Origin of the sequence: Caballeronia eucalypticola, assembly GCF_047608185.1 — a bacterium.
In the GTDB taxonomy this organism is placed as follows: Bacteria; Pseudomonadota; Gammaproteobacteria; order Burkholderiales; family Burkholderiaceae; genus Caballeronia.
Genome location: NZ_JBLKRU010000022.1, coordinates 57,672 through 114,322, shown reverse-complemented (window position 1 = coordinate 114,322; position 56,651 = coordinate 57,672). Strand labels below are relative to the sequence as shown.

The following is a 56,651-nucleotide window of genomic DNA, read 5'->3' as shown; positions in this document are numbered from 1 at the left end:
GCATAAGTGCTCGCAAAGGTAAGTTGAATGAAGAGCGAATCGCCGCGCTGTCATGTCATGTCATGTCATGTCAGCATCGGCGTCAGGTCCGGATCGCCTTTGGCCATCGCCCTCTGATACCCGGCTCGTTCGCCGATTCGCTGAAGATACGCCAATAAGTGAGGATATGGCTTCAGATCAAGCGGATGAAACAGACGCATCGTGGTCAGCGAAAAGACACTCATGATGTCTGCCGCGGTGAACGCGCTGCCAGCAAGATAGTCGTTCTGTGCAAGCTGCGCTTCGATCAGCGCGAGCACCTTGTCCAGTCGTCCCTGCGCCGACGTCAGGATCGGATGGTCCCGTGCCAGCCCGCAGCGCCCAATGAACATCGATCGGCCCATTACCGGCTGAAGATTGCCATTGGCGAAGTGAAACCAATAAAGATAGGAAGCGAAATCGGGATGATCGGGCCCATGCTGCAGGCGTCCGTGACCGTATCGGGCGAGAACAAATTGGACGATCGCGGCCGACTCGGCAAGCAAGATCCCATCGGCTTCAATGAGCGGTGCGGCGCCGAGCGGATGCAGCGCCTTGAGTTCCGGCGGTGACAGCTGCGTGACCGGGTCGCGCGTGTATTTTTCGAGCTCGTAAGGAACCTCGAGTTCTTCACAGAGCCAGACGATCCGTTCCGACTGTGAGTGACCAAGGTGATGGATTTTTAGCATGAACCTTTCCTTGTAAGAAGTGCGGCAAGTGATCCGATTCTTCCGGATAACGTCGGCACGCGTTGATTCAAAAAACGACCCCCGGCCGCAAGTCGGTAACGCATATCCTGTGCCCCTTTTCTTGTCGTCAATTCAGACGGCCAATGCAAAAGCCGCCTGAAGATAGTCCAACAGCAGCTTGACACGCACTGGCACTCGTCTGCCGGCGGGATGAACCAGGTAGGTGGGAACAGATTCACGCTGGAGCTGCAGCAGGAGCACCTGCACTTCGCCTGTGGCAATCTCCGGCGCGACGACCCACGCTGGTACCTGCGCGATGCCGAGTCCACACAATATGCCCGCGCGAATCTGCTCGGCGTCGCCGGTCATGAACGGTCCGCGCGGCGTGTAGGCGACCGTCTCGTCACCCGACCCGAATACCCACGGACGACGTTCCCGCCCATGGGCGAAGACCACGCAGTCGTGCGCATCGAGATCGTCGAGACGCGTCGGCATCGCGTGCGTCGCGAGGTAAGTGCGGCTTGCGACGAGCAGGAAAGGCGAGTCGCAAAGCTTCCTCGCGGTCATCGAAGAATCCTGCATGCGGCCATGACGGATCGCGAGATCGATCCCGTCGCCGATCAGATCGACCTGACGCTCCGAGACCGACATCTGGATTTCCACGTCCGGATAACGTCGGAAGAACTCGGGCAGCAGCGGCGTAATACACAGGCGTCCGTGCGCGGGCGACGTGCTCAGACGGATCAAGCCGCGCGGCGATTGCTGCCTGTCGCCCACCGATGACTCGGCGAGATCGAAATCCTCCAGCAGCGTCTTCGCCGCGGAATAGAACGTTTGCCCCGCTTCGGTAACGCTCACCTGGCGCGACGTGCGTGCAAGCAGTTGCGCGCCCAGATAGCGTTCGAGCGCGCGGATCTGCTTGCTCACGGCGGGCTGCCCCATCCCTTCGGCACGCGCCACGGCCGTGAAGCTGCCACTTTCGACCAGCCTTACGAAGAGCCGCATTGCGTCGAGTCGATCCACTTGTTCCGCTCCCCTTTCATCAATTCCGAATTGGAATCAATGGTATGCCCGTTACAGCCATTTTCGCAATGGATCAGGACGCTTAAGGTAGCGCTTTCCAATCAAGGAGTTAAACGATGAAAGCAATTTGTGTAACGGCCCCGCGAGACCTGGAAGTGCGCGAGGTGCCGACGCCCACCGAGGCGGCAGCGGGCCATGTGCTGATTGAAATGGCAGGATCCGCGATCAATCACGGCGACAAGACTTTCCTCAAACAGCCCGCGTTGTTGGGAGTAGCGCTGCCTACCGTTCGGCACGACGTTTGGGGGGCATCGGGTGCGGGTACCGTTATCGCGGTCGGAGACGGGGTGCCATCGCGGTACGCCGGTCGACAGGTCGCCATTTACCGGTCGCTTGGACGCAGCGCGGAAAGCATAGGGCTATGGTCGGAGCGGGCGCAGATGCCTTACACCAACTGCCTGATCTTGCCGGACCATGTGTCGGCCCTGGATTACAGCGGCTCGCTGGTCAACGTGATGACGGCGTACGCGTTTATCGATGAGATTATCGCGGCGGGGCATCGGGGCATCCTTGTCACGGCAGGGAATTCGGCGACCGGCAACGCGATCGCCGCGCTTGCCCGCGAACGCGGCTTGCCGGCAGCTTTCCTCGTTCGCACGGACGCAGCGCGCGACGCGTTGCATGCCGCAGGTATCGAACATGTGATCGTGACCCATGAAGGGTTCACGGCGACGCTCGCCGAACTCTCAGCGAAACTGGGAGCGACGGCGGTATTCGACGGCGTGGGTGGCCGGTTGCTCAGCGACGTGGCAACGGCCTTGCCGGTGAATTCGACAATCTGGTGCTACGGTTTTCTGGACGCGGCGTCGCCGGTGTCGTTCCCGAGCGCGCTGGTCATGATGAAGAACCTCGTCATCCGGCGTTTCAGCAACTTCGACAGCGCGACCGTCAAGGACCGGGGAAGACTCGGGGCCGCGTTGCGGGCGCTCGAACCGGTGATCGAGGATCGGCTATACCGGACCCGGATTGGCGAAACGTTCGTCTATGAGCAAATCGACGCGGCGATGACTTATGAGGGCCGGGACGGCACGAAGGCCATTCTGACCGCGTGAGGCTGTTCGTTGAGGCATGACAAAGCTGGATCAGGCGCCAGCGGCTTCCTTGGGACGCGTGCGACGTTTAAAAAATCGAACAATGCCCCACCTTCGTTCAAATTGTCGACTCGTATAAACTGTGCCGATGACCCATGAAATCGACTACCTCAACCCCGCCCTTCCCCGTGGCCTCCGACGCGTGTCGATGCCTGTGGTCGACGCGACTCCCGCCACACTTGATGGATTCGGCAGGCTTGTGACAGACCCGAGCGAGTGCTCGATCGAGATCGTGCAATGGCCGGCAGTGGGGACAAGGCCAATCGACCCCGGAACCGGTGATGAGGCAGGCACGACCGAAGGGACATTCGTGAGCGAATGGCGCGGGGATATTCTCTACGGCCGAAACGAGGCCGTGGGCGGGAACTACATCCTTGCATACGCGAAGGAGCCTGAAGCAGCGCGCGACGACAACGCCAATGCCCCGGAACTCTTGTTACTTTGGCATGCGAACTATCACCCCGACGGCGGACAACTTTTCTTTCCTCTCGACCATCGTCCGTTCTACGTTCCACTCGCGTTGCCCGGGGACGACATTACACCCGAGAAATTCGTGTGCTTTCGCTTCAATGGCCAGCAGGGTCTCTACATCCACCCGAACGTCTGGCATGAAGGTGTGTTCACGCTTAGCGGGACGCAGCGGTTTTTTGATAAGCAGGGCGCAGTCCATGCGCGCGTCTCTGTCGACTTTGCCCGCGAGTTTGGCTGTCTTCTCGAGGCGCCGATCGCCAGCGCCGCCTGACCGTCTGGTCGAGGAGCGCGTCAAGCCGGCTGTAGAGCGCGGAGGAATTCAATCTCCGCCTAAAAACGAATTCCACCGCATTGCACTGGACCACTCAGCACGTCGTCCAGATGAGTACGTGTCATCTCACGCCGATTTCAAGGCAGCAACACGATCTTGCCGATGCTCTGGCGGCTTTCAAGTTCCCGGTGGGCCTGCGCGCCGTCTCGCAACGCGTACGTTCGCGAAACGCGCGGCGTCACGTCGCCTGACCGGATCCAGTTGAACAATTCCGTGGTGCGCGCCTGGCGCTCTTCAGCCGTGGTGAGCACGTTCCACAGGTCACCGCCGACCAGCGCCAGCGACCGGTCCATGAGCAGCCGCGGGTCCACGGGCGCCGGATCGCCCGCCGCCATGCCGTAGAAAACGATCGTGCCACCGGTGCGCGCGACGTCCAGGCTCTCGCGCAGCGTCGTGCCTACCGAGTCGTACACCACGTCTGCGCCGCGCCCGCCCGTGAGCGACTTCACGGCCTCAAGCCAACCCTCGGTGGGGATCACAAACTCCGTGCCGAGATCGCGCACGGCTTTCCGCTTGGCCTCCGTCGAAGCGATGCCGATGACGCGCGCCCCCAAGTGCCGCAGGATCTGGACGAGGAGCAGCCCCACGCCTCCTGCCGCTGCGTGCACAACGGCCCAATCCCCGGCGCGCAACGCGACGCTGTCGCGGCACAAGTACTGCGCGGTCAGGCCCTGGAGCAGGCTGCCGGCGGCCATCTCGAAGGAAATTTCATCCGGCAACGCAACGAGGCGGCTCACATCGACCGCGCAGAGTTCCGCGTTGGCGAATGGGCTGTCGGCGAAACCCACACGCTGACCGGGCTGCAGGCCGCTGCCCTGAGGCGCCGTGACGACCTCGCCAGCGCCCTCGTAGCCGAGGATCCACGGCGGCGCCCCGGCAAGGTGGTAGTTCCCCTTGCGCCGATAAACATCAGCGAAGTTCAAGCCGATGGCGCGCATGCGCACCAGCGCCTGCCCGGAGCCCGGAGCGGGATCTGGCACCGCTTCGTAGCGGAGGACGTCGGCATCGCCGAATTGATGAAAGACTAGAGCGTGCATGGATACCCCATATGGTCCTGCCGAAACGTGATTTTCTTCACAGGGATCTCGTCACGCCGCCATCGACACGCAGGTTCTGACCGGTGATGTAGCCCGCCCCCTCGGAAGCCAGGAAAGCGACAGTCGCGGCGATCTCGTCGCTCCGGCCGTAGCGCTGCATTGGCACGCTGTCCCGGCGTTCGTCAGTTTCGGGAAGGCTGTCTATCCAGCCGGGGAGGATATTGTTCATGCGGATGTTGTCCGCTGCGTAAGTGTCCGCGAAAATCTTCGTGAAGGCAGCCAGGCCCGCCCGGAACACGGCGGAGGTCGGGAACATGCCGGAGGGTTCGACGGCCCATGCCGTCGAGATGTTGATGATCGCGCCCGACTTCTGCTGCTTCATCGTCTCCACCACGAGCCGCGATGCACGGACGACATTGAGGAAATAGACGTCCATGCCTCGGTGCCAGTCGTCGTCGGACATTGCAAGCACCTCGCCACGAGGGCCATGCCCCGCGCTGTTGACCAACACGTCGATGCGTCCCCAACGCGCCAGCACCTGATCGACGAGGCCTCGCAGATCCGCTTCTGATTGATTGGATCCGGTGACCCCGATTCCCCCCAGCTCGCGGCCGAGGGCTTCGCCCTTGCCCGAGGAAGACAGCACGGCGACCCGGTAGCCGTCCTTCGAAAGCCGGCGCGCCGCAGCAGCGCCCATGCCGCTGCCTCCTGCCGTGATGATGGCAACCTTTTCTACTGTCACGATATGTCCTCTCTGTCCTTTGGTACCGCGCTGATGCCAAATGGCACTGGCGCTTGTCGATTGATAGACTAGTCACAAGACGGCGATCAGTCGAGCCCGAACACCTACATCCACTCAGTAGAAAATCTACAGTCAGCTCATGAATATCCCCCTGCACGGGCTTCCGTCGCTGAAAGCGCTTCGCGTCTTCGAGGTCGTGGCGCGGTGTCTGAATTTCCGGCTTGCCGCTGACGAACTCGATGTGACGCAAGGCGCCGTGGCGCAGCTGATGCGCGCACTCGAAGCCGATCTGCGCATCAAGCTATTCGAGCGGCATTCGCGTGGCCTGGCGCTGACCGAGGCCGGTGGTGCCTACGCCGGCCGGGTACGACGCGCGCTGGAAGAGATCGCCGAAGCCACGCGCTTGCTTCGTCCCGGCGAGCAGCACGTCACGATCAGCGTGGCTCCGACGATCGCAGCGAAGTGGCTCTTGCCGCGATTGCCTCGCTTCACCGCGCGCCATCCCGACATCGATTTGCGCGTCCTGGCGACGGACCGCGTGTCCGTTTTTCACACGGACGGCGTCGATCTGTCGATCCGTTATGGGCGCCCGCCGTTTGGGCCGGGCGTCGAGACGCAACTGCTGTTCGAGAACACCCTGATCGCGGTGGGTAGTCCGTCATTGCTTGCCGGAGCGGCGGCCATGGCGCCAGAACAGCTGGCAAACAGTCCACTGATACACGACGCACACGACTCGTGGCCGGCGTTTCTCGCGCAGGCAGGCGTGACGCTTTCTCCGTCGAAGGGCATCCGGTTCAACCAGACCGCCCTGGCGATCGATGCGGCGATCGCGGGCCAGGGGTTCGCGCTCGCCAGTCCGTTCTTCGTCGCGCTTGATCTGGTCGCCGGCCGCCTGGTGCAAGTGGTGCCGCAGGTCTTGCGCACAGGCTCCGACTACTATGTGGTGTCACCGCGACGCGCTCGCAGCGACGCGCCAATGGCCGAAGTCGCCGCATGGCTCGCAGAGGAGGCAATGAGCCCGGATCGTCCAGTCGAACTGCGTACGCGACAGGGTGGCGCCTGAGGCCGCTAAGCTCCAGCCTGCTGCGGACCAAATCAATGCGTTTATGTAAGATCATGTAGATCCTTCTGTTGCGGCGGCATCAGGAGGAATTCGGAAAACTCGACTGTCAAACCGCCGCGCTTCGGGCTGCAGCAAGCAGCTCCTACGAAGTAACTCGCCGCTTTGAGAAACGGCGCCAGCCGTAACATGGGCCACGTCATGCCATCGATAGAAAACTGTATTCTCAGGGCTCCCCGCTCGACCGTCGCGCGCAGCCAGAATCCGTCGGCCGTCGCGATCGGCGATCCCAATGCCCAATCCGACTGCTCAAGCGTGATGACACTGCTCATCATCAAAGCGCCATCCGTAAGCTCCACGCCGGCCTTCGCCCAGTTGCGCTCGTCAACGCGAATCAGCAATCCAGCCTGGTCATAAAGCGACGCGAAGTCTCCACGCACATGAATTTGTGCCGAGAAATCACCCTTGGTTTGGATTCCGAATGAATGCCCCGAGTCATGGATAAAATCGTAGTATGTCTCGCGCCAAAAATCGGTTTCCGGGTCCGTCTTGACCCACAAGCGACCGCTTTTCAAAGCCCACTCGCCGGGCTCGTTCAACCATTTGCATCGCTCGAACATGGACTCCTCCTGGAATAAATACGCGCGGCGGTAGACCCTATGTAACTACGCCTTGAAATCTCCGACAGTCAGATTCATCGTTATCTATCCTCGCCATCGCGGGTTGAAAATCGGGCCGGATCGTCGTCCTCGATACTCGGACATAGGCATCTGTCCGCTTTCGGCCAGCTTAAGCTTAGCCAACGTCAGTCTCCGCGCACCGCGAGAATTCAACTGAAATGACAGCATCCGATAATTTCAGTAGCGTAGAGTAAGCGATTGATTGATCGTATCAAGATGTGTTTTCTGGACGGATGAGCCTTTCATCAGCAAGGACCACTCGGCGCTGCAGACTAAAGGCTTAATAAAAACCTGAGCGAACAAATGGCGAACATTCCTGCAATCGAGTTGCTGAAGGAGTTTAAGCAACGCATTGATCCGGTTGACCGCAAGAAGGATCTTCTTGCAGCCATTCCGATCGTTGCCGTGAGTCTGGTCGCCGCAACCACTGCCCTCGTTACGTCACCCCAGATTGGCGCTTCCATCTGTTTTGTCGCGTGCATGCTTGCTGGTACCTTGATTTGGCGCATGCGCGCATTGAGCCGGGCAGAAACCTCCTCGCAGCAACTCGCTCACAACCTTCTTGGCATGGCGGAGGACTGCATCAAGTTACTTGATGTGGAAGGGCGCATCCTCTTCATCTCAAACGTAGGCATGGTGCTTGTCGAGGCTGCTCCTGACGACGTGCTTATCGGTCAGGACTGGCTCGCATTTTGGGAAGGCCCTGACGCCAGAGCTGCTTTTTCGCGAGCACGGGGCGGTGAGGCCGTCACTTTTTCGGGGCCCTGCAACTCGCTCGCTGGAAACTTGAAATGGTGGACTTCCGCGTTTGCTCCTGTCTTCGGACGCAATCACGAGGTGGTCGCAGTCCTATGCAAATCGCGTGACATCACAGCAGAGACCTCGCTCATCAATGAACTGAGCGCGTCGGCCAAACTTCAGCGAGATATGGAAGGACATGTAGACGCCGTCTTCTGGTCTGCCAGTCCGGATTTCAAGCACCTGCATCATGTGAGCTCCGCGTTCGAGCGCATGTGGGAAATGCCCGTAGCCGAGATCATGAAGGACAATACGATCTGGGCGCGCCGCGTCGAGCCTTGCGACCTGGTCGAACTAAGAGTGAAGATGAAGCAGGCAGTGGGTTCGATGGCACCCACGCAAAGCTATTTTCGCCTGCATCTGTCGGGAGGACGGACACGTTGGGTAAGGGCAGATATCTATCCGGTCGTTGAAAATGAAGTTGTGGAAAGAGTGGTCAGCGTTTGCGTCGATGCCACGAGCGAGCGTGAGCGGCTGATGCAACTGCACGCAATGGCTCACTTCGATAGCCTGACGGGACTTGCAAACCGCAGTGCCATGACGGCGGCGCTCAAGGCGCACTGTGACGACGGACAGCCTTTTGCGTTTGTATTCCTCGACGTCGATCGCTTCAAGGCTGTGAACGACATAGCCGGGCACTCTGTCGGGGACAAGGTTTTGCAGGCGATCGCGACTCGGATCTTGGGTGTGTTGGCCCCTGACAGTATTGTTGCTCGCGCGGGGGGTGATGAGTTCACCGTCATTGTTCCAGGGCTTCACGAAGAGCACGCGGTGGAACAAATTTGCCAAAGCCTGAAGGACGCGTGCCTGATGCCGGTCAGGGTGGGCAACCAGTCGATATCGATCACTTATTCGATTGGCGTCGCGCTCTTTCCCGAACATGGCGATACCCCTGAAGCGCTATATACAAGCGCCGATCTTGCCATGTACTCCGCGAAGCGCGCGGGACGAAATACGTCGCAAGTTTATGGCGAAAGCGAGCAACAGGAACTGTCCCGGGCCTTTTTCGAAGGAGAGTTGCGCGATGCGGTGCAGCGCAATCTTTTTGTACTGCATTATCAGCCGCAGTTCGACGCTTCAACAGGGGCCATGCTGGGCTTCGAGGCGCTCATCCGATGGCAGCATCCCAGGTCTGGGCTGATCCCTCCCAATGCGTTTATTCCGTTGCTTGAAGAGAGCGGATTGATTGTCGATACGGGTCACTGGGTGATCAGGCAGGCGATTGCCGATCTTAGACGTTTCCGTGAAGGCGGGATGACGAACGCGTCGATGTCCATCAACGTGTCAGGCAAGCAGCTTGCCGATAACCGACTGATTCCCACGCTGATCGAGGCGCTTGAAGCGAGCGATGTAGACCCAAGAAAGCTCACGCTGGAAATCACCGAATCGGCTTTGGTTGGCGACTTCGACGGAGCGCGCGATATGCTTGAGCGCATCAAGGCGATGGGCATAAAAATCGCAATCGACGACTTCGGCGCCGGGTATTCCAGCTTGGGATACCTGGCGAGGTTTCAGCCTAATATCCTGAAGCTGGACAAATCGTTTGTCGATGAAATCGCTTTGAGCATTGCGTCAAGGACCATCGTTGAAGCGGTTATCTCGCTTGCGCACCAACTAAACCTGAGCGTGACGGCTGAAGGCGTTGAAACGCAGGAGCAACTGGAAATCTTGCGCCTGGCCGGCTGTAACGAGATACAGGGCTTCCTGTGGGGACGACCCGTTACGTTCGAGCAGCTATTGACGGCCTATCGGTTTCCGGTTGCAGACGTTGAATACTAACGGTATGCCGGCCACATCCCTCCATCTGAGCCATGTGCTTCAATCATGGCAGACATGACGATATATCAGTTGTGATGGCCATTTTGCGCTCCTAAGATTTTCGTGCGCGGACAAAGCCGGACGGGTACGACCGTTCGCCCGGCGCATAGGTCGGACATCTCACTTAATATCCACGGAGTCGGCGATGAAAAAATTCAGCACAGGACGGCGGCAAGCCGTCAAGACGATCGGCGCAGCGCTCGCAGCGTCCGCATTGCCGGCTCCGTTCCTCAATCTCAGGGCTCAGGAACACAACTTCTCCGGCAAGACGCTACGCCTCCTGACCTGGTCAGACGATACAGGCACTGCCGCACTGCACAACATCGCTGCGACCTTCTCAGCAAAAACCGGCGCGAAGGTGATCGCGGATCGCGCTGACGGTACTTCCGGCATGGTCGCCAAGGTGAAAGCCGCGGGCGACCGTCCCACCTACGACGTCATCACGCTCGCGGGCGTGGGCGCCTCAGGTCTCGGCGATGCGGGCCTGCTCATCAAGCCCGACCTCGACAAGCTGCCAAATCTCAAAGAAGTGGAGGCGCGGTATAGAACCGGCGCGGACGGTTTTGGTGTCGGCTACCTGTTGTGGTCCGACGGCCTGATTTACAACACGTCGACCATCAAGACGCCGCCGTCGTCGTATGAAGCGCTGTGGGATCCGAAGTACGCCGGCCGCCTGTTCCTGCCGCCACCCGAGTTTGCAGAGGCGGTCGATCTGGCGATCATCGCCGCAAAAATGTCGGGCGGTTCGCAGCAGAATATCGATCCAGGTTTCAAGAAGCTCGCGGAATTGAAGGACCGGGTGATGACGCTCGGCGAGAATCCGAACCAGGTCGCCGACCTGTTTCGCACGGGCTCGCTCGACATTGGCGGCATTTATTCTCCCGCGTTTTTTCCCGATCAGATCAGGAAGCCCGAATACAAGATGGGCGTGACGTACGGCATGAAGGAAGGCTTCGCGACGCAGTTGATGTTCACGGTGATTCCAAAATCGCATCCCGGCGATCTCGACCTGATTCACGCGTTCATCAATCATTCGCTCGATGCCGGCGTGCAAGGCAAGATGGCCGCCGACGTGCTGAACGGCCCGGTAAATTCGAAGGCGGTCATTCCCACCGAGAGCCTGCGGTTCGTGCCGAGCCCGAAGCAGATTGCGGAGAAATCCGTCCTGCACGACGACAAATCACTTGCTGTTGTACAGGCTGCGTGGATCAAGCGCTACACCGAGATATTTTCGGCGTGACCACGATGGCCGAGCTTTCTACGCAGCGCGCCGGCCCCGGGGCCCCGGACCAGCCGGTTGCCCCCGGATCCGAAGCCGCGCTCGCCCGCGCGCGGCCGTGGCTGCCGCTCGCCCCGATCCTCGCGTTTCTCGCGGTGCTCGCGGCGGCGGCCCTCGTGGTCCTGCGCATGAGCTTCGGTACACAGGGTGACGAGTGGCACGGGTTCACGGTGCAGAACTACGCGAACCTCGCCGATTCGTATTTCCTGAAGGCGCTGTGGCTGACACTGCGCCTCGCGTTCCAAAGCATGGTGTGTGCGGTGCTGCTGGCGATCCCGGTCGCGCTTGCCATGGCGCGCACAGAGTCGCGGCTCGCCCGGCGCTTGCTGCTGGCGGGCGTGCTGTTGCCGTTGCTCGTCAATCTGCTGCTGCAAGGCTATGGCTGGCTCGTGATCCTCGGCCCGGCTGGATTGCTCAATCACGCATTGCTCGCTAGCGGCGTGATCCAGCGTCCGATGCAATGGCTTTATCGCGAGCATGGTGTGCTGCTTGGGTTGATCCAGACCGCGTTTCCGCTCGCCGTGCTGCCGCTGTCGAGCGCAATGCGCGCCGTCTCGCTCTCGTACGAGGAAGCCGCCGCCACGCTCGGCGCCACGCGCTGGCAGACGCTGCGCCACATCATGCTGCCGCTTGCGATGCCCGGGCTGGTTTCAGGCGCCCTGCTCGTGTTCGCTTACAACGCCAGCGCGTTCGCAGTGCCGCTGTTGCTGGGCGGACGGCGCGTGCCGATGCTCGCCGTGCTGGTGCACGACGAAGTCTCGCCGCTCTTGAACTGGCCGGCGGCCTCTGCCTCCGGCGTCGTGCTGATGGTCGCCACGCTCGCCGTCATGGCGATCTCGCAGAGCCTCGTGCGCCGCACCCAACGTCTCAAGGAGCCGTCCGCATGAGCACTCCAGTCAATCGTGCGCGGCTCCTGCCCGCAACCATGCCGGGCCGGCTTGGCAGGCCCGCGGCGCTGCTCGCGGCCATCGTGCTGTTCCTTGCCGCGCTGCCCATCCTCACGATGATCCTGATGTCGTTCAGCGCCTCGGACACGCTGGAATTTCCGCCGCCCGGCTACAGCCTCCAGTGGTATCGCGCGGCATGGCACAGTGTCGTCGCGCCCGATGCAAGCGACGTGCTTTCCATGGGCACCGCGCTGACGACGAGCCTGATCGTCGCCGTATCGACGATGGTCATTGCGACGCTCGTCTCGGTGCCCGCCGCGTATGCGTTAAGCCGATACCGCTTTCGAGGCAAGTCGGCCGTCGAACAGCTCGTGGCGCTGCCGCTCGTCTATCCGCTGGTGATGCTCGGGCTGTCGCTGCTGCTGGTCTTCAACGTGTTGCCCGTTGAACTCGGCGTGTTCCGGCTCATCATTGCGCACGTGATTCTCGCGCTGCCGTTTACGGTGAAGAACTGCGCGGCGTCGGCGGCATCGATTGGTCCGGAGTTCGAGGAAGCCGCCTGCGTGATGGGTGCGAGCCCGCGCCGCGCGATGTTCGACGTGGTATTGCCGCTGATGCGCCCCGGCATCCTGGCCGGCATGCTGTTCGCGTTCATCATCTCGTTCAACGAGTTCACGGTGACGTTCTTTTTGTACGGCATCAACACCATGACATTGCCGGTATGGCTCTACAGCCGCACGGTGTCGTCGCTCGACCCGACCGTGTTTTCGTTCGCGGTGTTTATTGTTGCCATCGACTTTGCGCTGATATGGCTGCTTGAAAAATTGATCGGCGACGAAGGTGTTGCGCTATGAGCGCTCCAGGTACGCAAGCATCCAAGGAATCCTCATGACTCATCTGACACTCCAGGCCGTGACCAAGCGCTTCAACGCCGCGTACGCCGTCGACCACGTCGACCTGAGCGTTCCGGACGGCAAGCTGGTCTGCTTTCTCGGGCCGTCCGGTTGCGGCAAGACGACCTTGCTGCGCATGATTGCGGGGCTTGAAACACCGAGTTCCGGCAGCGTGACTTTCGCCGGCCGCGATATCACTCATTTGCCGGCCAACCAGCGCGACTTCGGCATGGTGTTCCAGTCGCTGGCGCTGTTTCCGCACATGAGCGTCGCTGAAAATATCGCGTACCCGTTGCGGCTGCGAAAAATGGGCAAGGCTGCGCAAGGGGAACGCGTGGCCGAACTGCTCGAACTGATCCAGCTGCCGCACATGGCGAACCGGCCGGTCACGCAACTGTCCGGGGGGCAGCGTCAACGCGTGGCGATCGCGCGTGCGATAGCGTCGTCGCCGAAACTGTTGCTGCTCGACGAGCCGCTCTCTGCGCTTGACGCCAAGCTGCGTGAATCGATGCAGGTCGAAATCCGCTTGCTGCAGAAGCGCCTCGGCATCACGACGATCATGGTTACGCACGACCAGCGCGAAGCAATGACGATGGCCGATGAAATTGTCGTGATGGAAAAAGGCCGCATTGCACAGGTCGGCAAGCCGCTCGATATCTACCGCAACCCGGTCAGTGAATTCGTTGCGGACTTCATCGGGCTCGGCAATATCCTGCCGGTTACGCAGGATGGTCGCGGCGGCGTGAGGCTGCCGGGCGGCCAGGCGATTGTCGTGGCTGATGGCGCATGGGTGCCCGATTCTGCGGCCGACATCCGCCTGCTGATTCGTCCCGAAGATGTTTGCGTGAAGCATGTCTCGACCACTAGCGGTCCTAACTATCTTTCAGGTACGGTTACGTTTATCCGTGATGTCGGCGCGACGCTGGAAGCGACTATTGACTGCGCAGGTTTCACATTAACCGCCGCCACGACGCAGCGCGAAACGCCCGGCCTCACGCTTGGCATGCCCGTAGTGGCTGAATTGCCCGCGCATGCGTGCAAGCTGATTGCCGCAAGGCCGATGGTCATGAGGTCTCCCGCTTAGGTCTTTTTTGCAATCCGTTGGCACCAAATTTAATGCGCCGCGTCCACACGGGCCGATTGGTCTGCGTATTGCGGGTCGTCAACTTTCTGGCCCGGATCGTCGAGCAAATTACTACGCTCGATAAACGAGCGCCGCATAGGACTCAGTAGCCATTTCGATGCGAGCGCGGCCACTATGCTTACCGCCGCACAGCAAAGGAGAACCGTTGTCCAGTCGCCGGTCATTTCCTTGATCACGCTGCCGAGCGGTACCAACAGTGCAGCAACGCCCTTCGTCGTGTATAAGGCTCCAGCGTTCGCCGTGACATGGGCGTTGCCGAAGGTATCGCCAGCGAGTGCTGATGAGATCGCATAGGTCTCTCCCCAACAGAGGAAGATCAGCGGCCCAAAGATCAAGAAAGCAAGCGGAGAATGTCCAAACTGCGCGAGCCCGAGAAGTGCGACGCCTACGCCAAGAAAGATGGCGAGCATCACGTTCTCTCGCCCGAATCGATCTGAAAGAAATCCGCCAAGGGGACGCGTAAGACCGTTGACGAGGTTGTCGATGGAAAGCGTCAGCGTGAGCAAAGGAATCGTCGTGCCAAGAATGGCGATGGGTACTCTCGCGATGCCGAAATCGCGCGCGATGGATCCCAGTTGCGCCGTTGCAATCAACCCCCCCGTACTGACTGCGGCAAAAATCACATACATCAACCAGAACACCGGCGTTCTCAGCATCTGGCCAGTGGTGAAATCGTGTCGAGTTTCCACGAAACGGCTGGGCGCCGCTTTGCCGCGCCTAGGCGGCGCGGGCCGCACCAGGAACATGGACAGGACCAAAATCGACCCGCCCAGGATCGCGGCAAAAGTCAGGAACGCACTCTGGTAACCGTGCGCCTTGATTGCGTTGGCGATCGGAATCACCGTCAGCGCAGCCCCCACTCCGAACCCGGTCGCGGTGAGTCCCGACGCAAAACCACGCTTTTCAGGGAACCACTTCAATGCGTTGCCGACACACGTGCCATACACGGATCCCGCACCCACACCCGAGATTACGGCGGCTATATAAAGTATTGGCAGAGAATTGGCATACGCGTTCATCGTCCAGGCGATAAAGATCAATATCGCTCCGCCCGCGACCACGGGACGAGGCCCATATCTGTCCACCAACATTCCCTCGACCGGCCCAAGCCAGGTTTCGACGATGATGAAAATAGTGAACGCTATCTGGATGCTATGTTCGGGCCAACCCATCGTGTTGTGCATCGGCCTGACGAAAAGGGTCCAGCTGTATTGCAGGTTGGCGATGAGGCCCATGCAAAGTACGCCAATCAGCAATTGCAGCCACCGGGTTCTGGCATGCGCCACCTTGGGCTCTTGAAGCTTCGCTTGATACATGAGTGTCTCCTCTCATACTTAGTTTTGCGAAGTACCACAGTGGCCGCCCGGCATGAATGCAGACGACAAATCAGGACAGAGCCCGTTCGACCCAGCGCACTGCACCGTCAATTGAGCGGAAATCACTGAGTGATCGTGCGTCAAGGTCAGGATGGCTTTCTTGCAGCATGCGCACCAGCGACGCACCGGGGCCTAGCTCGAGAAACACGGTCGCACCCCGTTCGACCGCGGCTTCCATGCACATGCTCCAGCGGATCGGCCGGCTCAGTTGATCGGCCAGAGAGTCAACCGCTGCAGCCCAACTGGTCACTGCCGCGCCGCTGACACCCGCGATCACCGGAAATGCTGGAGCCTTCGCATCAACGCCGCGCAATCGCTCCTTGAACGCGGCCGCGGCGGGCTCCATGACGGACGTGTGCGAACTGACTGAAACTTGCAGCATGCGGACGGTGTTCGCACCCTCTTGGGCCGCGAGCAAGGCGATCTGTCCGAGTGCTGCACGGGAGCCTCCGATGACGAAATGATCCTCGCCATTCTCAATCGCGATCTCGGCGCCGAAGCGGCTACAAATTCTGCCCAGTTGCGATTCAAGGAGCCCTCGTACCGCCAACATGCCGCCGCACGCGTCCTTGCAGCCGTTCATCAAAACGGCGCGCGCGCGGGCAAGCCCGATCGTTTCGGCAACCGACAATGCGCCAGAGCAACCGTAGGCCGCCAGCTCGCCAATGCTGTAACCCGCGCACAATACCGGCTCCGGCACGCGAGTCGAAAGTCCTCGCCAGGCGGCGAGCGCCGCCGCGCATATGAGCGGTTGCGCCAGCGCATTCTGGAAAAGCCGTTCGCTCGCGGGCTGCGTATCCAGGTCCCAGAGGTCCATATCCATGAACTCGCTGGCTTCGTCGATGACATCCCGTGCGAGCGTCTCCGCCCGGAAGGCCGCAAGCATGCCAGGATGCTGTGCACCTTGTCCGGAACAGAGGATAGCGAGGCCCATGACGTCAAAGCCCCCGTAACGCGTGCACAAAGAGCGTGGCGGCGAGGATGTCGGCGGCGCCCCCCGGGCTTAGATTGCGCTCAACAAATCTTGCGTGGATCGCCATGGCGTGCTGATGCCAATGAGGCGAAAATACGCCGGCTTCGTCCAGAAACGCACGGCTCATGCGCTTGACGCAGTCGATGCCTTCACGGCCGCCTCGATGAAACACGTTGGTGTCGTCAAACACGGCCATCACTGCGAAGAGTGACTGTACGGCGGCGACAGAACGCGGACAGCCGGACGCGAGGGACTCCTCGAAAGTTGGCACAGCTATCCGAACCAATATTTGGTAACCCCCCGCAGCCACCTCCCGGGCGCCTTCGATACCGTATTGAGCCGCCGCCCGCTTTCCGTGGCTCGGCGGCGCAACATTCGCGCTCGCGAGAATATCGGCGCCGTAGGAGCGGCTGATCACATTGCAGAGCGCCTGCACGTCGAGACCCGTGCCTTCGGCATAAAGCCTGCCTGCCGCTGCCGCCAGCAAGCCGAGACTGAAAATGGCCCCGCGATGCGTGTTGACACCGCGCGTCGCTTTCAGCATCCGGTGCTCGGCGGCCACGCCGAAATTCTGCAAGACAGGGAATGACGCGTGCTGTTGGCCGCAGCTCGTCACATCCGCAAAATAGTGCCGCAGCGAGAACAGGCTGCGTACGAAGGTCGAAGCATTCATGTCGCGATGACTGCCATTGTCGATACGCGTGACGAGTCCCGGCTTGGGACCGATCATGACCTCCTCATAGAGCGCGTGAATCGCAGCGCGCGCGACTTCGCACGCGAAGGCATCGCCGGCTTGACGCACCCGCGTGAACCGGCGCGCAGGCGATCTCGACAACATGGAGGCTGCAGGATTCATGTGCGTCCTTCCTGCACTCGTCTCGCCACACCCGCCGCGAGCGTGCGGCCGCCGCGGGCGAACCCGGTTTCACTCCTCAAATCCTCCTTGGAGTGATCCATGAGTGCTTCACGAAGCGAGCCCGACAAATCGCCCTCCCAAACGCCTTCGACAATGCCAAGCTTGAAGAAGCTCGGCACACCGGGCGCGAAGACCGCCGACGTCGTGCACAAGGATTCCAAACGTTCCAGCGGAATCTGGGTAATGCGGCTCATGGCGGGAAGGTTCATCACGTAGATCAGCGCCTCAGGTAACGCGTATGTCCGGTCGGCAATCATTCCGGCCGCCAGGAATCCACCTGAAATCGCCTGATCGTAGACAAGGCTCAACACCTGATGACCGCGCGCTCGCGCTACCTCAAGGCATTTGGCGAGATGCGCGAGATAGCCATTGTTCGCGAGCAACTCGTCCCGACGCGACAGGCGCTGTCCAGCGTTGTCGACGAGCAAGAGAATGGGCATGCCCGGCTTTTCCTGAATCACACGCAGCACGTGAGCGGCAAGCTTCAACGCGGTCTCCACGCCAATCGCGGCGTGTCCGGTCGTACCGATCAATGCGATGTCTCGCCCGTCCAACCGGCCAAGGCCCTGGACGACATCCGCGTTGACCGTCACATCGTGTCCTGCGGGGAAAAGCGCGTTCAACAGGTCAGCTAATTTCATGAGCGCTCCCAGTGCGTGATTGCGCAACGGCTTCCTGGAACTGTTCGAGCTCGAGTGAGGGAATCATTTCCGGGTTCGCAACACCGAGCGCGGCCCAGATATCGACCGCGTCCTCGCATTCGCCAAATCGCTCGATGCGCTCGATCAACCGCGCATGCTCCGCGACGACCGCGTCAAGATCGAACGCGACGGGGCGCCGCAGGAATGCCGCCGCCGCTTCCTTGAACGAAGGGAGATCGTCGTCGACAAGCCGATCGATCTCGCCAAGCAGGTAGCGGTGCTTTCCTCCCATCGTGCGCCACACCAGCGCGCGGTCCTTCGCGTCGAACTCTTCCACGCCCCGCGCTGTTTCGATGACTTCGGGCCCCGACACTGACAAACGGGCCAGTTCGCTCATGATGATGGCATCACAGCAGGGAGCGACGATGCCCATGCCGCCATAGCAGCCGTTACCGCCGCCGATCAGCACGACTACCGGAACCCTGGCATGGCGCGCGTCGAACACTGCGCGCTGGATTTCCGAAATCGCGACAAGCCCGGCATTCGCTTCGTGCAGCCGCACGCCGCCTGTTTCAAGCAGGAGCAGCACCGCCGCAGGCTTTTCCAGCGCGGCACGCTTGAGCATCCCCGTCAGCTTCGCACCATGAATCTCGCCGACGGCGCCGCCCATGAAACGCCCTTCCTGTGCCGCGACAAAGATCCGCTCGCCCTTCAGCCGCCCTTCTCCAATAACAATGCCGTCATCGAAAGACACCGGCACATCGAGCGCCTCCAGATGCGGGCTTGTCAGGCGCGCCCGCGGGTCGAGCCATTCGATGAAACTGTCGTCGTCGCACATGCCATGCGCGCGCGCCCGCGCCGTCGACTCGAGATAGCTCCGCCGCAATGCGCTGGCGGCGAACAGGTCGTCGGCATTCATGCGTTCCCCTCGTCAAGTGTTCGCGCCGCCTGAGCGAGTCGCAGGTTCACCACCGCCGGCGTCGCGCCGCTGTCGTTGATCGTGATGCGCGTGTTGGCCAGCGCCCGGGCGGAGACGAAGCTCTGCGCCACGGCGCTCCAGGTCTTCTCAAAGCCCTGAACGGACGTGCGAATGATGACCTCACATCGTCCGCCGAGCTCTTCACGCTCCACAAGGACTTCCAGATCGCCCGACGCCACCACCCCGGCAATGGCATAGGCGCCGCTGTTGCTCGCCGTCAGACCGTCATAAGCAAATCGCAACTGCTCCATTTCGATACTCCAATAGTTTTTCCGGACTGCTTACCAGTTTCGAAAGCGCCGTGGCGGGTCGTACAGCCCGTTCGACCATTGCACGAGATCCTTGATCGAGCGTGCCGCGAGGAGGTCACGCGTTGCGTGCAGCGGATTGACGCCAAGGTCCTCGGGTCGCCGGATGACGCCGCGATCCCGCAGGTTCTCGACTGCCTGACGATCACGGCCCAGACCCACCGGCGTAAAGCCGCTTACGCCACGGATGGCTTGCTCGCGCTCTTGAGGGCTGCGACACAGCAACAGGTTGGCAATACCTTCCTCGGTCACGAGGTGCGTGACATCGTCGCCATAGACCATGACAGGCGGCAGTTCCATACCGAAACGATCCATCAGGTCCCATGCGTCGAGCCGCTCGACGAAGGTCGGCTGCATCTTCTCCCCAAACGTCTCGACGATCTGCACGACCAGCTTGCGCCCGCGCGGCATGGCGCCCGCGCGGGAAGCTTCACGGCCAGCCTTGAGCCACGCTTCGCTGGTATGACGACGGGCCCGGGAATCACAGCCGAAATTCGGTGCACCGCCAAAGCCCGTCATCCGGCTCTTGGTCGCCGTCGAACTGTTTCCTTGAAGATCTATCTGCAACGTAGAGCCGATGAACAGGTCGGAATAGTGACCCGCCAGCTGACAGAAGATGCGATTCGAACGCAAGCTTCCGTCGGGACCCGTGTAAAAAATATCCGGTCGCGCAGCCACATAGTTTTCCATACCCAGTTCGGAGCCCGCCGAATGGATTGACTGGATAAAGCCCGATTCAATCGCCGGAATCAACGTCGGGCATGGATTGACCGACATGTAGTTGCAAATCTTGCCGCGCAGTCCAAGGCTCTCGGCATAGGTAGGCAGAAGAAGCTCAATGGCAGCCGTGTCGAAGCCAATGCCGTGGTTCAGCCTGGTCACACCGTACTGCGCGTAGATGCCCTTGATGACCATCATCGCCATCAGGATCTGGATCTCGGTGATCGCGGCCGGATCCCGCGTAAAGATGGGTTCGATGTAATGCGCCTTCGGCGAGCGCACCACGAAGTTCACCCAGTCCGCTGGAACATCGACGCGCGGAAGCGTGTCGACCATTTCGTTGACCTGTGCAATGACAATGCCGTTCTTGAATGCCGTTGCTTCAACGATGGCCGGCGTGTCTTCCGTGTTGGGTCCTGTGTACAGGTTGCCGTGACGATCGGCGCTCTGCGCAGCGATAAAACTCACACGCGGCGTCAGATCACAAAAGTAGCGGCCATACAGTTCGAGATAGGTATGGATCGCGCCGATCTTGATCTTCCCCTGCTCCACGAGGTTCGCCATGCGCACGCCTTGCGGTCCCGAGTAGGAGAAATCGAGCTTGCGTGCGATGCCCTTCTCGAACACGTCCAGGTGCTGTGGCAGCGCGATGTTCGACTGCACGATGTGGAGGTCATGGACGATTTCTGGATTCACCTTTGCAAGGCAAGCCGAGAGAAAATCCGCGTGCTTTTGATTGTCGCCTTCAATGCAAACCCGGTCTTCAGGTTCCAGCACTGCCTCAAGGAGCCGCACCATTGCCTCCGGCGCGACCAGCTTCCCGTCAACGACTGTGCTGGCGCGTTCGAGCCGTGCCGACTTGCTCAGAGCCAGCCGGTTCCACTGCCCTTGGACATCCCGCTTCATGACTTTTTCCTTGGTTTTGGCATTCCGTCTGCAACCGGCTGTGCAAAATCAGCCACACATCTGCTAAGCAACTTATATGTTACTGATATTTATCAGTAACGAGTCTACCTAAGTCACATCGTCGGTCAAACGATGTTTACCCTAGAATTGGAAGCACAAAGGAGACTGATTAGCGGACAGAAAGCGCGTCGCCGGTTTCTTCAATCGCGCGTCGAGCGAAGCGCTCTGCGCTATCAAGCAAGCGATCACTGGCGTGAGCGGCGGCGTCGGGGTCACCACTTGCAATGGCCGCGGCAAGGGCCGCATGCAACGTGGCGGATTCAACCAGAATCTCAGCGTCTCGCGAGCGCTGGAACCAGAAACGGCGCGACGGCCCCTGCATGAGCCGCATCGCGCCTACAACGAATTCATTTCCACAGATGGAAAGACAGAGTTCGTTAAACGACTTGTCTGCATGAACGAAAAGCAAGACGTCCGAACGTATAGCGGCGGTCTCAAAGTCGGCGGACAACGCCCGCAGCGTGGCTTTTGCAGCTGCATCACATTCTCGTGCGATGAGTCGCACCATCAGGCGCTCAACCTCACGGCGCGTCTCGAGAAGCCGCAACTGTACGTTCGGGTCGATGAGCCGGATAGTAATGCCGCACTTGGGTCGCACTTCGAGAAGGTTTTCACGCGCGAGACGGCGCACAGCTTCCCGGGTCGGCATGCGACTCATGCCGATCAATTCACTTAACTGTGCCTCGGAGACGCTCGAACCGGGCGCAACCTGTTGTGTGACGATGGCCTCTTCGAGCAACTCATACGCGCTCTGGCTGAGCGAGGCATCAGAGCGAACCGTCACTCGATCACCGACCGACGGATCGCGCATAGGGGCAAGCTGGCGCCTAAACATGATGAGGCTCGGAAGGGCAACCGAACGTTAAAACTCCACGAGCGTCGCGCGCGTAAAGGCCTCGATGTTGTCGAGCAAGGCGTCGAGTGTGTCCCCGGCCGCATCGACGTTGCCTTCGGCTATCGCCTTGGCAACCGCGCCATGAAGACGCGCCATCTCGGGAAGATCGGCCGCTTCTCTGTAATGCACATACCAGAACCGTCTAGCCAAGCCGTGCATCAGGCGCATTGCGGCCTCGGCGAATTCATTTCGCGCGGCGATCAAGCATAGCTCATTGAATTCGCGATCGAGTCGCACGAAGCTGACATCATCATTCGCCTTCGACGCTTCCTCGAACTCTTCCGCCAATTGCGCGAAAACGTCGCGCTCCTGGGGCGTGGCGCTCTTGGCAGCGCTTCGACAAATCAAGCGCTCGACTTCCCTGCGCGTTCTGAGCAGCTTGAGCTGCTTTTTCACGTCTATCTCGGGAACCAGCAGGCCGCGCTGGGGCATGATCACGATCAGGTGCTCCCGAGCCAGGCGCTGAATCGCCTCGCGAATTGGCGTGCGGCCGATACCCGTCATTTCACTGAGCGAGAGCTCGGAGACCGTAGAGCCCGGCGCAAGCTGCAGCGTCACTATGGCCTCCTCGATCTGTGCATAAGCCTGTTCAGTCAAGCTCTCTTTGGCACCGGGCCGCTTGTTGCCCGCTTTGGGCGCGCGTGCGGGCGTCGACGGCCGCGCACGCAGCGTTTTCGGTTGAGCGGCGGCCTTTCGGGCAACGATTTGTTCAGCCATGGGTACACCTGCAGATGCGTTCATCAGATATCCGCATTGTATAGCAGTTGCTTCGCAGTGTTCTTGCGTGGCGAGCATGCGGCTATTGCGAAAGAGCCTCGAGCGGCCGCCCTTTGGTCTCCACGCCCAGGATCACCACGACGGCTGCCGCGATCACGAAAGATATTGCACCGAGGGTGAAAACACCTGATTGACCCGTATAAGGCAAGACCATTCCAACGATGGACGGGCCCAGCAAAGAGCCAAGGCGCCCGATCGAAGATGCAAAGCCAGATCCGGTCGCCCGAATGCGCGTTGGATACAGTTCCGGTGTGTAGGCGTAAAGCACCGACCACATTCCGAAAAAGAAGAACTGCATGCATAGGCCGGCGCCGATCAACTGAATCAACGGCGCATGCGTGGCCGCCGCCTGCCCGTACAGATACGCAAACGCCGCGCTGCCTAATAACGTGAGCGCACACGTCGGTTTGCGGCCCCACGCCTCCAGTAGCCACGCGGCAAACATGAATCCAGGAATGCCTGCGAGGGAGATGATGATCGTATAGAACACCGACTTGGTCACTTCATAACCTGCACTCTGAAGCAGCGCGCCTAGCCACGTTGTCAGGCCGTAGTACCCGAGGAGCGCAAAAAACCACAGGGACCACGTCATGACGGTGCGGCGTGCATATCCATCAGTCCATAGTTGTACGAATCGTGCCGCACGGGGAACTTCGGAGACAGTTGCAGACGACACGGGCGCAACAGGTGGCAGATTCCTTCCGCGCAAGCATTTCCTCACACTCGCCTCGATACCTGCAACCACCGAATCGGCCTCCACCACCCGGCCCGCGCTTTCCAGCCAACGCGGCGATTCCGGCACATAACGCCGGACAACGAAGACGAAGACCGCCGGTACGGCAAGCGCGATGAAGATGCCTCGCCAGCCAATCATGGGCAGCAGGAAATAAGTGGCAATGCCTGCGGTGATGAACCCGATCGGCCAAAACCCTTCGAGGACAGCGAGATACCTGCCGCGATTTTTGGCTGGGACAATTTCCGAGACAATCGACAGACCGATCGGAAACTCCATTCCCATTCCGAATCCAAGCAGTACCCGGAACACCATCAGCCATCCGACGCTTGGTGCGAAGCCACACAGCAGACTCCCTACTCCCCAAAATATCATGCTGACCTGGAACACCGGCTTGCGCCCGAACCGGTCCGCCAGCATACCCGCGATCGCCGCGCCGATCAGCATGCCAAGGAAGCTGGAACTGGCGAGCATCCCGGCCTGTGTCGCACTCAGGCCGAACTCCGCCTTGATCGAGCCCAGCACGAACGTCATGATGCCGAGATCCATTGAATCGAACAGCCACGCGGTCGCAATAACAGTGAAAATCAACTTCTGATATTGCGTGAGGGGCAACCTTTCCAGCCGCGCGGCTACGCCGTCTCTCACGTTGACTACGGCAGGGTTATGCATTTCCATTGTCTCTCTCCAGCCTGTCGAGCAGGTTTTTGTGGAATCAATTGATTCGTTATACTTATAATTTGGCCATCCGCTTCCAATCGCGCATTATCGAGCGAGGGTCATTCAGCGGTTGATGCAGGTACTACAGGCGGCCCCGCAAACGAGTCCGCTTACCGAGGCCGCTTATTCAAATTGCTGTCATGACTTGACGTTCGTTTTCGGAGAGATCAGGACCGTCGAGCGTCACACGCGAGTGGTCATTTCTGAATTTGGCAATCACTGGCCGCAGCTCTGCCTTGACGTGTTTGTCGCTATAGCCATTGAAAAGCGTCCCAAGCAAACCGCGACGCAAGTCGCTTGAGCCCAGCACCCAATCAGCAATGGGAAAGGTGAGGTTCATGTTGTACTTCATCATGATCCCCATATTGTGGTGCGCAGTATGGTGGCGCCGGATCGTGTTGATAAACGGCATATTCCGGACGAACCAGTTCTCGTGAACGTGACAGCAGTAGTGGAACGTCTCATACACCAGATACTGCCCGACCATGGTCAGAAAGACGATGTATCCCGCGTTCAGGTCAATCAGACGGGAAGCCGCGAAACCCAGGATCGTACCTCCAACACCAAGCGTGATCAGGACGCGCCACGGGAAAAACACGATGCGAAACTCGCGCGTCGTATCAATCGTCGGTTCAATGTCCGAGAAGTACTGGTGATGCTCACGAGTGTGCCGCTCGTAGATCGCCCGCAGGGCAAAAACGTCAATGCGACGATGCATCACGAAGCGATGCATGCCCCATTCGACAAAGTTGCCTGCAAGAAAAATCGGGATAACGAGAAGCCACTCCCACCGCGCCGCGTTCAGATGCGACAGGCAGTAGTAGATCGCCGCAGCGCCGGTCAAATACATCACCGAAATGTGCAGGAGCCCGTTGTACATCGGACTGATATTTGCCTTGTAGTTCTCACGGAATTTTCGTTGTCGCTCGGTCATCATGATTTGTCTCCTGTTGCGTTAGCCGGTACTGATATATTAGTTGAATATGAGATTGGATCAAGTAGTTTTATCAGCTGCTTTTCTAGGGAATTTCCCTAGATCGCCGTGATAGGCGTTTCGCACAATCCGGCTGTACGCCTGGGCGACATCGGGCACCGGAAATGACTTCGCAAGACGCGTCACGGCGAGTCCGTCGCGGGTCAGCGCATCGAGTGAACCCTCTCCGACTCCAAGTTCTCTGAGATTTGTAGGGATACCCAGGTCGGCGACGAGGTCGCGTAAAAATTCACATAACTCGCGCGACGTGTCCTCGGGGTTTTCGCCGGAGATACCGAAGATCTGCGCGATCTCAGCCATCTCCACTAAGCGATGTGGACCAAGCGCTTCCATCGCGTACGGGAGGACCACCGCATTCGTGGTGCCGTGCGAGCGATGCGTCAGGCCGGCAACTGCGTAAGCAATGCCGTGCACGGCATTCAGGCCGGCACTTCCATACGACAAGGCTGCGTAGATGCTCGCGTAACACATGCCGGTACGTGCTTCGACGTCATCGCCGTGGTCATAGCAACGTTTCAGGAATCGCGCGCACAGCGAGATGGCTTCGCGCGCGAACAGCATGGTCAGAGACGAGCGACCGCTGTATCCGGGATCAGGATGACCGTTTCGATCGTATTGCGCGGAGTCCAGCGTCAGATATGACTCGATCGCATGCGTCAAGGCATCGATCCCTGCGTCTGCGGTCACGCGCGGTGGACAGGTGTACGTAAGCTCGGGGTCGATGAGGGCAATGTGCGGACGCAGCGAGTTGTCCATGACGGCCACCTTGGTGGCGTTGTTCGGATCGAGCAAAATCGCACCGGGAGTCGCTTCCGAACCGGTACCGGCGGTCGTAGGAAGCGCGATCAATGGAATCGGCTTGTCCGCCGAGCTCAGGCCGCCGACAAAGTCCCGCACCGGTCTTCCGGATGGCAGGGTGATGCAGAGCGCCTTGGCAAGGTCGATGTTGCTCCCGCCACCCAGCGCGATGACGTGATCGGGCGCCGCGCCCTTCAAGGCTTTCCGCACCGACTGCGTGGCGCTGTCGCAGAGTGTGGTGGTAGGGTCCGGCTCGCCTCCATCGAATACGATCGTTTCGATTCCGAGCAGGGAAGCCGATTTCACGTACTCGTCTACCCACGGGGTGGAATTCACAAAGAACCTGTCGGTCACAAGCACGCCTTTGCAGTATCCAAGGTGGGCGACCAGGGCTGGAAGCTGCGCGCGTGAGCCAGCACCGATAATCAACCTTCCGGGCGGGCAAAAATGAATGAGGTCTTCTGTTCGCATATGAACTCCGTGGAGAAATTAATGGTCAACGAAGCGGCGTATGGCTTTCGCGACCAGGTCGGCGTGTGTGACGGGCAAGGTGTGCCCGGCATCGATAAACATCTGCCGTTGAGCACCGTGGATGTGTTGAGCGAGCGAATCCGCGCATGAACCCGGACAGTCGGTGTCCTGGGCGCCGTGCAAAATCAGCGCCGGGAGATCAAGCCGTTCGAGAATGGCTCGTTGATCAGTTGATCGAATCGCCTGCCAGGTCCACGCGACCGCGTCGTGGTCTGCTGCCTCCTTCAACTCAAGGCGCTGTTCCCGCGCTGCAATCTCTTGTAGCAGCGACTCTTCGTCCTCTGCCCTGAACCAGCGGACCTCGCGTATCGCGGCCGTTCCGGAAACCAGAATGACACCCTCCGGCGGCCGCATGGTTGAGCGCGACAGGTATTCAAGCGCAACCGATACACCCATGCTCCAGCCCGCTAACCAGTAAGGCCGTCCCCGAACTTCGGAATCGATCGCGTCTGAAAGATCATCGGCAAATGCGCCGAGACCGTAGTCTTCAGCCGACAAGCCGCGTGCAGCTTGGCCTCTGCCCCTCAGATTGGGCAATACGAACATCGCCTCCTGGTGCAATTCCCGGGCGATCGGCATCCAGACAGATCGCGTTCCCTGAATGCCATGCACGGCCACGACAATCGCGGCGCCTTCTCCCACCGCTGCAACGTCCATATCCACTCCATATATTGCTTATATCCCACTAACATATTAGACTGATGTCGATGATGCACGTCAAGCGACATTTGTTTATCAAGCACTTTTCCTTACGGGGCGGCCCCATTGATAGCGGATCCAGGGTATCTACCTGACAGAAGTATTTCGCCGGACGACAGCGAATCAATGGCGCTTGGCCGGCGGGCTCGACGCATCGACGCGTTTGCGCGGGAATTGAGACGCGAGATGCCTGGCTGTACTTTGTTGACGGACAAGGAGGATGTCGCGCCTTACGAATGCGACGGTCTTGCCGCGTACAGGCAGTTACCGCTGGGAGTCGTATTGGCTGAGTCGGAGGCGCATGTTCAGGCCGTCCTCAGGCTGTGTGCGCACCACGGCATTCCGGTAGTGCCACGTGGCGCGGGCACCGGGTTGTCGGGCGGCGCGATGCCGCTTCGCGAAGGCGTGGTGCTCTCGCTTGCGCGCATGCGCAAGATCATTAATGTCGATCCTTACGCCCGCACGGCCACCCTGCAGCCCGGGGTGCGCAATCTCGCGATTTCCGAAGCAGCGTCACCGTTCGGGCTGTATTACGCTCCTGATCCGTCATCGCAGATCGCGTGCACCATCGGCGGCAACATCGCGGAGAACTCGGGCGGGGTGCATTGCCTGAAGTACGGCCTCACCGTCAACAACGTAGTGCGCGTTCGCGCCGTTACGATGGACGGTGAAATCTGTGAGTTCGGTTCTCATGCTCCCGACGCCCCGGGCCTCGATTTGCTGGCAGTACTAATTGGCAGCGAAGGCATGTTCGCGATCGTGACCGAGGTGACCGTCCGCTTGATCCCGAAGCCTCAGGTCGCGCAGGTCGTAATGGCGAGTTTCGATGATGTCGAAGTTGGGGGAGCGGCTGTGGCGGCGATCATTGCAAGCGGGATCATCCCGGCAGGACTTGAGATGCTCGATCGCGCCGCGGCGCAAGCTGTAGAGGAGTTCGTGCATGCCGGCTATGACACGAGCGCGGCCGCAATCCTCCTTTGCGAGTCGGACGGAACGCCAGAGGAAGTCGCCGAGGAGATCGAACGGCTCACCACACTGCTCGAGGCGCAAGGTGCTACGCGTATCGAAATTTCGACTTCGGAAGCAGAAAGGCTTCGCTTCTGGTCCGGGCGTAAGAACGCATTTCCTGCCGCGGGACGGCTTTCGCCTGATTACTACTGCATGGACGGTACGGTCCCTCGCCGCGCAATCGGCCCACTCCTGCTGCGTATCCGCGAGATGGAAAAGCGCTACCAGCTGCGTTGCATCAACGTCTTCCATGCGGGCGACGGAAACATGCATCCATTGATCTTGTTCAACGGCAATGACCGCGATGAATGGCATCGCGCCGAGGAATTCGGCGCGGACATTCTGGAGACGTGCGTTGAACTCGGTGGCACCGTCACGGGCGAGCATGGCATTGGCGTGGAGAAAATCAACTCAATGTGCGTCCAGTTTTCCGACGGCGAGCGCGATATGTTTTTCGCCGTCAAACACGCCTTCGACCCGCAACGGCTTCTTAACCCGGATAAGGGCATCCCCACCCGGGCCCGATGCGCGGAATACGGCCGGCTGCACGTGCGCGGTGGCCTGTTGCCTCATCCCGAGATCCCGAGGTTTTGATGAACGATGTGACCGCAGATGTGAAGATCACGAAGACGGAGACGCTTAACGTCCCGGTTGCAGGCGTCCAGGAACAGTTCAGGGAGAAAATCGAAGACGCTTATGCACACGGCCATCGCTTATGCATCCGCGGCGGAGGCTCGAAAGACTGGTATGGCGCGGCCACTACTGGAGAAGTGCTCGATACCCGTGCGTATCGTGGTGTTGTCGCGTATGACCCGGCGGAGCTTGTCATTACTGCAAGAAGCGGCACACCGCTCGCGGAAATTGAACAGTTGCTCTCGGCACGTCAGCAGATGCTGGCCTTCGAACCGCCTCATTTCGGACCGGGCGCCACCTTCGGCGGCTGTATTGCAACCGGTCTTTCCGGACCCCGACGCATGAGTGTTGGTGCAATACGTGACTTCCTCCTGGGTGCGTCGATTCTCACCGGTCGAGGGGAGTTTCTCCAATTCGGCGGTCAGGTCATGAAAAATGTGGCGGGCTACGATGTGGCCCGGCTGATGGCTGGATCGTTGGGCACATTGGGCTTGTTGCTGGACATCTCGGTCAAGGTATTGCCGATACCTCCTGCATCCGCGACGCTGAGACAAGAGATGGGCGCACGCAACGCCGTGCGCAAGTTAAACGAGTGGGCTGGTCAACCTTTACCCATCACCGCCAGTGCATGGCACGCAGGAATGCTGACGATTCGCCTGGAGGGAGCCACGGCCGCAGTGCGCACAGCTTGCTCGACCCTGGGCGGTGAATCCATGCAAAATCCGGCGGCTGCAATGTACTGGCAATCGCTACGTGAACAAAGCGCCGCTTTTTTCCAGAAGGCTCCGGCCGGCGCCGCTTTGTGGCGGCTTTGCGTTCCTTCCACGACCGAGCCCGCTTTACTTCGCGATGCCGATTCCCAACTCATCGAATGGGGCGGAAGCCAACGTTGGCTCTTTGCGTCGGCCGATGACGACGCCTTGCGTCAAGCCGCGGTAGCTGCAGGCGGCCATGCAACGCAGTTTCGATACGCGAAGAACGGTATCGATGTTTTCACCGCGCTGTCCGCGCCCGTGGCTGGAATTCACAAACGTCTCAAGACCGCGTTTGATCCAGCGGGCGTGTTTAACCACGGACGCATGTTCGTAGGGATGTGATCGTATGCAAACCGAGCTGGCTGATTTCATGGTTGGAACACGGGACGGGGACGATGCGCAGGCCATCATTGGGAAGTGCGTGCATTGCGGATTCTGCACGGCCACCTGCCCCACCTATCAATTACTCGGAGACGAGCTCGATGGGCCCAGAGGGCGCATCTACCTGATCAAGCAGATGGTTGAAGGGCAACCGGTTACGAGAAAGACCCAATTGCATCTCGACCGGTGTCTGACATGCCGCAACTGCGAAACGACGTGTCCATCGGGGGTTCAGTACAGCCGCCTGCTCGATATCGGCCGGCGTATCGTCGAGACCAAGGTCGAGCGGCCCATGAAGGAGCGCTTGCTGCGCTACTCGCTCGCTCACTTCGTACCTGAGCGTCGTTTGTTTGCTGCGGCCATGGAACTTGGACGCCTTGCCCGGCCGCTCTTGAGTGCAAGTCTTCAGGCAAAGATTCCTGTCGGTCAGGTTCCACGGCCCACGCCGATCGGACATCATGCAAGAAAAATGCTTTTTCTTGAGGGCTGTGTGCAACCTGCGATGTCCCCGAACATCAATGTTGCGACCCGTCGAGTGCTCGACGCGCTTGGCATAGAACTGATCGCGCCGGCAAGCGCGGGTTGTTGCGGCGCCATACGCCTGCATCTTTCCAATTCGGATTCCGGGCTTGACGATATACGCAGAAACATTGACGCGTGGTGGCCTTACGTCGAACAGGGCATTGAAGCCATCGTCATGAATGCGTCCGGCTGCGGTGCGACGGTGAAGGAATACGGCCATCTGTTGCGCGACGACCCGGTCTATGCTGAAAAAGCCGACCGGATCGTCGCGCTTACCAAAGATCTCGCTGAACTGCTTCCAGGGTATGTGGACACGCTACGGCCCTTGATCGCTTCACCGGAACGACGCCGCGTTACCTTCCATCCGCCCTGCACGCTGCAGCACGGACAGCAAATAAAGGGGGCTGTGGAAGGCCTGCTGCGCTCGCTTGATATCGACGTACGCGTTCCTGCCGATGCGCATCTTTGCTGCGGTTCCGCGGGGACCTACTCCATCTCGCAACCCGCCCTGGCTTCGCAACTACGAAATGACAAAGTGGCTGCCCTCGAGGCGACGGGACCGGAACTGATCGTTTCTGCCAACATTGGATGCATTTCCCATCTTGCCGCTGCATCGAAAACTCCGGTTCGGCATTGGATTGAAATGCTTGACGATATGCTGTCCCGAGCCCGGTGGGTCGAGTAACTTCCCGTGCGTCGCTCTGCGCAGCCGATCGCAAGCCCCGAATTGCGCGAGATCCGGCCGAATCACTCCATCGGGGCTTCTTCGTGGCCCCTACTTCGCGCGCTTTTTTAAGCCCCGTAGTTGAGCGACCTTGATCGATGGCGTCGCGAAGGGTCCGCAACTCTCCCGCGGTTCGAACCACGTGGGCAACAGAACAGGTTCGGTTACGCCCGGCTCACGAAGCTGAGCAAGCAGCAATTCGGCGGCACGGCGGCCCAGTAGTGCCGTATCCCGCATCACCGTCGCAATGGGCGGGTGATGAAGCCGGCACAATGGCAGATCGTCGCAACTGACCAGCGACAGATCCACGCCCAGCGTCAGCCCTCGCCGATGCACCACGCGCAGCGCCCCTTCCAGCAATTGATTGCCGCCCAAAATCACCGCGCTCGGCGGAGCATCGCCGGAAAGCAGTTCATCCATGGCTTGCTCCCCGTGTTCCGGTGACAAACGCCCCCGATGAACGATCAGGTTTCGCTCGATGCCAAGGCTATCGAAGGCGGCTTCCACCGCGCGAATACGTTCGCGGGTCGGCCGCACGTCGAGGCCCACGACCAGACCGATCCTGCTGTGACCGGCCTGCAGCAGATAACGGCTGGCATCGCCAATTCCCCGAAAGTGATCCGACAACACGTAATGCGCGCCGATGTCGGCAGGCAAGGTGCGATCGATCAGCACGACCGGCCCTTGCGCGCCGCGCAACGCAGCCAGCGTAGCCGGGTCGTCTTCGAGCGCGGGCAACACGATCAGCCCGTCGACCTGACGTTGAAGCAATACATCGATACGTTGCGCATCGACGCCCGGGTCGCCGCCTGAATTGGTCAGAAGGACCGAATACTTGGCCACGCTGAGTACGCTTTCCGCACCGCTGACGATGGAGGCAACCAGGGGATTGTTGATATCCGAGCCAACAAACCCCACGGAATGCGTCGCACGCCGGCGCAGGCTTTGCGCGAGGACGTTGGGCGCGTAGCCAAGTTGGCGAGCCGCGTCCAGCACGCGCTGCGTCATCTGCGGGCTCGAGCCGGGTTGTCCCGAAAGCACCCGCGACACTGACGCGATTCCCACGCCCGCCAGTTCGGCCACCGCCTTGATGCCGGACTTCACGATGGCGGGTTCCCCCGTCTTGTTGCTCATCTCGAAATTTCCCCAATCAATTCTTGACAACCTCTTACCGCTCGAATTATCGTCTGGAAACGTTTCCGGAAACGTTTCCAGACGATAATTCGGAAGATGGAACCCTGTCGCGAACGCAGCAAACGGGCGTAGTCGCGAAGCGTATCAAAAAGTGGCGCTGCGAAAGACTGACTGAAGCCCGGCCCATGAGAGGTCGCGTCAGTGTGCCACTGAAAAAGCGCCAAACACTGCGAGCGGCACGGTTCGCGGCCGATGGAGACACGCTGCGCCCCGTGCGCGGCCTTCGATAAAAGAATAGAGGTTGCCTTGCAAAGCACACACCGGCAGTCGCCCGAAATACGCCGCGCGGTCCGCAACGCCATCCTGAGCGCGATCGTGGGAACGGCCGTTGAATGGTACGACTACTACCTTTACGCGACGGCGGCCGCCACGCTATTCAACAAGCTGTTCTTTCCTTCATACGATCATCTGACCGGGACGCTCCTCGCGTACGCGAGCTTCGCGATCGGGTTCTTCGTCCGGCCTGTCGGCAGTGTGATTTTCGGGCGGCTCGGCGACAGGATTGGCCGCAAGAAAGTGCTGATCATTACTCTGCTTCTGATGGGCGGCTCGACGACGCTGATGGGCCTCCTGCCGACCTACGCGATGATCGGCGTCTGGGCACCGCTTCTCTTGTGCGTGCTGCGCGCATTGCAGGGCCTGGGCTCCGGCGCGGAGTATGCCGGCGCCGTGCTGATGGTGATCGAATATGCGCCGCCCAAGCGGCGCGGTCTCTATGGATCGTTGCCCTATGTGGGCGTTGCACTCGGTCTGCTGATGTCGCTTGCCACCTTCCATATTTCGTCGCGCTTGTCGAAAGGTGCGTTCGAGGAATGGGGCTGGCGAGTCCCCTTCCTGCTGAGCGCGGTAGTCGTGATCCTCGGCCTTGTACTGCGTAGTTCGCTCAAGGAAACCCCTGCGTTCCTCGACCTCCAGAAACGCAATGCCGTGGTCAGGGCACCGATCCGGGAAGTTTTTCGTACGTCACTGCGGCCCATGTTGTGCGCCTGGGGAGCGCGTCTTGGCGACAACTCGCTTGCTTATATCTACGAATCGTTCGTGATCGTCTATGTCACGCAGCAACTGCATATGTCACGCGATGTCATTGTGACGGCCCTGATGTTCAGCACGGCGCTGCAATTCGTCACCGTGCCATTCTTTGGCTGGGTCTCGGATCTGGTGGGACGCAAGCCGGTCTACATTGGCGGTGCTCTGATCTCCGGGCTTGCGATCTTCCCGTTCTTTCGCATGCTGCAGAGCGGAGACATCGTGTGGATCTATGCGGGACTCTTCCTGGTTTCATCAGTAGCAAAAACGATGATGACCTCGGCGCAAAGCCCGTGGCTCGCCGAAATGTTCCCCTCGCGTGTCAGGTACACCGGCTTCTCGCTCGCCCGCGAGGTCACCTCACCCATCTCGGGCGGCATCGCGCCGATGATCGCGGTCGGTCTCCTTTCCGCTGGCGCAGGTTCCCCGCATCTGGTCGCGTGGTACGTCGTGGCACTTGGCGTGATCACGGCCGTGTCTGTGTTCCTCGGACCCGAAACGCGTGGCCGCAATCTCGATGAACCCTCGGCAGGCGCTGATCCTGCAGCCTCTGAAAACGACGCCGCCACAGTGCAGGCGACACGGTACTAACCAGAATCCAAGAAGGAGTTTTCAATGAAGATCACTAAAGTCGAACCACTGCATGTTGGCCAGTTCATGTTTGTCCGCGTCGATACCGACGAAGGCATTACCGGTTATGGTGAGGCCGGCGCATGGGGACATATTGAAGCGTCGGGCGCGGCGATCCGCCGTTTCGCCGAGTATCTGGTCGGCAAGGACGCGTTTGCGATCGAGCATCACTGGAACGTGATGCATCGCTTCAGCTACTTCCAGGGGCTGGCGATTAACGCCGCGATTTCTGCCATCGACATTGCGCTCTGGGACATCAAGGGTCGCGCGTTGAATGTACCGATCTATCAATTGCTGGGTGGTCCGGTGCGCACTAAAGCGCGTATTTACGGGCACATTTACGAAAGCAGCATCGAGAAGATCCTGGTGGAGTGCCAGGCGAAGATGGAAGTCGGCTTCAATGCATTTGGCCACCTGAATCCGTTCCTCGATGAAGGCAATGACCAGGTTTACTTCAAGACGCACATCAAAAAAATGCGCGACGCGATCAGTAATGTGCATCAGATGCGCGAAGTCGTGGGCGATCGGGTCGACTTGCTCATCGAGCTGCATCGACGACTTACGCCGGCCGAGGCGATTGTGTTCGCGCGCGGTATCGAGGACACGCATCCGATGTTCATCGAAGATCCGATCCGCCCGGAAGGACCCGATGGCATGGCGCGCGTTGCTGAGAAAATTCATATTCCGATTGCGACCGGAGAGCGCTTCTCCAGCATCTACGAATTCCAGACACTCATGGCCCGAGGGGGAGTGGAATACGCGCGCGTCGACCTGTGTCTGTGCGGCGGCATCACCGGCGCCCGCAAGGTTGCAGCGATGGCCGAGGCGCACCACATCCAGGTCGTTCCGCATAACCCCCTCTCGCCTATCGGGTTGGCCGCGTGCCTCCAACTCGACGCCGCAATCCCCAACTTCGCGATCCAGGAATACGCGACGGGTTTCGAAGCTGGAATCTTCGAATCACGGCCGGAACATCTGGGCAGCAATATTGTCGACAAGGTGCCGTTGCCGAACAACGGTTTTGTCGATATCCCGAACGGACCCGGACTCGGCATGGCCTTGCTGCCGGACGCACAGAGAATCCGGCCGCCATTATCCAAACCGATTTCGATGCGGCCGCATTTTGACGGCTTCATAGTTGATCAATAAGGGGAAGAACGTCGTCGAACACGAAGCGCCCACTCGCGAGCACGATGGGCGCAATCGATCCGGGTCCATCAAACCGGATAACGCCGTCCGGTCCACGGAATCTCGTCGAGGAACCCCCGCTTGCGCGTTCGTTTGGTCGTCAAATCCAACCCCTGCACTACCCGCCACCGCCAACCTAAAAAGCCCATTCCCCGCGCGCGAACGAAAACACCTTCCCATTCGACCCGCCAATAACTCCCACTAATAGCCGTGTTAAGAAGTATTAGTTTCTCTTCAATCGTCCCGGCGACTATCCTCCAATCGATGCATATCAACTGATTGCATATCGAAGCGTCGCCAGGATAAAAGTCACAAGCCTGCCTCGCCTGCCACTACCGTTTTCTTCAGGGGCGTCAACCATGCAGTTAACCCAAGAGCAACTTAGACAGTTCAATGAGGATGGATTCCTTATTCTCCCGCAGCTATTTTCCGTCGACGAGGTCGAGGTGTTGCGTGCGGCCATGAACCGCGTGTTTCTTCAGGATACCGCAGCGAACGTCAAGGAAAAAAGTAGCGATGTAGTGCGCACCGCGTTTGGCCTTCATCTACGCGACGAAGTTTTCGGGAAGCTCGTCCGGCACCCGCGCTTCGTGGAACCCGCTCAACAGATTGCTGGCCCGAATCTCTATGTCCAACAATCGAAGATCAACGTCAAAGAAGCAATCACGGGAGAAATGTGGCAGTGGCATCAGGATTTCGCCACGCATCATCGCGACGACGGCGTACCCCAACCACTGGCGCTCAACCTGCACGTCTTCCTTGACGACGTCAACGAATTCAACGGGCCTCTGTACTTCATCAGGGGCTCACATCGTGTCGGGTCTTCGGAGGCTTTCTACGACACCACCACGACAAGCCACCCCTTGTGGGTAGTGCCGTCCGAGATCGTGAAGAATGTGGGGGAGCAGCGGGATCTTGTTTCAGCTACAGGACTGGCGGGCACGGCGCTAATTTTCGGCGACAGTCTGATTCATGGTTCGCCCCCAAACCTCTCGCCCTGGACGCGCGCCATCTTCTCGCTGATCCTGAATCCGGTGGACAATCGCTGCACGAAGGACAAGCGACCAGAACATATCCATCATCGAGACTTCACGCCTGTCACCGCGCTTACCGATGGATGCCTGACAGATACGTCCGAACTGCCGAAACGAGAAGCTACTGCGTAAGCTGCCGCCTTGCATCCGGGGCCGCCGAGTCTGGCGCCCTAGCCCTTCATGAGGGGAAGGTGAAAGAGGTCACTCGCCTCCTCGATAAATCAATGCAATGTCGCGTAGCCCAATACTGAAATCCAGGGGTGAGCAGCCCGCAGCCCTGGTTGCATCGTCGATAGTCAGCACTGCTTCGCCATCGTCTCCAAGGATGGTCGCGGTGTCGCCCGATGAGGCATCGGGATGGCCGGACAGATCAACAACGGTATATTCAAGGGTGACAGAAATAACACGAGAAGGTCGACCAGCGACCAGGACGTAAGCACCCTTGTCATGAAGCGGTCGCAGAATACCATTGGCCCGGCCAACCGAAAGCACGCCAGTTCGTGTGACGCCCTCGAAATTGGCGCCGTACGGATCGCCATTAGTTTTCGCTGGACTGCCACCAATTGGCCGCACCTGGATCAAGCGCGTTTTAATCGCGCGAAGGACGGGTTCCGACGGAAGATTGACCGCACTGTCCGCCGGAAAAGAGCGCAAGCCATACAGGAAGTGTCCCGCACACACCGCAGTAAGACTGTCCTCGATATTCACAATCACGTGCGCGCTTGCACGGGCTTGCGTGACGCGCAATTCCAAACCTCGTTGCAGCAGCCTTTTAACAAGCGCCTCAAAAGCGCGGACACGGCCTATTGCCCAGTCCGCTTGCGACAGGTCAGCGAAAGGCACATGGGTATAGACGCCCTCCACCATTACGTTTGGCAGTCCGGCCATTTTCATGACGATGTCTTCGGCTTCGTCCAGCGGCACGCCAAGTCGCTGGAGACCGGCATCGACCTTGACGCATATGGCGACTGGCCGTGTCGCCGCAGCCGATACGATCCGGGCGCCTGCCATATCGACCACTGTCGGCACAATGTCGTTCTGCAGTAATGCGTGCACGTCCTCCGCGAGATTGACAGGATAGGCAATGATCTTTACCCCATTTCCCGATCGGCGTATCGCCACGGCCTCTCGTACCGACGCCGTTTGCACAGCGTAGGCGCCGCGTCTTGCCAAGCATGCAGCGATACGCGTCGCACCGTGACCGTAGCCATTCGCCTTGACGGGTACGATGATTTGCTTGCCGGCTCCAATCAACGTTTTCAGCCGATCATAGTTGCGAGTCAGCGCATCCAGGTCAACCTCGGCCCATGTGGGGCTGTGGTTTTCCAGGGCGATCGTGGAAGGTGCGGACTTAGGCGATGGTGCGGGATGAAGCGGTGAGGCGGCCATGAAAATCTCCGTTCAGTCCCAGTGTATGGGTATGTTATCCGTCATCGTTGGTGACCTCATGCCTTGCAATGCGCACTACATCTTGACGACATCCAGCAACGTCTTCTTGTTATCTTTAAAGTCAAAGATAGAGATAGCCGGTTCCGTGATATCGCCCTTGGCATCGAACATGACGTGCCCCGTAATTCCGGCATAGTCGGTCTTGTGGATTGCGCCGAGAACCTCGGACGGGTCCACGGAGTTCGAGCGTTTCATTGCATCCACGATGATATAAACAGCGTCGTACGTGAATGGTGCGTAGAGCACGAGCGGTTGACCAAAACGCGCCTGGTACTTCGCGTTGAAGGCAGCGCCTTGACTCATTCTTGAAAGCGGCATGCCGGCCTCTGAACACACCACGTTCTGCGCGGCATCGCCGGCAAGTTCAGCCATTTTTTCGGTACAGATGCCGTCAGATCCAAGAATTCTCGCTTTGATGCCGAGACTGACCGCCTGCTTGGCAAACGGACCGGCGCCCTGGTCCGTGCCACCGAAGTAGATGGTGTCCGGCCGGGAGGCTTTGATGGTCGTGAGAATGGCCCTGAAATCGGTCGCCGTTGAAGTCGTGGCTTCCCGTGCAACAATGCTCACGCCAGCGGCCTTTGCCGGCTTAGCAAATTCATCAGCCTGGCCCTTGCCTGCCTGTGTAGCATCGTCCACAACGGCCAGGCGCTTGATACCCAGGTTCTTGACCGCGTAAGCGGCGAGCGTAGGACTCTGCGCAGCATCCGTTGCAACTAGCCGAAACGTCGTCTTGAAGCCCTGCAACGTGTAATCTGGATTCGTCGATGAGGGAGATATCTGGGCTATACCCGCGTCGCTGTAAATTCTGGAGGCAGGAATTGAAACGCCGGAGTTGTAGTGACCGACGACTGCGACAACCCCGTCGTCGACCAGCCTTTGTGCAACCTGGGTTCCCGTTTTAGGATCGGCCGCATCATCTTGCATGTCGAGCACCAGCGTGATGCGCTGTCCGCCGATGGTCAGTCCCGTCTTGTTGATCTCTTCAAGGGCTAACCGCGCACCGTTTTCATTGTCTTTGCCAAAATGCGCCAGTCCTCCCGTCAACGGCCCAGCGACCCCTATTTTCACGAGTCTTGTTCCCGGTTCGGCGGCGCTCGCCACCGAGGTCTGCGCCTGGCTATCCGGGATTACGCGCCATAGCGCCGCAGACATCACGACAGCGATGAGAGCTCGATTGCGAGTGGTTTGTTTCACTTGTCGTCTCCTTGACGATTTGCATGAAGCGCGGTCGAATCCTGCCGTGAAAATACCCCGCCGTAACGCCCGGTTGCGCCCGGCCTCTTTCCCACAATCAGGGCAGTGAAATTTGAGTACCATCGACCTCTTCCCTGTCGATCAGGTCATAATAGGTGGACGCGTTTTTTGAACAAAACTAATACTTCTTATACGACGTATTAATGGGGCTTATACGGTGCCGGCTACGCTTGATATAGATCTTCTTCGTACTTTCGTCGTGATTGCTCACGCCGGCTCCCTGAACTCGGCGGCGCCCCGCATTGGTCGTACGCAAGCAGCTGTCAGCATGCAAATCAAGCGGCTGGAGGAAATCATTGGCCAGCCATTGCTCAATCGCGGCGGCAGGGGTGTGACGCTTACGCAGGAAGGTGACAGGCTGCTGGCGCATGCGCAGGAGATCCTGAGCAGACATGATGAGGCTATTACCGACTTGACCGGTCAAGGTCTCTCTGGCGTTATCCGGTTCGGTTGCCCGGATGAATATGCATCTTCTTTTCTCTCGAACCTGATCGGTGATTTCGTCAACGATCATCCGAATGTACTGATCGAGGTCGTCTGTGCCTCTACTCCCCGGTTGCACGAGAGGCTAAACAAGCACGCAATCGAGCTTGCGCTGGTCTCGATCATAGAAGGTGCTACAGACGAAAAAAGTATTCGTATAGAGCCGCTGGTCTGGATTGCAAAATCGGCCGCTACCCTCAAGATTGAGCCGTTGCCGCTTGCGCTCTCGGATCCGGACGGGCTGGACCATATCAACGCGCTGCGCGGCCTAGATGCGGCGGGCCGCCGCTATCGCATCGCCTATGCCAGCGGCAGCCTGACCGGTTTGCTGGCAGTGGTTAGATCGGGCCAGGCGCTTGCCGTGCTGACCCGCACGGCCGTCCCAACTGACTTGCGGATTCTCGGACCAAAGTACAAGTTGCCAATGTTGCCTGCACTTGGCATTACTATCGCCTTTGATCGCGCTCGGCCTTCTGCATTAGTCGCCGCTTTTGCTGCTCATATCCGTGCAGTCCTGCCTAAAATCTAGCTAGCGTGCGCAAGCTGGCGAGTAGTGCCGATAACGAATGACTAGGGAGAAGCAGTGCGTCTAATGCGACATGCGACATGGTTACTGGCGCTGCTTGCGCTAAGTGCAGCCGAAGCACGGGCGAACGATATTGCGTGTGCGACCACGCAGCAACCGGCTGAGCGTGTCATCTGTGACCATGCCATCCTGAACAATGAATACGAGCATATTGTTTCGCAGCAGCAGAGCCTGCTAAGCGCCGGCAAACTTTCGGCTGGCCAGCTATCGCGGTGGAGACAGTCACGCAATGCCTGTACCGACGTCCACTGTATTGACACAGTATTTGCTCAGTGGAACACCCTGGTTCAGGCGGCCGGGACAACGTCGGCTGCGGCAATGCCTCCCGATGTTCCATCAACGAACGCGTCAGCTCTCGTTGGACCCGACCCTGATGCGACACCTACGCCTTCGTCCGCTGCAGCGGCTACATCGGATCCATCTGTCGTGCAGCGGGGAAGCGCCGCGGGCGTTGCGCTGCCGCAGCCTGTTGCAAGTCAGGCCTCGGCGACCGTGGCCTCGTCCGCTTCATCGGGGGCGTCGGCGACATCGAGCGCTCTCGAATCCCGCAGCACGACGGGCATGAGCGGCGTGCTGGTGGCAATACTGGTTGCGATCGGCTGCGGCGTGCTCGTCCATCGGCGAAGGAAGAACGCCCGGCCTACCCGCAAACCATGAAGGCAATGCTGCGATGAAGCCTTCGCTCAGCTTCAATATTCGCATGGAAGATATGCATCGGCTGATCGTGCGGGCGCACCATTTTTGAACTTGGATGGGAACACAGGCGTGACCCGCTGGTGGCTTCTCTGCCCGGCACGAATCCAGCAGAGAAAGCCACCATGTCCCTTCTCGCAGCGAGCTGATGGAAAGCGAAAAGCGCCGCTATTTATCTAAAACCCGTCACCGCATGCGGCACGTACCGTTCTTCGAGCAGTTGGATTTCGTCCGCTGTCAGATTGAGTGAAAGGGCTGCGACCGCGTCGTTCAAATGATGCAGCTTCGTCGCGCCGACAATAGGCGCCGTGACCGGCTTTTTCTGCAGCACCCACGCAAGCGCGACCTGCGCCCGCGGCACGCCCCGCTTCGTCGCAATTTCGCTCACCCGTTCGACGATCTGACGGTCTGCCTCTTCGGTGGCCGCATACAGCGTGCGGCCGAATTCGTCGGTCTCCGAGCGTGCGCTGCTGCTGTTCCAGTCGCGCGTCAGACGGCCCCGTGCGAGCGGGCTCCACGGTATGACGCCGATGCCTTCGCTTTCGCACAGCGGCAACATCTCGCGTTCTTCTTCGCGATACAGCAGGTTCACGTAGTTCTGCATCGTCACAAAGCGAGTCCAGCCGTGGCGTTCGGCAACATGCAGCGCTTTGGAAAATTGCCACGCGTACATGGTCGATGCACCGATATAACGTGCCTTACCCGCCTTGACGACATCGTGCAACGCTTCCATTGTTTCTTCGATCGGCGTCGTGTCATCCCAGCGATGAATCTGATACAGATCGATGTAGTCGGTGCCGAGGCGCTTCAGGCTCGCGTCCACTTCCGCCATGATCGCCTTGCGCGACAACCCCGCGCCGTTCGGCCCCGGACGCATCCGGCTGTTCACTTTAGTGGCGAGCACGATCTCGTCGCGTTTCGCGAAATCCTTTAGCGCCCGGCCAACGATCTCTTCGCTGGTGCCGTCCGAATAGACGTTGGCCGTATCGAAGAAGTTGATACCGAGATCAAGCGCCTGTTTGATAAAGGGGCGTGCGGCATCGTTGTCCAGTGACCATGGGTGCGGGCCGCGTTCGGGCACACCATAGCTCATGCAGCCAAGACATAGACGCGATACATCGAGGCCTGTGCGGCCAAGTTTCACATATTCCATCGTGCAACTCCTGTTGAAAGTGCGGAATGAGCAGAGGGCGTAACTGCCGGTCGTTTCGTAATTAGACTCGATTTCGAAAAAATGCGCCGGTCAAGTCAGAACGCCAGCGCCCCATGGCGCCGGAAGCGTTGTCGTCATCGACTCCGGATGCGCCGAATATGACAATTTGCCGGAGGTCGTGCAGAAGGAGGTCCAGGCCTTTGTCGAGGTCAACGTTGCGTGGCTTGGAAGGACGCTTGTGGCAGCAGGAATGGTCAGAAACGGGTCCGCGCCACATTCGCCGCGGTCTCAGGCGCGCAGTTGATGGCCCGAAGCCGTTCCGATATAAAGCTCTTTGATATCTTGATCGAGAGCTATCGAGAGGTTGGACTCTTACCCGCGTGGGAATTTGACAAGCACTGTGCATTGGGTCGCGAATGGCTTCCTATTTTGGCCTTGTCCCTCAGCAATCAACGTTCGTGAACAGCAAAAGTCCGATGACGATAATAGCTAAGCTCGTGTCTCTGGTAAGCCGTCGGACCCTGCGGACGGAAGGTCATGTGTTCGCCATCACGCCCGAGCGCATCGGGATTGCGGAAGGCATACACGCAGCACTTGCGATGGCGCCCATGCTCTGCGCCGCAGCGATTCTCGGTCATTCCGATATCGCTTTCGGCGCCGTCGCGGCATTCTGGAACTGTCTTTGCGATCCGCAAGGATCCAAATCACAGCGCCTGAAGGCGATGGCCATCTTCACGGCCATGGGCGTTGTCGTCATGCCGCTGGCGTCCTATGCCGCGCATTGGGGCTACGCGGTCAGCATTGTCACCCTCTTTATCCTGGTCTTCCTGTGTGGACTGACACGGTCCTACAAGCCCTCGCTCGGGCCCATGCCCGCGCAGGCAGGGCTGATTGCGTCGCTCGCGGTGGTGATCGGCGTTGCGTCGCCCGAACCGCTTGCCGCTGCACTCGCTCACGGTGGCTATTTTTTGCTCGGGTCAGGCTGGACCATGCTGTTCTGCATCTTCCTCTGGCCTGTCCCGTTCCCACAGTCCACGGGCTTCGCGCTCGCGACGATCTTCGGCAGGCTCGAGGACATGGCCGGGTTTCTGGAGTCGCTGGATTCGCGGCCTGGAATGGATGCGGAGGGCTGGACCGAATTCAATAGCGTTTATCGGCGCGGAGTGCGCATGTCGATCGAGCGCGGGCGCGCATTGGCGGCGCATGATGTTCGCAACGGCCCCGAACTGGGCCCGGGCGTCGACGCTGCCGGCAGGGTGTTTTCGGCGCTGATCGCTATCGGTCATGCCCGGCGCAATGCAGCCATTACCGTCCACGACGAGTCGCGGCAATTGCGCCAGGGCCTGCGACGGTTGCTGCAAAGCGTGGCCGCGCGAGCACGGCATGAACTGCCCATTCCCGATGCGCTGATCGCGCAGGCGAACGCGTTGTTGCGACAGACGGATGAGCGGACGGACCCGACGGCCACGGCCGTTGCCTTTGCGGCAAAGGCCATCGCCGGCCTTGCGGACCGTCAGCACAGGCTCGCAATCGATCCCGAGACGCCCGCGCCTGCGCCTGCCGCCGCTCCCGCGCTCAAGATTGAAAGGCTGGTGTGGATGCATGCGCTGAGGGTGGCTGTGGCATCGGTGATCGCTTACATGATCGGTACATCGCTGAGTGTCACGTTTGCATACTGGGGCGCAATCGCTGCCATCGTCGTGACCCAACCGGTTTCCGCCAATACATGGTTGCGTGTGCTGGAGCGCGCATGCGGCAGCCTGATCGGTGGAACGATCGCCGCTGTTCTTCTGGCGAGTCTGTTGGGTCCGGTCGCGGTGACATTGGCAATCTTGCCGCTTGCAGCGGCGACCGTTGCATTGAGGCTGGTGAACTACGGTCTGTTCGTCGTCTTCCTCACGCCGATGTTCATGCTGATGTCGGATTTCATCCATCCGGCGCAAGGGCTGATCGTCGCTCGCCTTACCAATGAATTCGTCGGCGCCTGCGTAGGCGTGGCGGCAAGCTTTCTTTTCTGGCCGCCGAAGGAAAGTAACGCGCTGAATGCCGTGATCTCAGCCGCGATTTCGGCCAACATGGCATTCGCGTCCGCTGTCCTTCGGATGGCCGGAGGATCGACCGCTACCCTTGATCGTCTGCAGCGCGAAGCCGGCTTGGCCAGCTCACGGCTTGAAGTGGCGAGAGAACGCATGCTCCTGGAGGGCCAGCGGCGATCTGCACGGCTCGAACAACTGCGGAACCTGATTGTCGCCGTGCGGGTGGTTTGCGGCGCCGCCGCGGTGATCGAAGTCCTTCGGAGCGGAGAACCGGACGCACATGACCGGGAGCGCGCCAATCGATACGATGAAATGACCGCCAAACTGCCGGAAGCCCTGACGTCGAGGAAAGCGCTGCAGTTGGGTCAGTCTGCAGAAACGCCGGCAGATGACCTCGAACAGGCGATCCAGCATCTCGTGACCGCATTCGATAGCTATGTGGGAACTGTATCCACCTGACCGATCTGAGCTACAACGTCATGCGAGCGAGCGCGCCTTGTCGCCACGCGGCGTGAAGAAAGCCAGCGCCGCCGCGACGATAAACAGCGCGGGAACATCGCCGAATAAATGACCGACATGGTTCGCCCCGTCCATCTCGACGCCGAAAGACTGCACGGCCATGATCACGCCGTGCACGACGCTCGACCACACCGTGAACCAGATCAGGCTCAGATGTTTCATCGGATCGCGCGACGCGATCAGCAGGAACACGCCGAGCGTCGCGTAGATACCGACGATCATCAGCGGGTAATCGGAATGCCCGCTGTGCCACGTCCAACCTGCGGGCCACAAGATCATCAGCGGCCAGATTGCAAACACGCAGATCAGCCCCACCACGATCAAAACGATGCGCAAGGCGGCGAGTCGTTGGGTGTCGTTCATGGTGGACTCCTTGAGCGCGGCGTGTTTGATTCACGATACTCCCGTGCGCCGCGTTGGAGCAACTGTCGGCGATCGCTAGGCCGTTAAACCCTTCGCCCTGGTTTAACGTGCTGACGTGCTCAAACGCCCGACGGTTTCGGACGCCCGAGCTTTACCATTTGCTGGAACATGAGGTGCGGCGCAACGCGGCTCGCGATTTTCAATACATTGCTCACGCCCGGGCGAATTTCGATTTTCCCTGCTTCGATACCCGCAATGGCACGCCTCGCGAGCACGCTGACCTTCATGCCTTTTTCGCCTTTCATTTCCTCTGCAAACTCGCCCCTAAATAGCGGTGTTTCGGTACCCGGGGGCGCCAATTCGACGACGGACACGCAGGTGTCGGCTAACTGCGCCCTCAGGCATTGCGTATAGGCATGAAGCGCGGCTTTTGACGCGCTGTATATAGGAGCTGCGGGGAAAGGAATAAACGCCAGACCTGAAGACACATTCGCGATCAAGCTGTTTTTCTGCTTTAAAAGCAAAGGCAGGAAAGCCTGGACCATCCAGATGGGTCCCTTCAGATTTCCATCGACTTCAGTAGTCAGGTCACCCAACCGATGCGGCCGATTCAGTTTGATATTACGCATGGTTCCCGCGTTGTTCACCAGCGTGTCCAAAGCAGGAAACCGGTCACACACGGTTTTGTACAGCAACTCGATACTCGCTGGATCGCTAACGTCGCTCTGAAAAATATTGAGTCCGGGGACGGCGCGCCGTGCATCTTCCAGCCTGTCGAGATCCCGACCCGTGACCAACACCGTATTGCCCAGAGCAATCAACTGCCGCGCCAACTCGATGCCGATCCCGCTCGTCCCGCCCGTAATCAATATGGTTCTGCCGATCATTTTCATTAGGTCACTCCCTATTTTTGGTGAACACGAGCGTAGTTTGACCCGCATACTCTCTACTGGGAAGAAGGCACCTGAAAGTTGCATACTTACCAAATGGAGAGTGTAAAGATGGAGCGAGTCCCGGAGTTCACCAAGGAACAGATCGCCGCCGCGCAGTACTACGCGAGCCTGACACCGCCAATCGATCTTGATCCTCGAATTGCGTCGTTAGTCAGGGATCTCATCGGTCGGGTCGCCGACAAATGGACAATGTTGATCCTCGACGTACTCGCGGAGAAATCGCCGCTGCGTTTTAGCCGGCTTAGCGAACTGGTCGAGGGAATCAGTCAGAAGATGCTCACGCAGACCTTGCGCGCAATGGAGCGTGACGGCCTGGTGATACGCACGGTATATCCGGTCGTGCCGCCGAAGGTCGAATACAAACTCACTGACCTCGGGATTACACTCGGCGCTGCGTTTTGCGGAGTCTGGGTCTGGGCGGCCAACAATCTGGATGCGGTAGAGAAGGCACGTCAAGATTTTGATGTACGGCCGTAATGCGTACCGACACGGCATTAAGTTCGGCTAGCTACGTCGGTGCAAATTCAAAACAGCGCGTTGTCATCAGCCTGGCGAAGTGCTCCGCGGTGACAGGGTGGCTAAACGTCGGTGCACCTCCAGCCAGTGGCTGGGAAATGGCTGGCGTCCTGCCCGTCGACGTCAACGGGAGCCCCAAGCGACGGACCAAACCCCGTGCCATACTTGCGGCTCCTCCCACCCATACGTGGACCGTGATGACCGCCCTTTCTGCGTCCATCGGCTTTAACTTCAATCCGCTCGACCGCCGCTCCGACAAGCGGGACGACCTTGCCTTTATCGAGCAACTGCGCGGCGACACCGCCACGCGCTTTCTCATCTTCGATGGCGACATCCCCTTGCTTAAGCGAGGCGGCGAACGTGACCCGTGGTTCCTCCCCAGCGAGACCGCAGCCTTCGGCCTGCCGCTTCATAGCGTATTCCTCGGAGTAGACACCGACGGCGCTGGACGCTTCGCGCTAGGCATCAAACTCGACCCGGCCCCAGACAACGCTTCGCCTGCCCGGGGCTATGACCGCATCGATCTTCGCTCGCTCGCGCTGCAAGACCTGGTCGATGCGGGTGTACTTGGAATCATGGCCCAGGCGAAGTCGATGCTCGACTGGCATCGACGCCATTCCTTCTGTGCGAACTGTGGCGCTGCAAGCCGCATTACGGCAGCGGGCTGGCAACGCATCTGCGATGTTTGCGACGCACGCCATTTTCCGCGGGTGGATCCCGTCGTGATCATGCTGGTGATAGACGGCGAACGGTGTCTGCTCGGACGCCAGCGCCAATTCGCCGCGGGCATGTACTCGGCGCTTGCGGGTTTCGTCGAGCCGGGCGAGACGGCAGAAGAAGCCGTGCGCCGCGAAGTGCTGGAGGAGGCTCGCGTGAAGTGTGCGCAGGTTGTCTATTTCGCGACGCAGCCGTGGCCGTTTCCTTCATCGCTGATGATTGGTTGCTTTGCGCAGGCGAGCGATACCGACATTGTCGTCGATACGAACGAACTCGAAGACGCCCGCTGGTTTTCGCGCCAGGAGGCTGCGGCGATGCTCGCGGGAACGCATGCGGACGGGCTGTCGGCGCCCAAGCCGTTTGCCATTGCGCATCATTTGCTGCAGGCGTACGTTCAGAAGGGTGACTCGGTACTGCTTGGCTGAGGATACCTGTAGCTCGTTTATCTAAAACGCAACGCCCCGGCGCATGCTCTGCAGAAGGCCCGGGGCGATTTTAATTAGCTTAAGTTATCCTGCAATGCGTTTGAAACTGACGTAGTAATCGTCCGTGTAGTAGCAGTCGCCAGTCTGCTTGCGCAGTCCTCCACACACGATGCGGCGTAGTCCGCGATCCGCCGCGCCAGGCGTGCGAACTGTGTAAGCGTGGTAATAGCCGCGCGGATGCTGCGGCAGCATTGCGGCGCTGTTGCGGAACAACACGCCGTCCTCGCCATAAGGGAAAGGGCCGCCTGCCTTGATCAGACGCAGTGTTTCGCCTGCTTCCGCCGGCAACTGCGCCTTAGCGATGGTGGCCAGCGCAACCGATGTTCCCGATGCCGCGGGTGTGGCGCTCGCGGCCTGCCCAAGTGGCGCCGACGCCTCACTCGCGGATGAGGCCGGTTCCTGAGTAGCGTTTCGCGATCCATCCTTGCCGCATCCGTCGAGGATCGCGCTCAAGGCGAAGATGCAAGAGAAAGCCCATGCTCGCTTCACGATACGGTTATCTCCGGGTTGACCAGCATTCAGCGATCACGACCGATTTAAGAGTATCGCTAATAGCCGAGCGAATCAATGCTCGGTGGACCTAGGAATTTTTTAAAGGCCATCATGAAGCAAGCGGATCAAGCAGGTCGCAGTCAGAAACGTTTTGTAGCTGAGTCGGGCCGCGTCTAAGGAAGGAAGCAATCGGCAGACCCGAGTCGCTGCATGGAAACACTGGCGATTCAGCCCTTGACCAGTCCTCCGTCGACGACCAGGTTCTGGCCCGTCACCGCACGTGCCCACGGCGAGAGGAAGAACAGCACCGCGTCAGAGAACTCGGCGGGCGTCGTGACGCGGCGCAGCGGCGTGAATCCCGCGACCATATCGAACACGGCTTCGGGCGTTGCGCTGCTGGCGTCGGTGGTGCGCAGCAGGCCGCCCGACACCATGTTCACCGTAATGCCATCGGGTCCAAGATCGTTCGATGCGGTTCTCGTCAGCGCAAGCAACGCCGCTTTTGCCGCCGTGTAATCGTGATAAGGCACGACGGGATTCTGGAACAGATTGGTCCCCACATTGACGATTCGGCCGAAACCAGCGGCCCGCATCGCAGGCAACGCGGCCTGAATCGTGTGGAGCGCGCCCTTGAGCGCACCATCGATCTGCTGCTGAAAGCGCGCCCATTCGATATCGCCGATCTTCGGACGCGCATCGCCATCGAAGCTGAAATTGGCGGGTGCGTTGTTCACCACGGCATGCACCGGCGGCCGCTTTTCGCCTGAGCTTCGTCGAAAAGACGTGCGACCGACGCTTCATCGGTGACATCGGCCTGGACCGCTATGACGCGCGGTCCGAGCCGCTCGACGAGCGCCCTCGCCTGCGTTTCGCTCGTCTTAGGCGGCGCCGGGAACGTCGGCGCTTTTGCCGTTCAACTCGCCCACCGCACCGGCGCCTTCGTGTTAGCCAGTGCATCGCGTCGAGATACGGACTACGTCATGGCTCTCGGTGCCAACCAGGTTATTGATGTGCGCGAGCAATCATTCGACGAATATCGGCACTCGTTTGATGTCGTGATCGACCTGATCGGCGGTGACGCGCTTAATCGTTCCTTTGACGCCGTCCAACCTGGGGGACAAGTAGTGTCGGCGGCCGCCGAGCCGAACGCGCGGCGGCAGCTCAGATAAGTGCGAAATTCATGCTGGTTAGCGTCACGACTTCAACGCTCCTTGCACTTTCAGAGTTATTTGAAACGGGAGCGCTCCGAACACGGGTTGGAGAAATTTTCCCGTTGTCGCAGGCGCGTGTTGCCCATGAGATGCTCGAGGGTCGAAAGCACGCGCCGGGGAAAATTGTGCTTGTGCCTTAACCAGAAATTCGCAGTCAGGTGAACGCTGCCGGGCATTGCGCCGTAGCGTCAACGCGCACGTCAAGCTGCGCCAGTACGTTCCCGCGGGCGGAATCAATATCGGTGGTTAAGCTTCGTTCGCAAGCTCGCTCAGTTCGCCACGATATTGCTTTGAAGCATCGAGAAGCCAGTCGCGAAAGGCACGAATAGCCGGCGATGATTCCTTTTGCTCCGGCACCACGAAGTAGTAGTCCTTGGCGCCCGGCACCAGCATCTCCCAAGGCACGGTCAATTCCTTCGACGCGATCTCGTTCTGCACATAGCTGCGGGGCACGAGCGCCACACCCGCCTTCGCGCGAGCCGCTTCAATCAGCAACGCATACATGCTGAAACGCGGACCGCGTAATGCTTTCGGATTGGGCGCGCCCGCCAGCTCGAACCAACGGGACCACGCCTCGGGTCTCCCCGTCTTGTGCATGAGCACGAAATCCGCGAGATCCGACGCCTTCGCGCAACGAAGCCCGCCAATGAGATCCGGGCTGCAAACGGGGATGAGTTCTTCCGTGAACAAATACGTCGTGGTCGCATTGGCCCAAACGGGATGGTCGAAATGAATCGTTGCGTCGAACGCCTCCTCCGAAAAGAGAAACGGCTCCTCACGCGCGATGATGTTGATCGTGATGTCGGGATGCAGTGCCGCAAACTCTCCCAAGCGTGGCATCAGCCACTTGAGGGCGAACGTGGGCAGCACGGCAAGATCGAGCGTGATGCGCCCGGCGTCGTAGCCCATTGCGAGCGTGGTATCCATCTCCAGCTTGTCGAGACTCTGCTGGACGAGCGCGCTGTAGGTCCTGCCCGCATCGGTCAGTTGCAGGCGGCGCTTGACGCGGCTAAAAAGCGGGGTGGCAAGGTACTCTTCAAGCAACGCGATCTTCTTGCTGACCGCGCTTTCGGTAACGGACAACTCCTCTGCTGCGTGGGTAAAACTCAGGTGGCGCGCCGCGGACTCGAACGCGATCAGCATGCTGGTACTCGGTATTTTTCTGCGCATCACTTCCCTGCCCGATAGACTCGTAGACAAGGCCGCTGCCGTACGTAACGCGATACGCGGCGCGGTGCGCATTGGAATGCTTTTCACCTCGCAGCTCGCCAAGCTTGACACCAGCGACCTTTATTGATGGGCATGATCGCTGCGCCGACGGGGAAATTTTTCTCGCTGCCGCGCTGTTTCAATACGCTTGAACAGCGCCAGTATCTCGCCCACGATACCCTTGCGAAGGGCAAGCACGCAGACAATGAAGATAAACCCCGTGACGATGGTGACCGAGTCGCCCAACGTACCGAACCAGTTTACACCAGTCACCGAGGCAAGCCAGTTACCGATATCACCGAGCTTGTCCTCCAGCAGGACGATGATCAACGCGCCCACAATGGGACCGAACAGCGTGCCCAGGCCACCCACGAGCGTCATCAGCACTACGAGGCCGGACATGCTCCAGTGCGCGTCGGTCAGGGTCTCGAAACCGAGCACCATGGCTTTCATCGCGCCGGCGAGGCCCGACAACGCCGCGGATAATACAAACGCAAGCATCTTGTAGCGGTCGACCTGGTAGCCAAGCGAGATCGCGCGTGGCTCATTTTCCCGGATCGCGCGCAGCACTTCGCCAAAGGGAGAGTGGATCGTGCGCATGATTAGCGCGAAGGCCCCCACGCTGATCGCCAGTATGACGAAGTAAAGAACGAGATCATTCGACAGGTCGACCAAGCCAAAGAGCCTGCCGCGAGGAATGCCTTGCAAGCCGTCCTCGCCTCCTGCAAACGGCGCCTGCAGGAATACGAAGTACAGCATCTGCGCAAGCGCGAGCGTGATCATCGTGAAGTAGATGCCCTGCCGCCGGATGGCGAGTGCGCCCATCACCAACCCGATTAATGCGCCTGCCAACGTGCCCAGCGCGAGCCCGGCTTCTGTTGATACGCCCCAGGACTTGAGCGCGTAGCCTGCAACATAGCCCGCCGCCCCAAAGAACGCCGCGTGACCGAACGACAACAGCCCGGCATAACCCACCAACAAGTTGAATGAGCAGGCGAACAACGCGAAGCACAAAATCTTCATCAACAGGACCGGATACAGCACGGTCGGCGCAACGCACGCCGCCGCGAGCAGCAGGCAATAACCCCAACGCTTCTTCATGTCACCCGCCTCACTTCTCTTTACCGAACAGACCGGCAGGACGCACGATCAACACGATCGCCATCACGATGAACACCACGGTCGCCGACAGTTCCGGATAGAACACCCGCGTCAACCCCTCGATCACACCCAACCCGAGACCAGTCAGGATCGAGCCAAGGATGGACCCCATGCCGCCTATCACCACGACCGCGAACACGACGATGATGACGTTCGATCCCATCAACGGCGACACCTGTATCACCGGCGCGGCCAGCACGCCGGCAATGGCGGCCAGCGCCACGCCGAAACCATAGGTTGCCGTCACCATCAGCGGCACGTTGATGCCGAACGCTTCCACCATCTTCGGGTTCTCCGTGCCGGCGCGCAGGCTCGATCCAAGGCGCGTCTTCTCGATCACGAACCAGGTCGAGAAGCAGATCACGAGCGATGCCGCCACCACCCACGCGCGATAGTTGGGCAGCATCATGAAGCCCAGGTTGGTGACGCCGTCGAGCGCGTCGGGCACCGGATACGGCTGGCCCGACACGCCGAAGACCGAGCGGAACAATCCTTCGATCATCAGCGTGAGCCCGAAGGTCAGCAGGAGCCCGTACAAGTGATCGAGTTTGTAGAGCCATCGCAACATGGTTTTCTCGATCAAAACACCAAACAAACCTACGACGACTGGCGCCAGCACGAGCATCCACCAGTAACCGATGCCCAGGTAATTGAGGCACATCCAGGCGAGGAAAGCGCCAAGCATGTAGAGCGTGCCATGCGCAAAATTGATCACGTTGAGCAGGCCGAAGATCACCGCAAGACCGAGTGACAACATGGCGTAGAACGAGCCGTTCACGAGGCCGAGCAGCAGTTGGCTCATCAGCGCCTGAATGGGTAAGCCGAAAATTTCCATGGTCAGATGCTGAGCAGTTCGTTGAGGGTTTGCGCTTTCGAATCGAGCTCGGCGGCGGCGAACGACTCCACAATCTGGCCGTGCTCCATCACGTAGAAGCGGTCGGCGAGCGGCGCCGCAAAGCGGAAATTCTGCTCGACCATCACGATGGTGTAGCCGCGCGCTTTCAGCATGGTGATCATCCGAGCGAGCGCCTGGACAATCACGGGAGCAAGGCCTTCCGATATCTCGTCGAGCAGCAATAATCGCGCGCCGGTGCGCAGTATCCTCGCCACCGCGAGCATCTGCTGCTCGCCGCCCGAGAGCCGCGTGCCCTGACTGTGCCGGCGCTCCGCGAGGTTGGGGAACATCGCGTAGATCTCGTCGAGCGACATGCTCCCGTGCTTCGTCGATACAACCGGCGGAAGCAGAAGATTTTCCTCGGTCGTCAACGACGAAAAAATACCCCGCTCCTCGGGGCAATATCCCACGCCGCGCCGCGCGATTCTGTAGGTCGGCAGGCTGACTGTCTCCTCGCCGTCGATGCGAATCGAGCCGCGGCGCGTGCCAACCAGGCCCATGATTGCCCGCAGGGTGGTGGTGCGGCCGGCGCCGTTGCGCCCCAGCAAGGTCACGACTTCGCCGCGCTTCACCGTGAGATTGACGTCGTGGAGGATGTGCGACTCGCCATACCATGCATGCAGGCTGGTGATCGACAAAGCCTCGTCGGCCGCTCGTACGTCCTCGTGTATCCGGGCTGCGACCGGTCTCTCTTGCACGCTGCTCATCACTGCGTTCCCTCAAGCGCCTCAACTGCCGATCCCATGTACGCTTGTATGACCTGAGGGTTGCAAGACACTTCGTCGTAACTGCCTTCGGCGAGCACCGTGCCCCGCTGCAACACGCTGATGCGATCGCAAATACCCGCGATCACTTTCATGTTGTGCTCGACCATCAGGATCGTTCGGCCCGCCGATACTTTCTTGATCAATGACGTCACCCGGTCGACGTCTTCGTGGCCCATGCCCTGAGTCGGCTCATCGAGCAGCATCAACTCGGGTTCCATCGCGAGCGTAGTGGCAATCTCAAGCGCACGCCTGCGGCCATAAGGCAGGTCCACGGCAACCGTGTCCACGAAACTTCCAAGGTCCACTTCGTCGAGCAACGCGATCGCACGATCGTTGAGACGGGAAAGGCTGCGGCCGCTCTTCCAGAAGTGATACGACGTTCCAAGCGAGCGTTGCAGACCAATCCGCACGTTCGCGAGCACACTCAGGTGCGGGAACACCGCCGAGATCTGAAACGAGCGGACAATGCCACGGCGAGCGATCCGCGCCGCCGGCTCGGCGGTGATGTCCTGACCATTGAACAGGATTCGTCCCGAGGTGGGTGCAAGGAACTTCGTCAGCAGATTGAAGCAGGTAGTTTTCCCCGCGCCGTTCGGCCCGATCAGCGCATGGATGTGACCACGTTCGATATGAAGATCGACCGCTTCAACTGCCGTAAAGCCTTTGAAGACCTTCGTCAGACGCTCGGTCTTCAGGATGAAATCCTGCATTGCCACGCTCGCTCGATAGGGGTTCGTGAAGTTCGTGAGGGCTGGATGCGCGCGGGAGCCTACTGCTTCGCAAACGTGCAGCTGCCCTTCGCGATCGACGGATAAGCCTCGTTGCCCGGAACAACCGCACGCACGTTGTAGTAATCCCAGGGCTTCTTCGACTCCGCCGGCGTCTTCACCTGCATCAGGTACATGTCGTGGACCAGCAGGCCGTCCTTGCGAATCACGCCGTTCTTCGTGTACATGTCGTTGACCGGCGTGTCTTCCATCTTCTTGATGACCGTCGCTGAGTCGTCGGTGCCGGTAGCCTTGATTGCCTCGAGATAGTGAAGCGTGGACGAATAGTCCGCCGCCTGGATCGCCGATGGCATCTTGCCCATGCGCTTGTAATAACGCGCCGACCACTTGCGGGTTTCGTCGTTCAGGTCCCAGTACCAGCCTTCCGTGATGTAGAGGCCCTGCGCGGTCTGCAAGCCAAGCGCATGCACGTCGGTGATGAGCACCAGCAGCCCTGCAAGCTGTTGCTTGCCTGCGCCCAGCAAGCCGAACTCGCGCGCCGACTTGATGGCGTTGATCGTGTCGGAACCCGCATTCGCCAGGCCGATGATCTTCGCGTGGCTCGCCTGTGCCTGCACCATGAATGACGAGAAGTCCGACGCGTTGAACGGATGCTTGACCGAGCCGACAACCTTGCCGCCGTTGGCCGTGATAACCGCCGAGGTATCGCTTTGCAGCGAGTAACCGAACGAATAGTCGGCGGTCAGGAAAAACCAGGTGTCGCCTCCTTGCTTGACGATGTATTTACCCGACACGTTCGCTAGCGACGCAGTGTCGTGGTTGTAATGCAGGCTATAAGGCGTGCAATCCTCGTTGGTGATCCGCGTCGTGCCTGCACCGGTGACGATCGCGATACGCTTCTTGTCGTTGGCGATCTTGATGGTGGCAAGCGCCGTGGCCGAGCCCGAGTTGTCCGCGAGCATGTCCACGTGTTTCTCGTCGATCCACTCACGCGCCGTGCTCGCGGCAATGTCGGCCTTGTTCTGGTGATCGGCCGAGATCACCTCGATCGGCTTGCCGTTCACCTTGCCGCCAAAATCTTCCACGGCCATTTTCACGGCCTCAACCGCGCCCTTGCCCGCAAAGTCCGAGAACGTGCCGCTCATGTCGGTCAGCACGCCAATCCTCACCACATCACCCGACATCCCCGGCTGCGCGATGGCAGCTGCGCTGAACAGCGCCAGTGCTGCTCCGGCTAACGCCCCTATTGTTCTTTCCACTTTCATTTCCGTCTCCGTTGCTGTCATCGCCTTGCAAGGCGTCATTCCGGTGCTTCATTCGGCGCTCAGGTCGCTGTTCCATGCCTGCCGGGCTGCGGCACGTGCCGCGGCGTGCTCGCCGGCGATCTTGCCGAACACCGCGCCGCGCATCACGGATGTCGCGCCGGTGTAGACCTGGTAGTAGAGCCCGGCGGCCTCGCCTGCCGCGTAGAGACCGGGAATCGGCCGGCCGTCGGCATCGATCACCTGTGCGCTCTTGTTGGTCTTCACGCCGCCATAGGTGAAGCAGATGCCCGGGATGATCGGGTAGGCGAAGAACGGTCCGGTCTTGATCGGACGCGACCAGTTCGACTTCGGTATCTCCAGACCCTGTGTCGCGAGTCCATCCACTTCCAGCGGCGAAAACCTGCCCTCGGGACAAGCCGCGTTGTACGCGTCGATGGTCTTCATGAATGCGTCCACCGGCAGCTCGCAGGCCTCTGCCAGCGCCTTGAGCGTGTCGGCCTGGATAGCCGGCTGATCCGTGCGGATGCTGCGCTTCCAGTTCGGTACGTCGTCGATACTCTTGTCGAACACGACATATACGCGGCCCTTCGGCTGTTCGCCGAACGCGCGCGAGATGTGGTCGTAGTGGACATCGACCGGGCCGGGCGCTTCATCGACGAACCGCTTGCCGAACATATTGACGAGCACACCGTAAGAAAAATTCATCACCAGCGCTTCGGTCGCACCCGAGCGCGGATCGAGCGGTTCCGCATGATAAGAGCCGAAGTCACCGGCCGGCGCCGCGCCCGCCGCGAGCGCCATCTGGATGCCCTCGCCCTTGTTGTAGTAGCCGCCGCGCGCAACGGGCCGCACGAACTTCGCCGCCTGCCCCAGATAGCGCGTCATCATTTCCGGATTGCCCTGGAAGCCGCCCGACGCCACGATCACCGAAGACGCAGCAAAGGCAAGCGCATCGCCATCTCGTCCGGTCGCCTGGAGACTCAGATCACCTTCACTGTTCGCGCGCGCGAGTTGTCGCGCGGTGGTCTCGTAGAACACTTCGACGTTCAGTTTCTTCGCCTGCACGAGCAATGCTTCGATCATTGCAAGGCCGCCGCCGACCGGCATCAGCCGCGGCGCCGCGGCGGTGACGAAGTACGTCGGCAGTGTGTCGAAACGGATGCCGAAAGTCCGTAGCCACGCGACGGTGGGCGCGGCGTGGCTCGACAGCGCGAACACCAGTTCCGGGTCCGGCATGCCGTGCGCCTTGACATACGGCGGCCATGACGCGTACTCGCCGCCCATGGCTTCCACTATGTTGGGATCGAGATTGTCGCCAGCGTTCGAGATAAGCCGTTCCTCGAAGTCGTCGCTCACTTCGGCTTCGCTCTTCATGCGAAAGTACGCTTCGGTCCAGCGTGTATTGCCGCCGTATTCTTCTTCGTTAGCGCGTTCGATGATGGCGACTTTCGCTCCTGCGGCCGCCGCTGCGACCGCCGCCGACAACCCGGCGATGCCGCTGCCGATCACCAGCACGTCGAAGTGTCGTTGCCCTTTCGTTATTTCCATTCCTGTCTCCTTCGGGTCCTTCG

The 56,651-nt window shown here is 59.8% G+C and carries 53 protein-coding genes and 3 pseudogenes (1 of these 56 only partly in view); 22 read left to right on the top strand and 34 right to left on the bottom strand.

What is annotated here, in order from left to right:
- The 3 genes from ACMX25_RS24020 to ACMX25_RS24010 all read right to left on the bottom strand — a co-directional run.
- Window positions 1-4, bottom strand: partial view of an FMN-dependent NADH-azoreductase gene (locus ACMX25_RS24020; RefSeq protein WP_414952546.1) — the 5' portion only. The gene continues 620 nt to the left of window position 1, outside the view; only the first 4 of its 624 coding nucleotides appear in the window; the start codon lies at window positions 2-4; its stop codon lies off the left edge, out of view.
- Between the two features lie 61 nt (window positions 5-65).
- The gene (locus ACMX25_RS24015) at window positions 66-707 is read right to left on the bottom strand and encodes a glutathione S-transferase family protein (RefSeq protein ID WP_414952545.1); all 642 of its coding nucleotides are present in this window, start codon (window positions 705-707) and stop codon (window positions 66-68) included.
- A 132-nt stretch (window positions 708-839) separates the two neighbouring features.
- Window positions 840-1,730, bottom strand: a complete 891-nt coding sequence (locus ACMX25_RS24010; RefSeq protein ID WP_414952544.1) for a LysR family transcriptional regulator — start codon at window positions 1,728-1,730, stop codon at window positions 840-842.
- Between the two features lie 116 nt (window positions 1,731-1,846).
- Between ACMX25_RS24010 and ACMX25_RS24005 the strand changes: the two genes are divergently transcribed.
- Both ACMX25_RS24005 and ACMX25_RS24000 read left to right on the top strand, forming a co-directional pair.
- Window positions 1,847-2,842: a zinc-binding dehydrogenase gene (locus ACMX25_RS24005; RefSeq protein ID WP_414952543.1), complete on the top strand. Its 996-nt coding sequence runs from the start codon at window positions 1,847-1,849 to the stop codon at window positions 2,840-2,842.
- A gap of 127 nt (window positions 2,843-2,969) precedes the next feature.
- Window positions 2,970-3,623: an ureidoglycolate lyase gene (locus ACMX25_RS24000; RefSeq protein WP_414952542.1), complete on the top strand. Its 654-nt coding sequence runs from the start codon at window positions 2,970-2,972 to the stop codon at window positions 3,621-3,623.
- A gap of 137 nt (window positions 3,624-3,760) precedes the next feature.
- Here the strand turns inward: ACMX25_RS24000 and ACMX25_RS23995 are convergent, their stop codons facing one another.
- Together ACMX25_RS23995 and ACMX25_RS23990 are read right to left on the bottom strand one after the other, a co-directional pair.
- Complete coding sequence (locus tag ACMX25_RS23995) at window positions 3,761-4,720, bottom strand: quinone oxidoreductase family protein (RefSeq protein WP_414952541.1); 960 nt, start codon at window positions 4,718-4,720, stop codon at window positions 3,761-3,763.
- Between the two features lie 37 nt (window positions 4,721-4,757).
- Window positions 4,758-5,462 (bottom strand): SDR family oxidoreductase, encoded by a 705-nt coding sequence (locus ACMX25_RS23990; protein WP_414952540.1) that lies wholly within the window; start codon window positions 5,460-5,462, stop codon window positions 4,758-4,760.
- Between the two features lie 139 nt (window positions 5,463-5,601).
- On the opposite strand from ACMX25_RS23990, the gene ACMX25_RS23985 reads away from it, so the two are divergent.
- Window positions 5,602-6,525: a LysR substrate-binding domain-containing protein gene (locus tag ACMX25_RS23985; RefSeq protein WP_414952539.1), complete on the top strand. Its 924-nt coding sequence runs from the start codon at window positions 5,602-5,604 to the stop codon at window positions 6,523-6,525.
- A 41-nt stretch (window positions 6,526-6,566) separates the two neighbouring features.
- On the opposite strand, the gene ACMX25_RS23980 is transcribed toward ACMX25_RS23985, so the two are convergent.
- Window positions 6,567-7,121: a DUF1349 domain-containing protein gene (locus tag ACMX25_RS23980; protein ID WP_414952538.1), complete on the bottom strand. Its 555-nt coding sequence runs from the start codon at window positions 7,119-7,121 to the stop codon at window positions 6,567-6,569.
- A 384-nt stretch (window positions 7,122-7,505) separates the two neighbouring features.
- On the opposite strand from ACMX25_RS23980, the gene ACMX25_RS23975 reads away from it, so the two are divergent.
- The 5 genes from ACMX25_RS23975 (at window position 7,506) to ACMX25_RS23955 (ending at window position 13,961) form a co-directional block, all read left to right on the top strand.
- Entirely contained in the window at window positions 7,506-9,779 is a 2,274-nt protein-coding gene (locus ACMX25_RS23975) for a putative bifunctional diguanylate cyclase/phosphodiesterase (protein ID WP_414952537.1), read from the top strand.
- A gap of 184 nt (window positions 9,780-9,963) precedes the next feature.
- Window positions 9,964-11,058: an extracellular solute-binding protein gene (locus tag ACMX25_RS23970; RefSeq protein ID WP_414952536.1), complete on the top strand. Its 1,095-nt coding sequence runs from the start codon at window positions 9,964-9,966 to the stop codon at window positions 11,056-11,058.
- A gap of 5 nt (window positions 11,059-11,063) precedes the next feature.
- The gene (locus tag ACMX25_RS23965; protein WP_414952535.1) at window positions 11,064-11,984 is read left to right on the top strand and encodes an ABC transporter permease; all 921 of its coding nucleotides are present in this window, start codon (window positions 11,064-11,066) and stop codon (window positions 11,982-11,984) included.
- On the top strand, window positions 11,981-12,838 hold the full coding sequence (locus ACMX25_RS23960) for an ABC transporter permease (RefSeq protein WP_414952534.1): 858 nt from the start codon (window positions 11,981-11,983) through the stop codon (window positions 12,836-12,838). Before ACMX25_RS23965 ends, ACMX25_RS23960 begins: the two co-directional genes overlap by 4 nt.
- 34 nt (window positions 12,839-12,872) lie before the next feature.
- Window positions 12,873-13,961, top strand: a complete 1,089-nt coding sequence (locus ACMX25_RS23955) for an ABC transporter ATP-binding protein (protein ID WP_414952533.1) — start codon at window positions 12,873-12,875, stop codon at window positions 13,959-13,961.
- Window positions 13,962-13,990: 29 nt separating this feature from the next.
- Here the strand turns inward: ACMX25_RS23955 and oxlT are convergent, their stop codons facing one another.
- The 13 genes from oxlT to ACMX25_RS23890 form a co-directional block, all read right to left on the bottom strand.
- On the bottom strand, window positions 13,991-15,337 hold the full coding sequence (gene oxlT / locus ACMX25_RS23950; protein ID WP_414952532.1) for an oxalate/formate MFS antiporter: 1,347 nt from the start codon (window positions 15,335-15,337) through the stop codon (window positions 13,991-13,993).
- 70 nt (window positions 15,338-15,407) lie between these two features.
- Complete coding sequence (locus tag ACMX25_RS23945) at window positions 15,408-16,331, bottom strand: ACP S-malonyltransferase (RefSeq protein ID WP_414952531.1); 924 nt, start codon at window positions 16,329-16,331, stop codon at window positions 15,408-15,410.
- Window positions 16,332-16,335: 4 nt separating this feature from the next.
- Window positions 16,336-17,226 (bottom strand): triphosphoribosyl-dephospho-CoA synthase MdcB, encoded by an 891-nt coding sequence (mdcB, locus tag ACMX25_RS23940; protein ID WP_414952530.1) that lies wholly within the window; start codon window positions 17,224-17,226, stop codon window positions 16,336-16,338.
- Complete coding sequence (locus ACMX25_RS23935; protein ID WP_414952529.1) at window positions 17,223-17,927, bottom strand: biotin-independent malonate decarboxylase subunit gamma; 705 nt, start codon at window positions 17,925-17,927, stop codon at window positions 17,223-17,225. The genes mdcB and ACMX25_RS23935 overlap by 4 nt, the downstream gene beginning before the upstream one ends.
- The gene (locus tag ACMX25_RS23930; RefSeq protein ID WP_414952528.1) at window positions 17,914-18,846 is read right to left on the bottom strand and encodes a biotin-independent malonate decarboxylase subunit beta; all 933 of its coding nucleotides are present in this window, start codon (window positions 18,844-18,846) and stop codon (window positions 17,914-17,916) included. The genes ACMX25_RS23935 and ACMX25_RS23930 overlap by 14 nt, the downstream gene beginning before the upstream one ends.
- Entirely contained in the window at window positions 18,843-19,157 is a 315-nt protein-coding gene (gene mdcC, locus ACMX25_RS23925) for a malonate decarboxylase acyl carrier protein (RefSeq protein WP_414952527.1), read from the bottom strand. Before mdcC ends, ACMX25_RS23930 begins: the two co-directional genes overlap by 4 nt.
- Window positions 19,158-19,187: 30 nt before the next feature.
- Window positions 19,188-20,840 (bottom strand): malonate decarboxylase subunit alpha, encoded by a 1,653-nt coding sequence (gene mdcA, locus ACMX25_RS23920; RefSeq protein ID WP_414952526.1) that lies wholly within the window; start codon window positions 20,838-20,840, stop codon window positions 19,188-19,190.
- 169 nt (window positions 20,841-21,009) lie between these two features.
- Window positions 21,010-21,735, bottom strand: coding sequence for a GntR family transcriptional regulator (locus ACMX25_RS23915; RefSeq protein ID WP_414952525.1), 726 nt, complete (start codon window positions 21,733-21,735; stop codon window positions 21,010-21,012).
- Window positions 21,736-21,762: 27 nt separating this feature from the next.
- Window positions 21,763-22,512 (bottom strand): GntR family transcriptional regulator, encoded by a 750-nt coding sequence (locus tag ACMX25_RS23910; protein ID WP_414952524.1) that lies wholly within the window; start codon window positions 22,510-22,512, stop codon window positions 21,763-21,765.
- 82 nt (window positions 22,513-22,594) lie between these two features.
- Window positions 22,595-23,977 (bottom strand): MFS transporter, encoded by a 1,383-nt coding sequence (locus ACMX25_RS23905; protein WP_414952562.1) that lies wholly within the window; start codon window positions 23,975-23,977, stop codon window positions 22,595-22,597.
- A 175-nt stretch (window positions 23,978-24,152) separates the two neighbouring features.
- Window positions 24,153-24,962: a sterol desaturase family protein gene (locus ACMX25_RS23900; protein ID WP_414952523.1), complete on the bottom strand. Its 810-nt coding sequence runs from the start codon at window positions 24,960-24,962 to the stop codon at window positions 24,153-24,155.
- A 57-nt stretch (window positions 24,963-25,019) separates the two neighbouring features.
- Window positions 25,020-26,288, bottom strand: coding sequence for an iron-containing alcohol dehydrogenase (locus tag ACMX25_RS23895; RefSeq protein ID WP_414952522.1), 1,269 nt, complete (start codon window positions 26,286-26,288; stop codon window positions 25,020-25,022).
- Window positions 26,289-26,306: 18 nt separating this feature from the next.
- Window positions 26,307-27,005: an alpha/beta fold hydrolase gene (locus ACMX25_RS23890; RefSeq protein ID WP_414952521.1), complete on the bottom strand. Its 699-nt coding sequence runs from the start codon at window positions 27,003-27,005 to the stop codon at window positions 26,307-26,309.
- A 168-nt stretch (window positions 27,006-27,173) separates the two neighbouring features.
- On the opposite strand from ACMX25_RS23890, the gene ACMX25_RS23885 reads away from it, so the two are divergent.
- Genes ACMX25_RS23885 through glcF form a run of 3 tightly spaced genes read left to right on the top strand, consistent with a single transcriptional unit; the run spans window position 27,174 to window position 31,031 of the window.
- A complete protein-coding gene (locus ACMX25_RS23885; protein ID WP_414952520.1) occupies window positions 27,174-28,649 on the top strand; it encodes an FAD-linked oxidase C-terminal domain-containing protein in 1,476 nt (491 codons plus the stop codon).
- Window positions 28,649-29,785: a glycolate oxidase subunit GlcE gene (glcE, locus tag ACMX25_RS23880; protein WP_414952519.1), complete on the top strand. Its 1,137-nt coding sequence runs from the start codon at window positions 28,649-28,651 to the stop codon at window positions 29,783-29,785. Before ACMX25_RS23885 ends, glcE begins: the two co-directional genes overlap by 1 nt.
- A gap of 4 nt (window positions 29,786-29,789) precedes the next feature.
- Window positions 29,790-31,031, top strand: coding sequence for a glycolate oxidase subunit GlcF (glcF, locus tag ACMX25_RS23875; RefSeq protein WP_414952518.1), 1,242 nt, complete (start codon window positions 29,790-29,792; stop codon window positions 31,029-31,031).
- Between the two features lie 90 nt (window positions 31,032-31,121).
- Here glcF and ACMX25_RS23870 read toward each other — a convergent pair whose 3' ends face one another.
- The gene (locus tag ACMX25_RS23870; RefSeq protein WP_414952517.1) at window positions 31,122-32,204 is read right to left on the bottom strand and encodes a LacI family DNA-binding transcriptional regulator; all 1,083 of its coding nucleotides are present in this window, start codon (window positions 32,202-32,204) and stop codon (window positions 31,122-31,124) included.
- Window positions 32,205-32,510: 306 nt separating this feature from the next.
- On the opposite strand from ACMX25_RS23870, the gene ACMX25_RS23865 reads away from it, so the two are divergent.
- The 3 genes from ACMX25_RS23865 (at window position 32,511) to ACMX25_RS23855 (ending at window position 36,274) form a co-directional block, all read left to right on the top strand.
- On the top strand, window positions 32,511-33,881 hold the full coding sequence (locus tag ACMX25_RS23865) for an MFS transporter (RefSeq protein ID WP_414952516.1): 1,371 nt from the start codon (window positions 32,511-32,513) through the stop codon (window positions 33,879-33,881).
- A gap of 24 nt (window positions 33,882-33,905) precedes the next feature.
- Window positions 33,906-35,069 (top strand): mandelate racemase/muconate lactonizing enzyme family protein, encoded by a 1,164-nt coding sequence (locus tag ACMX25_RS23860; RefSeq protein ID WP_414952515.1) that lies wholly within the window; start codon window positions 33,906-33,908, stop codon window positions 35,067-35,069.
- Window positions 35,070-35,467: 398 nt separating this feature from the next.
- Complete coding sequence (locus ACMX25_RS23855; RefSeq protein WP_414952514.1) at window positions 35,468-36,274, top strand: phytanoyl-CoA dioxygenase family protein; 807 nt, start codon at window positions 35,468-35,470, stop codon at window positions 36,272-36,274.
- A gap of 69 nt (window positions 36,275-36,343) precedes the next feature.
- On the opposite strand, the gene alr is transcribed toward ACMX25_RS23855, so the two are convergent.
- Together alr and ACMX25_RS23845 are read right to left on the bottom strand one after the other, a co-directional pair.
- Window positions 36,344-37,531, bottom strand: coding sequence for an alanine racemase (gene alr / locus ACMX25_RS23850; RefSeq protein WP_414952513.1), 1,188 nt, complete (start codon window positions 37,529-37,531; stop codon window positions 36,344-36,346).
- Between the two features lie 75 nt (window positions 37,532-37,606).
- Window positions 37,607-38,746, bottom strand: coding sequence for a branched-chain amino acid ABC transporter substrate-binding protein (locus tag ACMX25_RS23845; protein WP_414952561.1), 1,140 nt, complete (start codon window positions 38,744-38,746; stop codon window positions 37,607-37,609).
- 259 nt (window positions 38,747-39,005) lie between these two features.
- On the opposite strand from ACMX25_RS23845, the gene ACMX25_RS23840 reads away from it, so the two are divergent.
- Both ACMX25_RS23840 and ACMX25_RS23835 read left to right on the top strand, forming a co-directional pair.
- The gene (locus tag ACMX25_RS23840; RefSeq protein ID WP_414952512.1) at window positions 39,006-39,860 is read left to right on the top strand and encodes a LysR family transcriptional regulator; all 855 of its coding nucleotides are present in this window, start codon (window positions 39,006-39,008) and stop codon (window positions 39,858-39,860) included.
- A gap of 63 nt (window positions 39,861-39,923) precedes the next feature.
- Window positions 39,924-40,574: a hypothetical protein gene (locus ACMX25_RS23835; protein WP_414952511.1), complete on the top strand. Its 651-nt coding sequence runs from the start codon at window positions 39,924-39,926 to the stop codon at window positions 40,572-40,574.
- Between the two features lie 208 nt (window positions 40,575-40,782).
- Here the strand turns inward: ACMX25_RS23835 and ACMX25_RS23830 are convergent, their stop codons facing one another.
- Window positions 40,783-41,763, bottom strand: a complete 981-nt coding sequence (locus ACMX25_RS23830; protein ID WP_414952510.1) for an aldo/keto reductase — start codon at window positions 41,761-41,763, stop codon at window positions 40,783-40,785.
- Window positions 41,764-41,914: 151 nt separating this feature from the next.
- Here ACMX25_RS23830 and ACMX25_RS23825 point away from each other — a divergent pair.
- Window positions 41,915-42,144, top strand: a pseudogene (locus ACMX25_RS23825) (TetR/AcrR family transcriptional regulator); the annotation flags it as partial.
- 95 nt (window positions 42,145-42,239) lie between these two features.
- The gene (locus ACMX25_RS23820; protein WP_414952509.1) at window positions 42,240-44,258 is read left to right on the top strand and encodes an FUSC family protein; all 2,019 of its coding nucleotides are present in this window, start codon (window positions 42,240-42,242) and stop codon (window positions 44,256-44,258) included.
- Between the two features lie 18 nt (window positions 44,259-44,276).
- On the opposite strand, the gene ACMX25_RS23815 is transcribed toward ACMX25_RS23820, so the two are convergent.
- Both ACMX25_RS23815 and ACMX25_RS23810 read right to left on the bottom strand, forming a co-directional pair.
- Window positions 44,277-44,681, bottom strand: a complete 405-nt coding sequence (locus tag ACMX25_RS23815) for a DUF6632 domain-containing protein (RefSeq protein ID WP_414952508.1) — start codon at window positions 44,679-44,681, stop codon at window positions 44,277-44,279.
- Between the two features lie 119 nt (window positions 44,682-44,800).
- The gene (locus ACMX25_RS23810) at window positions 44,801-45,658 is read right to left on the bottom strand and encodes an SDR family oxidoreductase (RefSeq protein WP_414952507.1); all 858 of its coding nucleotides are present in this window, start codon (window positions 45,656-45,658) and stop codon (window positions 44,801-44,803) included.
- 24 nt (window positions 45,659-45,682) lie between these two features.
- On the opposite strand from ACMX25_RS23810, the gene ACMX25_RS23805 reads away from it, so the two are divergent.
- Window positions 45,683-46,111 (top strand): winged helix-turn-helix transcriptional regulator, encoded by a 429-nt coding sequence (locus ACMX25_RS23805; RefSeq protein WP_414952506.1) that lies wholly within the window; start codon window positions 45,683-45,685, stop codon window positions 46,109-46,111.
- Between the two features lie 236 nt (window positions 46,112-46,347).
- A complete protein-coding gene (gene nudC / locus ACMX25_RS23800) occupies window positions 46,348-47,292 on the top strand; it encodes an NAD(+) diphosphatase (RefSeq protein ID WP_414952505.1) in 945 nt (314 codons plus the stop codon).
- Between the two features lie 84 nt (window positions 47,293-47,376).
- On the opposite strand, the gene ACMX25_RS23795 is transcribed toward nudC, so the two are convergent.
- Both ACMX25_RS23795 and ACMX25_RS23790 read right to left on the bottom strand, forming a co-directional pair.
- Entirely contained in the window at window positions 47,377-47,841 is a 465-nt protein-coding gene (locus ACMX25_RS23795) for a ribonuclease (protein ID WP_414952504.1), read from the bottom strand.
- A 230-nt stretch (window positions 47,842-48,071) separates the two neighbouring features.
- Window positions 48,072-48,718, bottom strand: a pseudogene (locus ACMX25_RS23790) (3-oxoacyl-ACP reductase); the annotation flags it as partial.
- On the opposite strand from ACMX25_RS23790, the pseudogene ACMX25_RS23785 reads away from it, so the two are divergent.
- Window positions 48,669-49,195 (top strand): annotated as a pseudogene (locus ACMX25_RS23785) (zinc-binding dehydrogenase). The pseudogenes ACMX25_RS23790 and ACMX25_RS23785 sit on opposite strands and share 50 nt — an antisense overlap.
- A 106-nt stretch (window positions 49,196-49,301) precedes the next feature.
- On the opposite strand, the gene ACMX25_RS23780 reads toward ACMX25_RS23785, so the two are convergent.
- Window positions 49,302-50,198: a LysR family transcriptional regulator gene (locus tag ACMX25_RS23780; protein ID WP_414952503.1), complete on the bottom strand. Its 897-nt coding sequence runs from the start codon at window positions 50,196-50,198 to the stop codon at window positions 49,302-49,304.
- On the opposite strand from ACMX25_RS23780, the gene ACMX25_RS23775 reads away from it, so the two are divergent.
- Complete coding sequence (locus ACMX25_RS23775; protein ID WP_414952502.1) at window positions 50,197-50,352, top strand: hypothetical protein; 156 nt, start codon at window positions 50,197-50,199, stop codon at window positions 50,350-50,352. The two genes, ACMX25_RS23780 and ACMX25_RS23775, sit on opposite strands and share 2 nt — an antisense overlap.
- On the opposite strand, the gene ACMX25_RS23770 is transcribed toward ACMX25_RS23775, so the two are convergent.
- The 6 genes from ACMX25_RS23770 to ACMX25_RS23745 are packed head-to-tail and all read right to left on the bottom strand — an operon-like array spanning window position 50,346 to window position 56,628.
- Entirely contained in the window at window positions 50,346-51,365 is a 1,020-nt protein-coding gene (locus tag ACMX25_RS23770; protein ID WP_414952501.1) for a branched-chain amino acid ABC transporter permease, read from the bottom strand. The two genes, ACMX25_RS23775 and ACMX25_RS23770, sit on opposite strands and share 7 nt — an antisense overlap.
- Window positions 51,366-51,375: 10 nt before the next feature.
- On the bottom strand, window positions 51,376-52,260 hold the full coding sequence (locus ACMX25_RS23765) for a branched-chain amino acid ABC transporter permease (protein ID WP_414952500.1): 885 nt from the start codon (window positions 52,258-52,260) through the stop codon (window positions 51,376-51,378).
- 2 nt (window positions 52,261-52,262) lie between these two features.
- Window positions 52,263-53,027: an ABC transporter ATP-binding protein gene (locus tag ACMX25_RS23760; RefSeq protein ID WP_414952499.1), complete on the bottom strand. Its 765-nt coding sequence runs from the start codon at window positions 53,025-53,027 to the stop codon at window positions 52,263-52,265.
- The gene (locus ACMX25_RS23755) at window positions 53,027-53,797 is read right to left on the bottom strand and encodes an ABC transporter ATP-binding protein (RefSeq protein ID WP_414952498.1); all 771 of its coding nucleotides are present in this window, start codon (window positions 53,795-53,797) and stop codon (window positions 53,027-53,029) included. Before ACMX25_RS23755 ends, ACMX25_RS23760 begins: the two co-directional genes overlap by 1 nt.
- 59 nt (window positions 53,798-53,856) lie before the next feature.
- Window positions 53,857-55,080, bottom strand: a complete 1,224-nt coding sequence (locus ACMX25_RS23750) for an ABC transporter substrate-binding protein (RefSeq protein WP_213769179.1) — start codon at window positions 55,078-55,080, stop codon at window positions 53,857-53,859.
- 48 nt (window positions 55,081-55,128) lie between these two features.
- The gene (locus ACMX25_RS23745; protein WP_414952497.1) at window positions 55,129-56,628 is read right to left on the bottom strand and encodes an FAD-dependent oxidoreductase; all 1,500 of its coding nucleotides are present in this window, start codon (window positions 56,626-56,628) and stop codon (window positions 55,129-55,131) included.
- Window positions 56,629-56,651 lie beyond the last annotated feature (23 nt).

Coding starts and splice junctions, on each gene's coding strand:
- oxlT (WP_414952532.1), bottom strand. CDS start 15,337: ATGTATCAAGCGAAGCTTCAAGAGCCCAAGGTGGCGCATGCCAGAACC.
- ACMX25_RS23755 (WP_414952498.1), bottom strand. CDS start 53,797: ATGCAGGATTTCATCCTGAAGACCGAGCGTCTGACGAAGGTCTTCAAA.
- glcF (WP_414952518.1), top strand. CDS start 29,790: ATGCAAACCGAGCTGGCTGATTTCATGGTTGGAACACGGGACGGGGAC.
- ACMX25_RS23835 (WP_414952511.1), top strand. CDS start 39,924: ATGCGACATGCGACATGGTTACTGGCGCTGCTTGCGCTAAGTGCAGCC.
- ACMX25_RS23895 (WP_414952522.1), bottom strand. CDS start 26,288: ATGCGAACAGAAGACCTCATTCATTTTTGCCCGCCCGGAAGGTTGATT.
- ACMX25_RS23945 (WP_414952531.1), bottom strand. CDS start 16,331: ATGGGCCTCGCTATCCTCTGTTCCGGACAAGGTGCACAGCATCCTGGC.
- ACMX25_RS23860 (WP_414952515.1), top strand. CDS start 33,906: ATGAAGATCACTAAAGTCGAACCACTGCATGTTGGCCAGTTCATGTTT.
- ACMX25_RS23905 (WP_414952562.1), bottom strand. CDS start 23,977: ATGCATAACCCTGCCGTAGTCAACGTGAGAGACGGCGTAGCCGCGCGG.
- ACMX25_RS23900 (WP_414952523.1), bottom strand. CDS start 24,962: ATGATGACCGAGCGACAACGAAAATTCCGTGAGAACTACAAGGCAAAT.
- ACMX25_RS24015 (WP_414952545.1), bottom strand. CDS start 707: ATGCTAAAAATCCATCACCTTGGTCACTCACAGTCGGAACGGATCGTC.
- ACMX25_RS23760 (WP_414952499.1), bottom strand. CDS start 53,027: ATGAGCAGCGTGCAAGAGAGACCGGTCGCAGCCCGGATACACGAGGAC.
- ACMX25_RS23855 (WP_414952514.1), top strand. CDS start 35,468: ATGCAGTTAACCCAAGAGCAACTTAGACAGTTCAATGAGGATGGATTC.
- ACMX25_RS23885 (WP_414952520.1), top strand. CDS start 27,174: ATGGCGCTTGGCCGGCGGGCTCGACGCATCGACGCGTTTGCGCGGGAA.
- ACMX25_RS23805 (WP_414952506.1), top strand. CDS start 45,683: ATGGAGCGAGTCCCGGAGTTCACCAAGGAACAGATCGCCGCCGCGCAG.
- glcE (WP_414952519.1), top strand. CDS start 28,649: ATGAACGATGTGACCGCAGATGTGAAGATCACGAAGACGGAGACGCTT.
- ACMX25_RS23815 (WP_414952508.1), bottom strand. CDS start 44,681: ATGAACGACACCCAACGACTCGCCGCCTTGCGCATCGTTTTGATCGTG.
- ACMX25_RS23960 (WP_414952534.1), top strand. CDS start 11,981: ATGAGCACTCCAGTCAATCGTGCGCGGCTCCTGCCCGCAACCATGCCG.
- ACMX25_RS23965 (WP_414952535.1), top strand. CDS start 11,064: ATGGCCGAGCTTTCTACGCAGCGCGCCGGCCCCGGGGCCCCGGACCAG.
- ACMX25_RS23845 (WP_414952561.1), bottom strand. CDS start 38,746: ATGTCTGCGGCGCTATGGCGCGTAATCCCGGATAGCCAGGCGCAGACC.
- ACMX25_RS23985 (WP_414952539.1), top strand. CDS start 5,602: ATGAATATCCCCCTGCACGGGCTTCCGTCGCTGAAAGCGCTTCGCGTC.
- ACMX25_RS23780 (WP_414952503.1), bottom strand. CDS start 50,198: ATGCTGATCGCGTTCGAGTCCGCGGCGCGCCACCTGAGTTTTACCCAC.
- ACMX25_RS23870 (WP_414952517.1), bottom strand. CDS start 32,204: ATGAGCAACAAGACGGGGGAACCCGCCATCGTGAAGTCCGGCATCAAG.
- ACMX25_RS23770 (WP_414952501.1), bottom strand. CDS start 51,365: ATGAAGAAGCGTTGGGGTTATTGCCTGCTGCTCGCGGCGGCGTGCGTT.
- ACMX25_RS23975 (WP_414952537.1), top strand. CDS start 7,506: ATGGCGAACATTCCTGCAATCGAGTTGCTGAAGGAGTTTAAGCAACGC.
- ACMX25_RS23765 (WP_414952500.1), bottom strand. CDS start 52,260: ATGGAAATTTTCGGCTTACCCATTCAGGCGCTGATGAGCCAACTGCTG.
- ACMX25_RS23970 (WP_414952536.1), top strand. CDS start 9,964: ATGAAAAAATTCAGCACAGGACGGCGGCAAGCCGTCAAGACGATCGGC.
- alr (WP_414952513.1), bottom strand. CDS start 37,531: ATGGCCGCCTCACCGCTTCATCCCGCACCATCGCCTAAGTCCGCACCT.
- ACMX25_RS23930 (WP_414952528.1), bottom strand. CDS start 18,846: ATGAATGCCGACGACCTGTTCGCCGCCAGCGCATTGCGGCGGAGCTAT.
- ACMX25_RS23820 (WP_414952509.1), top strand. CDS start 42,240: ATGACGATAATAGCTAAGCTCGTGTCTCTGGTAAGCCGTCGGACCCTG.
- ACMX25_RS23750 (WP_213769179.1), bottom strand. CDS start 55,080: ATGAAAGTGGAAAGAACAATAGGGGCGTTAGCCGGAGCAGCACTGGCG.
- ACMX25_RS23775 (WP_414952502.1), top strand. CDS start 50,197: ATGCTGGTACTCGGTATTTTTCTGCGCATCACTTCCCTGCCCGATAGA.
- ACMX25_RS23995 (WP_414952541.1), bottom strand. CDS start 4,720: ATGCACGCTCTAGTCTTTCATCAATTCGGCGATGCCGACGTCCTCCGC.
- mdcC (WP_414952527.1), bottom strand. CDS start 19,157: ATGGAGCAGTTGCGATTTGCTTATGACGGTCTGACGGCGAGCAACAGC.
- mdcA (WP_414952526.1), bottom strand. CDS start 20,840: ATGAAGCGGGATGTCCAAGGGCAGTGGAACCGGCTGGCTCTGAGCAAG.
- ACMX25_RS24000 (WP_414952542.1), top strand. CDS start 2,970: ATGACCCATGAAATCGACTACCTCAACCCCGCCCTTCCCCGTGGCCTC.
- ACMX25_RS23915 (WP_414952525.1), bottom strand. CDS start 21,735: ATGTTTAGGCGCCAGCTTGCCCCTATGCGCGATCCGTCGGTCGGTGAT.
- ACMX25_RS23890 (WP_414952521.1), bottom strand. CDS start 27,005: ATGGACGTTGCAGCGGTGGGAGAAGGCGCCGCGATTGTCGTGGCCGTG.
- ACMX25_RS23955 (WP_414952533.1), top strand. CDS start 12,873: ATGACTCATCTGACACTCCAGGCCGTGACCAAGCGCTTCAACGCCGCG.
- ACMX25_RS23745 (WP_414952497.1), bottom strand. CDS start 56,628: ATGGAAATAACGAAAGGGCAACGACACTTCGACGTGCTGGTGATCGGC.
- mdcB (WP_414952530.1), bottom strand. CDS start 17,226: ATGAATCCTGCAGCCTCCATGTTGTCGAGATCGCCTGCGCGCCGGTTC.
- nudC (WP_414952505.1), top strand. CDS start 46,348: ATGACCGCCCTTTCTGCGTCCATCGGCTTTAACTTCAATCCGCTCGAC.
- ACMX25_RS23830 (WP_414952510.1), bottom strand. CDS start 41,763: ATGGAATATGTGAAACTTGGCCGCACAGGCCTCGATGTATCGCGTCTA.
- ACMX25_RS24005 (WP_414952543.1), top strand. CDS start 1,847: ATGAAAGCAATTTGTGTAACGGCCCCGCGAGACCTGGAAGTGCGCGAG.
- ACMX25_RS23935 (WP_414952529.1), bottom strand. CDS start 17,927: ATGAAATTAGCTGACCTGTTGAACGCGCTTTTCCCCGCAGGACACGAT.
- ACMX25_RS23910 (WP_414952524.1), bottom strand. CDS start 22,512: ATGGCTGAACAAATCGTTGCCCGAAAGGCCGCCGCTCAACCGAAAACG.
- ACMX25_RS23810 (WP_414952507.1), bottom strand. CDS start 45,658: ATGCAACTTTCAGGTGCCTTCTTCCCAGTAGAGAGTATGCGGGTCAAA.